The organism is Histidinibacterium aquaticum, from assembly GCF_008710275.1.
Lineage (GTDB): Bacteria > Pseudomonadota > Alphaproteobacteria > Rhodobacterales > Rhodobacteraceae > Oceanicola > Oceanicola aquaticus.
On sequence record NZ_VYQE01000004.1, the window covers coordinates 225596 to 282590 of the forward strand.

At 68.6% G+C, this 56995-nt stretch carries 53 protein-coding genes (1 of these 53 only partly in view); 33 read left to right on the forward strand and 20 right to left on the reverse strand.

Annotated features, from left to right (window positions below; translation table 11 throughout):
* Nucleotides 1-2067, forward strand: partial view of an NADP-dependent malic enzyme gene (locus tag F3S47_RS13750; protein ID WP_150445854.1) — the 3' portion only. 189 nt of this gene lie to the left of the window's left edge; only the last 2067 of its 2256 coding nucleotides appear in the window; its start codon lies beyond the left edge, outside the window; it ends in the stop codon at nt 2065-2067.
* Nucleotides 2068-2092: 25 nt separating this feature from the next.
* Nucleotides 2093-2959: a ribokinase gene (locus F3S47_RS13755; protein ID WP_150445855.1), complete on the forward strand. Its 867-nt coding sequence runs from the start codon at nt 2093-2095 to the stop codon at nt 2957-2959.
* Here the strand turns inward: F3S47_RS13755 and bchO are convergent.
* Genes bchO through crtA form a run of 4 tightly spaced genes read right to left on the reverse strand, consistent with a single transcriptional unit; the run spans nt 2941 to nt 7161 of the window.
* On the reverse strand, nt 2941-3798 hold the full coding sequence (gene bchO / locus F3S47_RS13760) for an alpha/beta fold hydrolase BchO (RefSeq protein ID WP_150445856.1): 858 nt from the start codon (nt 3796-3798) through the stop codon (nt 2941-2943). The two genes, F3S47_RS13755 and bchO, sit on opposite strands and share 19 nt — an antisense overlap.
* A gap of 3 nt (nt 3799-3801) precedes the next feature.
* Nucleotides 3802-5460: a magnesium chelatase subunit D gene (locus tag F3S47_RS13765; protein WP_150445857.1), complete on the reverse strand. Its 1659-nt coding sequence runs from the start codon at nt 5458-5460 to the stop codon at nt 3802-3804.
* Complete coding sequence (gene bchI / locus F3S47_RS13770) at nt 5453-6457, reverse strand: magnesium chelatase ATPase subunit I (protein WP_150445858.1); 1005 nt, start codon at nt 6455-6457, stop codon at nt 5453-5455. Before bchI ends, F3S47_RS13765 begins: the two co-directional genes overlap by 8 nt.
* Nucleotides 6454-7161: a spheroidene monooxygenase gene (gene crtA / locus F3S47_RS13775; RefSeq protein ID WP_150445859.1), complete on the reverse strand. Its 708-nt coding sequence runs from the start codon at nt 7159-7161 to the stop codon at nt 6454-6456. The genes bchI and crtA overlap by 4 nt, the downstream gene beginning before the upstream one ends.
* Before the next feature lie 96 nt (nt 7162-7257).
* Between crtA and F3S47_RS13780 the strand changes: the two genes are divergently transcribed.
* From F3S47_RS13780 to tspO, 3 genes are read left to right on the forward strand one after another with little or no spacing between them, the layout of a single operon-like run.
* Complete coding sequence (locus tag F3S47_RS13780) at nt 7258-8787, forward strand: phytoene desaturase (protein ID WP_150445860.1); 1530 nt, start codon at nt 7258-7260, stop codon at nt 8785-8787.
* On the forward strand, nt 8784-9803 hold the full coding sequence (gene crtB / locus F3S47_RS13785; protein ID WP_150445861.1) for a 15-cis-phytoene synthase: 1020 nt from the start codon (nt 8784-8786) through the stop codon (nt 9801-9803). Before F3S47_RS13780 ends, crtB begins: the two co-directional genes overlap by 4 nt.
* A gap of 10 nt (nt 9804-9813) precedes the next feature.
* The gene (gene tspO, locus F3S47_RS13790) at nt 9814-10293 is read left to right on the forward strand and encodes a tryptophan-rich sensory protein TspO (protein WP_150445862.1); all 480 of its coding nucleotides are present in this window, start codon (nt 9814-9816) and stop codon (nt 10291-10293) included.
* Here tspO and crtC read toward each other — a convergent pair.
* Both crtC and crtD read right to left on the reverse strand, forming a co-directional pair.
* Nucleotides 10274-11092, reverse strand: a complete 819-nt coding sequence (gene crtC / locus F3S47_RS13795; RefSeq protein ID WP_150446167.1) for a carotenoid 1,2-hydratase — start codon at nt 11090-11092, stop codon at nt 10274-10276. The genes tspO and crtC overlap by 20 nt on opposite strands.
* The gene (crtD, locus tag F3S47_RS13800; RefSeq protein WP_150445863.1) at nt 11014-12651 is read right to left on the reverse strand and encodes a 1-hydroxycarotenoid 3,4-desaturase CrtD; all 1638 of its coding nucleotides are present in this window, start codon (nt 12649-12651) and stop codon (nt 11014-11016) included. The genes crtC and crtD overlap by 79 nt, the downstream gene beginning before the upstream one ends.
* A gap of 106 nt (nt 12652-12757) precedes the next feature.
* On the opposite strand from crtD, the gene F3S47_RS13805 reads away from it, so the two are divergent.
* The 13 genes from F3S47_RS13805 (at nt 12758) to dxs (ending at nt 24855) form a co-directional block, all read left to right on the forward strand.
* The gene (locus F3S47_RS13805; protein ID WP_150445864.1) at nt 12758-13627 is read left to right on the forward strand and encodes a polyprenyl synthetase family protein; all 870 of its coding nucleotides are present in this window, start codon (nt 12758-12760) and stop codon (nt 13625-13627) included.
* A 94-nt stretch (nt 13628-13721) separates the two neighbouring features.
* Nucleotides 13722-14726: an acetylserotonin O-methyltransferase gene (locus F3S47_RS13810; protein WP_223877829.1), complete on the forward strand. Its 1005-nt coding sequence runs from the start codon at nt 13722-13724 to the stop codon at nt 14724-14726.
* 99 nt (nt 14727-14825) lie between these two features.
* On the forward strand, nt 14826-15767 hold the full coding sequence (bchC, locus tag F3S47_RS13815; protein WP_150445865.1) for a chlorophyll synthesis pathway protein BchC: 942 nt from the start codon (nt 14826-14828) through the stop codon (nt 15765-15767).
* Nucleotides 15764-16765 (forward strand): chlorophyllide a reductase iron protein subunit X, encoded by a 1002-nt coding sequence (locus tag F3S47_RS13820; protein WP_150445866.1) that lies wholly within the window; start codon nt 15764-15766, stop codon nt 16763-16765. The genes bchC and F3S47_RS13820 overlap by 4 nt, the downstream gene beginning before the upstream one ends.
* Nucleotides 16752-18329 (forward strand): chlorophyllide a reductase subunit Y, encoded by a 1578-nt coding sequence (gene bchY / locus F3S47_RS13825; protein WP_396280045.1) that lies wholly within the window; start codon nt 16752-16754, stop codon nt 18327-18329. The genes F3S47_RS13820 and bchY overlap by 14 nt, the downstream gene beginning before the upstream one ends.
* 121 nt (nt 18330-18450) lie before the next feature.
* Nucleotides 18451-19917, forward strand: coding sequence for a chlorophyllide a reductase subunit Z (gene bchZ / locus F3S47_RS13830; RefSeq protein WP_150445867.1), 1467 nt, complete (start codon nt 18451-18453; stop codon nt 19915-19917).
* Nucleotides 19914-20141, forward strand: coding sequence for a cytochrome PufQ (gene pufQ, locus F3S47_RS13835; RefSeq protein WP_150445868.1), 228 nt, complete (start codon nt 19914-19916; stop codon nt 20139-20141). The genes bchZ and pufQ overlap by 4 nt, the downstream gene beginning before the upstream one ends.
* Before the next feature lie 136 nt (nt 20142-20277).
* The gene (gene pufB, locus F3S47_RS13840) at nt 20278-20433 is read left to right on the forward strand and encodes a light-harvesting antenna LH1, beta subunit (RefSeq protein WP_150445869.1); all 156 of its coding nucleotides are present in this window, start codon (nt 20278-20280) and stop codon (nt 20431-20433) included.
* A gap of 12 nt (nt 20434-20445) precedes the next feature.
* Nucleotides 20446-20622: a light-harvesting antenna LH1, alpha subunit gene (pufA, locus tag F3S47_RS13845; RefSeq protein ID WP_150445870.1), complete on the forward strand. Its 177-nt coding sequence runs from the start codon at nt 20446-20448 to the stop codon at nt 20620-20622.
* A 104-nt stretch (nt 20623-20726) separates the two neighbouring features.
* Complete coding sequence (gene pufL / locus F3S47_RS13850; RefSeq protein ID WP_150445871.1) at nt 20727-21575, forward strand: photosynthetic reaction center subunit L; 849 nt, start codon at nt 20727-20729, stop codon at nt 21573-21575.
* The gene (gene pufM, locus F3S47_RS13855; protein ID WP_150445872.1) at nt 21568-22515 is read left to right on the forward strand and encodes a photosynthetic reaction center subunit M; all 948 of its coding nucleotides are present in this window, start codon (nt 21568-21570) and stop codon (nt 22513-22515) included. The genes pufL and pufM overlap by 8 nt, the downstream gene beginning before the upstream one ends.
* 13 nt (nt 22516-22528) lie before the next feature.
* Entirely contained in the window at nt 22529-22771 is a 243-nt protein-coding gene (pufX, locus tag F3S47_RS13860) for an RC-LH1 core complex protein PufX (protein ID WP_150445873.1), read from the forward strand.
* 173 nt (nt 22772-22944) lie between these two features.
* Entirely contained in the window at nt 22945-24855 is a 1911-nt protein-coding gene (gene dxs / locus F3S47_RS13865) for a 1-deoxy-D-xylulose-5-phosphate synthase (RefSeq protein WP_150445874.1), read from the forward strand.
* Nucleotides 24856-24900: 45 nt separating this feature from the next.
* On the opposite strand, the gene putP is transcribed toward dxs, so the two are convergent.
* From putP to F3S47_RS13935, 14 genes are all read right to left on the reverse strand, one after another.
* Nucleotides 24901-26370, reverse strand: coding sequence for a sodium/proline symporter PutP (gene putP, locus F3S47_RS13870; RefSeq protein ID WP_150445875.1), 1470 nt, complete (start codon nt 26368-26370; stop codon nt 24901-24903).
* Between the two features lie 142 nt (nt 26371-26512).
* Entirely contained in the window at nt 26513-27250 is a 738-nt protein-coding gene (locus F3S47_RS13875) for a maleate cis-trans isomerase family protein (protein WP_150445876.1), read from the reverse strand.
* Nucleotides 27247-28410 carry a M24 family metallopeptidase gene (locus tag F3S47_RS13880; RefSeq protein ID WP_223877830.1) on the reverse strand — a complete coding sequence of 388 codons (1164 nt, stop codon included), beginning with the start codon at nt 28408-28410 and terminating at the stop codon, nt 27247-27249. Before F3S47_RS13880 ends, F3S47_RS13875 begins: the two co-directional genes overlap by 4 nt.
* Nucleotides 28403-29449, reverse strand: coding sequence for a pyridoxal-phosphate dependent enzyme (locus F3S47_RS13885; RefSeq protein WP_150445877.1), 1047 nt, complete (start codon nt 29447-29449; stop codon nt 28403-28405). Before F3S47_RS13885 ends, F3S47_RS13880 begins: the two co-directional genes overlap by 8 nt.
* A 121-nt stretch (nt 29450-29570) precedes the next feature.
* On the reverse strand, nt 29571-30509 hold the full coding sequence (locus tag F3S47_RS13890) for an ABC transporter substrate-binding protein (protein ID WP_150445878.1): 939 nt from the start codon (nt 30507-30509) through the stop codon (nt 29571-29573).
* Nucleotides 30510-30546: 37 nt separating this feature from the next.
* Complete coding sequence (locus F3S47_RS13895; protein ID WP_150445879.1) at nt 30547-31551, reverse strand: ABC transporter permease; 1005 nt, start codon at nt 31549-31551, stop codon at nt 30547-30549.
* Nucleotides 31548-33062 carry a sugar ABC transporter ATP-binding protein gene (locus F3S47_RS13900; RefSeq protein WP_150445880.1) on the reverse strand — a complete coding sequence of 505 codons (1515 nt, stop codon included), beginning with the start codon at nt 33060-33062 and terminating at the stop codon, nt 31548-31550. Before F3S47_RS13900 ends, F3S47_RS13895 begins: the two co-directional genes overlap by 4 nt.
* Nucleotides 33063-33306: 244 nt before the next feature.
* Complete coding sequence (gene idi / locus F3S47_RS13905; RefSeq protein WP_150445881.1) at nt 33307-33837, reverse strand: isopentenyl-diphosphate Delta-isomerase; 531 nt, start codon at nt 33835-33837, stop codon at nt 33307-33309.
* Nucleotides 33834-35012, reverse strand: a complete 1179-nt coding sequence (locus F3S47_RS13910; RefSeq protein WP_150445882.1) for a geranylgeranyl diphosphate reductase — start codon at nt 35010-35012, stop codon at nt 33834-33836. The genes idi and F3S47_RS13910 overlap by 4 nt, the downstream gene beginning before the upstream one ends.
* A gap of 5 nt (nt 35013-35017) precedes the next feature.
* Nucleotides 35018-36295 carry a BCD family MFS transporter gene (locus tag F3S47_RS13915; protein WP_150445883.1) on the reverse strand — a complete coding sequence of 426 codons (1278 nt, stop codon included), beginning with the start codon at nt 36293-36295 and terminating at the stop codon, nt 35018-35020.
* Between the two features lies 1 nt (nt 36296).
* The gene (gene chlG / locus F3S47_RS13920) at nt 36297-37208 is read right to left on the reverse strand and encodes a chlorophyll synthase ChlG (protein WP_150445884.1); all 912 of its coding nucleotides are present in this window, start codon (nt 37206-37208) and stop codon (nt 36297-36299) included.
* 44 nt (nt 37209-37252) lie between these two features.
* Nucleotides 37253-38167: a cation diffusion facilitator family transporter gene (locus tag F3S47_RS13925; RefSeq protein ID WP_150445885.1), complete on the reverse strand. Its 915-nt coding sequence runs from the start codon at nt 38165-38167 to the stop codon at nt 37253-37255.
* A 40-nt stretch (nt 38168-38207) separates the two neighbouring features.
* The gene (ppsR, locus tag F3S47_RS13930) at nt 38208-39635 is read right to left on the reverse strand and encodes a transcriptional regulator PpsR (RefSeq protein ID WP_150445886.1); all 1428 of its coding nucleotides are present in this window, start codon (nt 39633-39635) and stop codon (nt 38208-38210) included.
* Between the two features lie 35 nt (nt 39636-39670).
* Nucleotides 39671-40480, reverse strand: a complete 810-nt coding sequence (locus F3S47_RS13935) for a cobalamin B12-binding domain-containing protein (RefSeq protein ID WP_191090195.1) — start codon at nt 40478-40480, stop codon at nt 39671-39673.
* 284 nt (nt 40481-40764) lie between these two features.
* Here F3S47_RS13935 and bchF point away from each other — a divergent pair, with 284 nt between their 5' ends.
* The 15 genes from bchF (at nt 40765) to F3S47_RS14010 (ending at nt 56842) form a co-directional block, all read left to right on the forward strand.
* Complete coding sequence (gene bchF / locus F3S47_RS13940; protein ID WP_150445888.1) at nt 40765-41268, forward strand: 2-vinyl bacteriochlorophyllide hydratase; 504 nt, start codon at nt 40765-40767, stop codon at nt 41266-41268.
* Nucleotides 41265-42548: a ferredoxin:protochlorophyllide reductase (ATP-dependent) subunit N gene (locus tag F3S47_RS13945; protein WP_150445889.1), complete on the forward strand. Its 1284-nt coding sequence runs from the start codon at nt 41265-41267 to the stop codon at nt 42546-42548. Before bchF ends, F3S47_RS13945 begins: the two co-directional genes overlap by 4 nt.
* Before the next feature lie 88 nt (nt 42549-42636).
* Nucleotides 42637-44160, forward strand: a complete 1524-nt coding sequence (gene bchB / locus F3S47_RS13950) for a ferredoxin:protochlorophyllide reductase (ATP-dependent) subunit B (protein WP_150445890.1) — start codon at nt 42637-42639, stop codon at nt 44158-44160.
* Nucleotides 44150-47668 (forward strand): cobaltochelatase subunit CobN, encoded by a 3519-nt coding sequence (locus F3S47_RS13955; RefSeq protein ID WP_150445891.1) that lies wholly within the window; start codon nt 44150-44152, stop codon nt 47666-47668. The genes bchB and F3S47_RS13955 overlap by 11 nt, the downstream gene beginning before the upstream one ends.
* Nucleotides 47669-47759: 91 nt before the next feature.
* Nucleotides 47760-48656 carry a ferredoxin:protochlorophyllide reductase (ATP-dependent) iron-sulfur ATP-binding protein gene (gene bchL, locus F3S47_RS13960; protein WP_150445892.1) on the forward strand — a complete coding sequence of 299 codons (897 nt, stop codon included), beginning with the start codon at nt 47760-47762 and terminating at the stop codon, nt 48654-48656.
* Nucleotides 48656-49351 (forward strand): magnesium protoporphyrin IX methyltransferase, encoded by a 696-nt coding sequence (bchM, locus tag F3S47_RS13965; RefSeq protein ID WP_150445893.1) that lies wholly within the window; start codon nt 48656-48658, stop codon nt 49349-49351. The genes bchL and bchM overlap by 1 nt, the downstream gene beginning before the upstream one ends.
* Nucleotides 49348-50775: a PucC family protein gene (locus tag F3S47_RS13970; RefSeq protein ID WP_150445894.1), complete on the forward strand. Its 1428-nt coding sequence runs from the start codon at nt 49348-49350 to the stop codon at nt 50773-50775. Before bchM ends, F3S47_RS13970 begins: the two co-directional genes overlap by 4 nt.
* A gap of 18 nt (nt 50776-50793) precedes the next feature.
* Complete coding sequence (puhA, locus tag F3S47_RS13975) at nt 50794-51573, forward strand: photosynthetic reaction center subunit H (protein WP_150445895.1); 780 nt, start codon at nt 50794-50796, stop codon at nt 51571-51573.
* A gap of 53 nt (nt 51574-51626) precedes the next feature.
* A complete protein-coding gene (gene puhB, locus F3S47_RS13980) occupies nt 51627-52250 on the forward strand; it encodes a photosynthetic complex putative assembly protein PuhB (protein WP_150445896.1) in 624 nt (207 codons plus the stop codon).
* Nucleotides 52251-52254: 4 nt separating this feature from the next.
* The gene (gene puhC / locus F3S47_RS13985) at nt 52255-52710 is read left to right on the forward strand and encodes a photosynthetic complex assembly protein PuhC (RefSeq protein ID WP_150445897.1); all 456 of its coding nucleotides are present in this window, start codon (nt 52255-52257) and stop codon (nt 52708-52710) included.
* A 50-nt stretch (nt 52711-52760) separates the two neighbouring features.
* Nucleotides 52761-53057, forward strand: a complete 297-nt coding sequence (locus tag F3S47_RS13990; protein WP_150445898.1) for a hypothetical protein — start codon at nt 52761-52763, stop codon at nt 53055-53057.
* Nucleotides 53054-54190, forward strand: a complete 1137-nt coding sequence (acsF, locus tag F3S47_RS13995) for a magnesium-protoporphyrin IX monomethyl ester (oxidative) cyclase (RefSeq protein WP_150445899.1) — start codon at nt 53054-53056, stop codon at nt 54188-54190. Before F3S47_RS13990 ends, acsF begins: the two co-directional genes overlap by 4 nt.
* A gap of 60 nt (nt 54191-54250) precedes the next feature.
* On the forward strand, nt 54251-55033 hold the full coding sequence (puhE, locus tag F3S47_RS14000; protein ID WP_150445900.1) for a putative photosynthetic complex assembly protein PuhE: 783 nt from the start codon (nt 54251-54253) through the stop codon (nt 55031-55033).
* Nucleotides 55034-55050: 17 nt separating this feature from the next.
* Nucleotides 55051-56265: a 5-aminolevulinate synthase gene (gene hemA / locus F3S47_RS14005; RefSeq protein WP_150445901.1), complete on the forward strand. Its 1215-nt coding sequence runs from the start codon at nt 55051-55053 to the stop codon at nt 56263-56265.
* An 88-nt stretch (nt 56266-56353) separates the two neighbouring features.
* Nucleotides 56354-56842 carry a c-type cytochrome gene (locus F3S47_RS14010; RefSeq protein WP_150445902.1) on the forward strand — a complete coding sequence of 163 codons (489 nt, stop codon included), beginning with the start codon at nt 56354-56356 and terminating at the stop codon, nt 56840-56842.
* Nucleotides 56843-56995 lie beyond the last annotated feature (153 nt).

The window sequence follows — 56995 nt, forward strand, 5'->3', positions numbered from 1 at the left end:
AACAAGGGCAACCTCGTCGCCGTGATCTCCAACGGCTCTGCGGTCCTTGGCCTCGGCAACATCGGCGCGCTCGCCTCCAAGCCGGTGATGGAAGGCAAGTCGGTCCTCTTCAAACGCTTCGCCGACGTGAACTCGGTCGATATCGAGCTGGACACCGGCGACCCGGATGCCTTCTGCGACGCGGTGAAGCTGATGGGTCCGAGCTTCGGCGGTGTGAACCTCGAAGACATCAAGGCGCCCGAGTGCTTCATCATCGAGCAGCGCCTCAAGGAAGAGATGGATATCCCGGTCTTCCACGACGACCAGCACGGCACCGCCGTGATCTGCGCCGCCGGGCTAATGAACGCGCTGCACCTCTCCGGAAAGAAGATCGAGGACGTGAAGATCGTCCTGAACGGGGCCGGCGCCGCCGGCATCGCCTGCATCGAGCTGCTCAAGTCCATGGGCGCGCGGCACGAGAACTGCATCTGTTGCGACACCAAGGGCGTGATCTACCAGGGCCGCACCGAAGGCATGAACCAGTGGAAGTCGGCCCACGCCGTGAAGACCGATCTGCGCACCCTCGAAGAGGCCATGGAGGGCGCCGACGTCTTCCTCGGCGTCTCCGTGAAGGGCGCCGTGACGCAGGCCATGGTCGAGAGCATGGCCGACAACCCGGTGATCTTCGCGATGGCGAACCCCGATCCTGAGATTACGCCGGAGGATGCCCACGCCGTGCGGGTCGACGCCATCGTGGCGACCGGCCGCTCGGACTACCCCAACCAGGTGAACAATGTCCTGGGCTTCCCCTACCTCTTCCGCGGCGCGCTCGATATCCATGCGCGCGCGATCAACGACGAGATGAAGATCGCCTGCGCCGAGGCACTGGCCGAGATCGCTCGGGAAGAGGTCCCCGACGAGGTCGCCATCGCTTATGGCCGGAAGCTGTCCTTCGGTCGCGACTACATCATCCCGACACCATTCGACCCGCGGCTGATCCACCGGATTCCGCCTGCCGTCGCCAAGGCGGGCATGGAGACCGGCGCTGCCCGGCGGCCTATCGTCGACATGGAGGCCTACGAGCTGGCCCTGAAGGGTCGGATGGACCCCACCGCCTCGATCCTGAGGGGACTCAACGCCCGGGCCCGCGCCGCACAGGCGACCGTCGTCTTCGCCGAGGGCGACGATCCCCGCGTCCTGCGCGCCGCCGTCAGCTACCAGCGGAACGGCTTCGGCCGGGCGCTGGTCGTCGGCCGCGACGACGACGTGAAGGAAAAGCTGGAGGCGGAGGGTCTCGGTGACGCCGTGCGGGAGCTTCGCGTGGTGAATGCCGCGAAGACCGAGCACCTCGAGACCTACAAGGCCTTTCTCTACCAGCGCCTGCAACGGAAAGGTGTCGATCAGCAGGACGTGCATCGGATGGCCGCGCGCGACCGGCATGTCTTCGCGGCCCTGATGCTGGCCCACGGGCACGCCGATGGCATGGTGACCGGGGCCACCCGAAAGTCGGCGCATGTCCTGGAGCTGATCAACAACGTCTTCGACGCCGCGCCGCATGACGGGGCCGTCGGCGTGACCGCCCTCCTCTCCCGCGGCCGGATCGTGCTGATCGCCGACACTCTCGTCCACGAGTGGCCGGACGAGAACGACCTCGCCGATATCGCGGAGCGCGGAGCCGAGGTCGCCCGGGCGCTGGGCCTCGTGCCCCGCGTGGCCTTCGTCAGCTTCTCCACCTTCGGTTACCCCGTCTCCGAGCGGGCCGAGAAGATGCACCGCGCGCCCCGCGTGCTCGACTCCCGGGGCGTGGACTTCGAGTACGAGGGCGAGATGGCCGTCGACGTGGCCCTCAATCCGAAGGCGGCTGAGAAGTATCCCTTCTCGCGTCTCACCGGACCCGCCAACGTCCTCGTTGTCCCTGCACGCCACTCTGCCTCGATCTCGGTGAAACTGATGCAGGAGATGGGCGGAGCCACCGTGATCGGGCCCATCCTCTCCGGAGTCCACAAGCCGATCCAGATCTGCTCCACGGTCTCGACAGTGAACGACATCCTGAACATGGCCGTCATCGCCGCCTGCAAGATCGACTGACCACCGGGTCCGAGGAGAGCGTTCCATGGCCGTCTGGAATCTCGGGAGCATCAACGAGGACATCGTCTACTCCGTCCCCCACATCCCGGCGGCCGGAGAGACCTTGGCCGCCACCCAAATGCGGCACTATCTCGGCGGAAAAGGCGCGAACATGTCCGTTGCGCTGGCGCGGGCCGGGGCCGAGGTGCGCCACATCGGCGCCATCGGCCAGTCCTCCGACTGGATCGTCGATCGGCTTTCGGGAGCCGGGGTGGACACACGACATATCGCCCGCCTGCCCTTCGCGACGGGTCACGCGATCATCGTCGTCGACGACGCGGGAGAGAACGCCATCACGCTCTTTCCCGGGGCGAACGCGGAAATCCCCGTTGAGACCGTGCAAGGAGCGCTTTCCGAGGCGAAGACAGGCGACTGGTTCCTGGCCCAGAACGAGACGGTGCTGCAGGAAGAAAGCGCGACGCTGGCCAAGGATCTCGGGTTGCGTGTCGCCTACGCAGCGGCCCCGTTCTCCGCCGGGGCGGCCCGGGCGATGGTGCCGATGACCGATCTTCTGGTGCTCAACGCGGTCGAGGCCGCGCAGCTGGAGGAGGCGAGCGGGCAGGGCATCGCAGATCTCCCCGTTGCGGACGTCATCGTGACGCGCGGTGCCGAGGGCTGCGACTGGGTCACCGCAGAGGGCACACGCCACTTCGAGGCGCTGAAGGTCGAGCCGGTGGACACCACCGGCGCGGGCGACACTTTCACCGGATATCTCCTCGCCGGGCTGGACCGCGGCGCATCCATGGAAGAGGCGATTGAACTCGCGCAGCGAGCCGCGGCACTCATGGTCACGCGGCATGGCACCTCCGACGTGATCCCCGATATTGCCGAGGTTCAGGCCTTCAGGCCCTGAAGCGTCTCCCCTATCCAGCGGGCCACCTCCCGAGGCGCCTCCTCATGGATCAGGTGGCCGTACCCGGGCCATTCCTCGACGCGCGCGTCGGCAAGCCGCGCCGCCGCGCCAGCGGCGACTCGCGGCGGGACCGCGCCGTCCTTTGCACCGGTGAGGAAGCGCACGGGCACCGAGATCTGCGGCAAGCGTTCCAGCAGACCATCGAGCGACCACTGCGCCATCATCGAGAGCGTCGCATCGACGTGCCCCCGGTCCGTGGCCAACCTGTAGTAGAGCTCCAGCCCCTCCGGATCGAGCCGGGAGCCCGTCCCGTCGATCAAGCGGCGAACCGTGGAGCGTGTCGCCGTCGCGGTGAAGATCGACGCGCTGAACGGATTGAGGGAGAGGATCTTGGCGAGCGAAGGGAAGAGCCAGCCCGCCACCCCTTCGAAGTTCTGCAGCGCGGGGTTTAACCCGAGTACGGGGCCGATGTCCCGGTGCAGGCTCATCTGCAAGGCGATAGCGGCCCCGGCGGAATGGCCGATCACGGCAGAGGGCCGCCATCCTTGCTTGTCGACCAGTGACAGCAGGTCCTCGGCCATCGGCGCGAGGCCACAACGCTGGCGCGCGCCCACCGCCGTGAAGCCCTGTCCGGGGAGGTCCATCGCGACGACGTGGTGCGCCTTCGCGAGCCTCGGGAAAAGGTCGCGCCAGCTCTGTGTCGCGCCGCCGGCGCCGTGGATCAGCAGAAGCGTTTCGCCCTCGCCCGCCTCCTGCACGTGCCAGCGATGGGGGCGGGAGAGAACATGCCTAGAATACTGCCTCAGGGGCCAGCCATCGGCATCTTCGGGCCAGCGCATCGATCAGTCACGAAGGGCGGCGCTGACCGCATTCGAGACACGTTCGGCATTCGCTCGGGGAAGCGGCAGGTAGGGCGCCCCCATCGCCTGGGCTAGCGATTTCAGGCTCTGTTCCGGCCGAACACCGCAATCGAGGACAAGGGCCTCGATACCGTTCAGCATTGCAAGCCGACCCATCTCGATGGCGTCGGTCGAGGCCTGACGTCGGTTCGCTGTTCCGTCGAGTGCCACGTTCGCGCGGCCGTCGGTGAGGATGCAGACCGTCGGAGCCAATCCCCGTCGCTTGGCCGCAAGAGCCTCCTCGATCGCCGCGCGCAGGCCGGCGGCAAGCGGGGTGCCGCCACCACCGGGCAGGTCCGCGAGGTGACGCTTGGTCCGGACGAGCGAGCGTGTGGGGGCGAGAAGCGTCTCCGCGTCGCTGCCCCGGAAGGCCACGAGACTGACGTGATCCCGCCGCGCGTAGGCTTGCGAGAGCAGGATCTCGATGGCGCCCTTCGCTTCACCGAGGCGGGCGAGCGCGGCGGAGCCTGACGCGTCGACGGCGAAGATGATGAGCCGGTCGGACCGGTCCTCGTACCGGCGAAGACGGATATCGGGGGGCCGGATTTGCAGGCCGGTGCGATCGGGCGCGGATAGCCGTCGCAACGGCTGCCAAGGGGCAGCCGCCCTGAGAGTCGCGACCAGATCGACGCGGGCGCCTGACCCGAGCTGTCCGGGGCGCGAGGGCAGGGGCCTCCCGCGCCGGTTGCCCTTGCGCACCGCGCCCGACCCGGACCCGGTGGCGCCGCGCATCGCCTTGATCCTTGCCCGGTCGAGCAGATCGGGCGTCACGAGCGCCCGTGTCGCCTCGATGAGCAGTTCCTGCGGAATCTCCTGCCCATTCCGCCCGTCGCTCGCGTCGGTCTCCTCGCGTGACTCCTGTTCTTCCGGTTCGGCCTCCTGCTGGTCCTGCGTCTCCGGAAGCCTCGTCGCGCGATGCGCGAACGTGAGTGCCACCGCGATCTCGACCTGCTCCGTCCCGAGCGGAACGTCCTGCAGGGCCGCCACCGCCCGCGCCGCCCTGATGGCGAAGAGGGGCCCGCGAAGGCTCTCGATCCCGAACATCTCGCCGAGCTCCGCCATCTGGCGATGAAGATCGACCGTCACGGGGGTGGCAGAGAGCCTTGCCCGTGCCGCAGTCAGGTCCGGGTCTTCGAGGTCAGGGAGGTCGGAGGGGGAGACGCCATCGAGGTCCACATGAAACGCTGCCCGATCGCACAGCGCGGCTGCGCAGCTCTCCTCATCGATGCCCTCGTCGAGCGCGACGAGGATGTGGCCGGCTCCGCCGTCGAGCGCCGTCGCGAGACGAGCCGCAAGTGCTGGCGGCGCGCGTTCGGCCATTCCGAGAACGAGTGTCGATGGCGACGAGAGCAGCCCGTCGCGCTGTGTGACGCGACCGGTGCCGAGGGTCGCCTCCACATCCAGTCCGCCGAACAGCGTCTCGTCGGTGGTTTGCGGATGCAGTCGGCGGTGGGGCAGGGGAAGCCGGTAGAGACGGTCGAGGACCGCTTGTCTTACGGGCCCCTGCCGCGCCCGCAGCACCAGCCCGCCAAGCCCGGGATCGATGGCGAGCAGGTCGATCGCCAGGGCAGCGCGCCGGACGGGGCAGGCGAGATCAGGCAAGGACCTCCTCCACGGTGCGGCTCACCCGGGCACCGCTCCCCGCCTCGTCCAGCGGGTCGCGGCGCAGACGGTGGCGGAGCGCCATGGCGGCCACGTCGCGCACATGCTTCCGCGTCAGCGCCGTATCGTCGCGCCAGGCGGCATAGGCGCGTGCGGCCCGCAGCAAGGTGAGTTCGCCGCGCAGACCGTCGGCGCCGAGCGCCAGGCAAAGTGTCGCCACATCGGACAGCGTCTCCGCCGGCGTCTCGAGTTCGGCCAACTGCACCCGACCCTTCAGGATGCGGTCGCGGATCGCGGCATCCTCGGCCTGCCAGCGCAGCATGAAGGCGGTATGATCGCGGTCGTAGGCATCGCGCCGTTTCAGCACCTCGACCCGGGTCTCGACGTCGCCGGGAGAGGCGACTTCGACTGAAAGACCGAACCGGTCCAGCAACTGCGGCCGCAGCTCTCCCTCCTCGGGATTGCCCGAGCCGACGAGCACGAAGCGGGCAGGGTGTCGGACCGAGAGACCCTCGCGTTCCACGACGTTCTCGCCGGATGCGGCCACGTCGAGCAGCAGGTCGACGATGTGATCCTCGAGCAGGTTCACCTCGTCGATGTAGAGGTATCCGCGATTGGCTCGCGCCAGCAGACCCGGCTGAAAGGCCTTCTCCCCGCGGGTCAGCGCGCGCTCGATATCCAGCGCGCCGGTCACCCGGTCCTCTGTCACGCCAAGCGGCAGGTCCACGACGGGTGTCTGGGCCTCGACGACCTCGGCGGTCTCGAGTCCGGCCCAGTCCGGCACCTCCTCGGCCCGCGCCGAATTGACCGGGCAGCCTTTCACCTGGCGGATCGGCGGCAGCAGCGCGGCGAGTGCCCGGACGGCCGTCGACTTGCCCGTCCCCCGGTCCCCGAAGACGAGAACGCCCCCCAGGGCGGGATCGATGGCAGTCAGGATCAGGGCCAGTTTCATCTCGTCCTGTCCGACGATGGCGGAGAAGGGGAACGGCGTCTTCATGCGGCTTCCTTGGTCCTGTCGAGGGGAGATTGTCCGCCCCAGGTCCCGGCATCGCCGAGAACCCGGAACCGGGCGTAGAGCTCTTCGCGAAACCAGCCTTCGGCACGAACCGCCCGGATGGCTTCGGCATGATGTCCACGGCGGGCAAATCGCGCCATGGAGTCGGCATCGGGCCAGATGGAGAAGGTCACCTGCTGGAGCCACGGCACTTCGCCCACGCCGATCTTGAAGAGAACGTCGGAGTTTGCCCCGATGGCCCGGCTGATCGCCGGAGCGCGGCTCCAGAACTTCGGGGCGATACCGGGCCTGATCTTGGCCCGGGTGAGCACGGCGAGCGGACCGGATCCCGGCCGTTCGCGGGCCTCGAAGGGCGACTCCCCCGACCACTGTCCGCGTGTCGATAGCGGGGCAAGGAACGTCGTCCAGCTCTCGGACGCGCGGCGGGCAAAGCGGCGGAAGACCGGAGCGCTCGCTGTCTGGCGCCGCGCGGTCCCTTCGTCGGGCCATGTCGCCAGGATGCCCCAGACCGCGGTGTTCGGCTTGGGCGTAAAACCCTCGCCGGTCCCCGAGCCCACCAGCTTCCAGAAGCCGAGTCCGGGTGTGCGGCGCAGCTCTCCCCGGGCCAGGCCCATCTGGGCGAAGGCCCAGGCACGGTCCCGACGGCGGTCGAACCGGAACAGGCTGAGAGTGGCGCAATCGCCCATGCAGAACTCCAGAGAGTGTCAATCTAGCCTGACATATGTCACCCAACCTGCAAAGGCCGTATTGTCAGGTTGGCAAACGAGTCCTAGTGTCAGGCTATGTTGACAGCTTCCGGCGACAATCGAGCGGTGGTGATCGGCGCCGGGCTGGGCGGGCTGGCCTCGGCGATGCGGCTCGGTGCCAAGGGCTACGCGGTGACGGTCGTCGACCGGCTGGATCGCGCGGGCGGTCGGGGCTCCTCCATCACGATGGAAGGACACCGCTTCGACCTCGGCCCGACCATCGTGACCATGCCGGAGCTCTTCTCCGATCTCTGGGCCGCCTGCGGCCGTGACTTCCGGTCGGACGTCGATCTCAGACCGCTCGATACGTTCTACGAGATCCGGTGGCCCGATGGCTCGTCCTTCAAGGCCTGCGCCGACACCGACCGGATGGTAGAGGAAGTCCGCCGCCTGTCTCCTGGCGACGTCAACGGGTACCTGCGGTTCCTCAAGGGATCGGAGGCCCGCTATCGCATCGGGTTCGAGCGGCTTGGCCGGATGCCGATGCACAAGCTGTCCCAGACGATCCGCGTCCTGCCGGATTTCGCGCGACTGAGAGCGGACCGCTCGATCCTGTCCCTCGCCAAGTCGCTGGTGAAGGACGATCGCCTGCGCATGGCGCTGAGCTTTCACCCGCTCTTCATCGGGGGCGACCCCTCGAACGTCACCTCGATGTACGCCCTTGTCGGCCACCTAGAGAAGACCTTCGGCGTCCACTATGCCATCGGCGGCGTCCAGGCGATCGCCGACGCCATGGCGACCGTCGTTCGCGACCAGGGCGGCACGATCCGCCTCGGCGCGGAAGCCGACGAGATCCTGCTGGATCAAGGTCGCGCACGGGGCGTCCGGATGAAGACCGGAGAGACCCTCTCGGCGCCGCTGATCGTCAGCAACGCCGACGCGGGGCACACCTACGCGCACCTCCTGCGCAAGTCGCCGCGCACACGCTGGACGGACCGCCGGCTGAACCGCGCCAGCTGGTCCATGGGGCTCTTCGTCTGGTACTTCGGAACACGCGGCACCCGGCAGATGTGGAGGGACGTCGGTCACCACACGATCATCAACGGACCGCGCTATGCCGAGCTGTTGAAGGACATCTTCGGGCGGGGACACCTCGCCCCTGATATGAGCCTCTACCTCCATCGGCCCTCCGTCACCGATCCGGGCGTCGCGCCGGAGGGAGACGACACCTTCTACGCTCTCTCGCCCGTCCCGCATCTCGGCTGGGAGGATCCGGTCGACTGGTCCGAGCGTCGGGAGTCCTATCGCCAGGCCGTGGCCCAGGTCCTCGAGGCCCACATTCCCGGGTTCCAGGCCCACCTCGGGCCGAGCCATATCCTGACGCCGGAGGATTTCCGGACGCGTTATCTCTCGCCAAACGGGAGCGGCTTTTCCATCGAGCCCCGGATCCTTCAATCCGCCTGGTTCCGCCCCCACAACGTCAGCGAGGAGGCGAAGGGGCTCTACCTCGCCGGGGCCGGAACGCATCCCGGGGCGGGGCTACCCGGGGTCATCGCCTCGGCGGAGGTGCTCGACAGCCTCGTTCCACCCGCCCCCGCCGCCGATGTCAGACTGGCCGCCGAATGATCGATCCCGATGACCTCGCCTACTGCCGCGACGCGATCCGCACCGGGTCCTATTCCTTTCACGCGGCCTCGCGCCTTCTGCCCGCCCGCGTCCGGGACCCGGCGCTTGCGCTTTATGCCTTCTGTCGGCTTGCGGACGATGCCGTCGACGAGGGAGACCACAAGGCGCGCGCCGTCCTGACTCTCCGCGACCGGCTCAAGCTTGCCTACGCGGGCTGTCCCCGGAACACGCCGACCGACCGCGCCTTCGCCGCCATCGTGGAGGAGTTCGAGATGCCCCGCGCTCTGCCGGAGGCGCTCCTCGAAGGGCTCGCCTGGGACGCGCGCGGCGACCGATACGCGACGCTGAGCGAGGTTACCTCATATTCCGCACGGGTGGCCTCGGCTGTCGGCGCGATGATGTGCGTGCTGATGCGCGTCAGGGATCGCGATGCGCTCGCGCGGGCCTGCGACCTCGGTGTCGCGATGCAACTGACCAACATCGCCCGCGATGTCGGCGAGGATGCCCGCGCCGGACGGCTCTACCTGCCGATGGACTGGTTCGCGGAAGCGGGCGTCGACCCTGACGCCTTCCTCCGGGATCCGCTCCCGACGGACCCAGTCCGCCGCATGGTGGCCCGGCTGCTGGCCGAGGCCCGGCGGCTCTACCTGCGGGCCGAGTCCGGGATCGCCGCCCTGCCGGTCGATGCGCGTACCGGGATCTGGGCCGCGCGTCTGATCTACGCGGCCATCGGGCGCGAGATCCGCCGGAACGGACACGACTCCGTCTCGATGCGGGCGAGGACCGGCTCGCTCCAGAAGATCGCGCTGATGGGGGAGGCGGTCGTCTTATCCGCGACGACTTCAATGATGCCCAGGCATGCCGTGCTGCACGCCCCGCCTCTGCCGGAAACGGCGTACCTCGTCGATGCCGCCGCCCGAACCGGACCTGCGCCGCAGCGCACGGTGGAATTGCTCGACCTGATGGCGGACCTCGCCCGCCGCGATCGGGCTGGCCGGGGGCGGATCGGGGCCTAGGTCGGACGCCATGGACGTACTTCTGTTTCTCATTTTTCTCGCGGCCTGTTTCGGCGCGGCGGCCACCGGCGCCCTGTTTCCGACGGGCCCCTGGTACGAGCGTCTGAACAAGCCGTCCTGGGTCCCGCCCAACTGGGCCTTCCCCGTCGTCTGGACGACGCTCTATTTCCTCATCGCCTTCGCCGGTGCGCGCGTCGCCATACTTGACGACAATGCCTTCGCGATGGCGTTCTGGGCCGCGCAGATTGCGTTCAACGCGCTCTGGACGCCCGTCTTTTTCGGGCTGCGAATGCTGAAGGGGTCGCTTCCGATCATGGCGGCGCTCTGGCTGTCGGTACTCGGTGCGATGATCACCCACTGGCAGCTCGACTGGATTGCCGGCCTTGTTCTCCTGCCCTACCTGATCTGGGTCAGTATCGCCGCTGCGCTCAACGTGCAGATGTGGCGGCTCAATCCTGACCAGGAGCCGCTCAGACCCGCGGAACTCTGACCGCGAGCATCGGCTTCAGCAGCGGCGACCGGAAGCGACGGAGGTCGAGCGCCTCGTGAACACCGGTCGTCTCCTCGCCCCAGAGCCGAGTCGTGACGGCGGACCGCGAATAGAACGGCGCATCGAGCATGTTCAGGCTCTGCTTGGGCACGAACCCCTCGTCGGCCCGTGTCTCTCGACGGACGGACCAGAGCGAGCGGCGGAACCTCGTCCGGGGCGGGGCCTCGACGGCTTCCGCCGATCCGTCCGCACCGAAGCGGAAGGCCGACGAGAGGTGAGTCCGGTCGAGCCGCTCGGCGTCGTAGACGCAGGTCGCGCCCGATCGCGTGGGAAACCGGCCCCAGGTCCAGAAGCCGAAATCCGCCTCCAGCGCCCGCGTTCCGAAGTTCGCATCGAAATAGCCGTGACCGGTCCAGCGACAGCCCGGTCCGAGATCCACGTCGATCTCCGACACCGGTGCGAAGGGCCGCCACACATGCGCGCCGTCCGGCGTCAGAGGCAGCTCGACCGAGGTCACGGCCGACGGCCGCAGCGTGATCCGTCCGCGCAGGCGGCCTACGTTCGGCAGACCGCCCCACTCGTTCACGTCGATGACCAGTGCATCGCCGGTCCAGGTCATCGCGGAAGGCCCGATCTCCAGCCGCTCGGGCGAGGTGGCCAAGTCCCTGCGCCTCCGCTCGGTCATGGCGAAGCGCCCGCCCCGCCCGTAGGTGGCGACGTTCAGGCAGACGTGGTTCGCCGGGTCGCGGCGCCCGGACCAGGCGTACCAGGGGGAGAAGACCGACCCGATGAACCCGATGACCGAGACGCCGCGCCGTCCGTCGTCGGAGAGACCGTCGACATACCACCACGCGTAGCCGTCCGGCGGGACGTCGAGGTGGAAGCGAGGTCCGTCAAGATCGCCTCTGCCGCGTGCCGCCCGGAGAGCGCTGCCATCGGAACGCCCGCCCCCGGGTGCGCTCCGCCCCCGCAGAGGTAGAGACCTGGAAGCGCGCTCCGGGCCCTCGGCCGCTTCAGCCCCGCCGTCAGACCCCGAGGGCTCCGCCCGTAGAGGGATCCGAGGCTCGCTGGAAAGAGTGCGCCGAACTCCCGCGGCACCGTCAGCGCGTCCGGCCTGGGGAAGGGGTCCGGAACCACGCCGAAAGCCGCCAACCTGTCGAAGACTCGTCTCTGACATAGCTCTTTTTCCTTCTCGATGGCTTCTTCGCCGCCGCTCATCGGAGGGGCGTTCCGTATGATCTCGATCCGTTCGACGCCGCGTGCCGGCCCGGCGGCGCGGTCCTGGGCGCAGAGGTAGAGCGTGGCATCCTCCGGCACCGTGCCGCGGTCGAGCGCGGCGAACTCCGCGGAGGGATCATGCCCGAAAAAGACGTTGTGATAGGCGAGCTCCGGTCCGTTCATCTCGGCGGCGAAGGCATAGACCTGGGCCGACAGGGAGCGGGGTTCGAGACTGGCGTCGGAAACACTCTCGACCGGGGCGGGCCCGAGATCGCCGCATCGCAAAGCCCGTGGATCGCCGTTGAAGAGAACGGCGTCGGCGGTGAGCTGGCCGGCGGCAGTCTCCACGGCGACCGCCCGACCGGATTGCTGGACGACACGGATGACCGGTTCACCGTACCGGAACGTGGCGCCCTTGCTTTCCGCAAGTGTCGCGATGGCCTGCGCCAGCCTCTGCATTCCTCCGTCAACGGCCCAGACACCCCGCGCCTCCGCCTCCCAGATGAGCGAAAGAAGCGCGGGCGTTCGGGCCGGTGTCCCACCGACGTATGTCGCATAGCGAGCAAAAAGCTGAGCGAGCCTGGGCTCCCGCACTCCGGCCTCAAGAGCGCTCGCGAGGCTCCGGTGCGGCGCCATGTCGGCGAGCAGGCGCGGTTGCCGGAGAACGCGAAGCGCGAGCGCCTGTTGGGACGGCGCCCCGGACTGGAGCATCGGGCCATCGAAAGCCGCGAACAGACGGCGCGCACGGGCCGAATAGCCCGCGAAGTCGTGCCTTGCCTGGGATCCGAACGCCTCTCCAATCGCATCGAGGCTCCGGGCCTCGTCGGCGTAAAGATCGAGGACCATGCCATCGTCCCAGAAATGCCGCGCCAAGATATCGAGCCGCGTGAGGGTGACGTGATCCTCCAGCGCCTCGCCAATCTCTTGGAAAAGCGCGTCGAACACGGGCTTGAGCGTCAGCACCGTCGGACCGGCATCGACCGGCCCGGCAACGGAGGGCAGGGTCCGTATCTTACCCCCGGGCGCGTCGCTGGCCTCGAAGACCGTGACCGACAGGCCCCGCGCGGCCAGCCGCAACGCGGCGGACAGGCCTCCGATCCCGGCGCCTATCACGATGACCGACTCTGTGCTTGGCGGCATTGGCCCTCCTGATCTCAATGTTGACACCTGGAAGCGATATGTCCAGTCTAGTTGACACATCAGGTGTTTGCCAAAATTGACAAACACGCGCCGCAAGGAGGCCGACATGGGGTTGTCCGACCGGATCGAAACGGCGATCTCCCGCGCGCTTGCCGAGGCCGGCGGCGGCCCGCGCCGATTGACCTCCGCCCTCGACTACGCCGTCACGCCCGGTGGCGCGCGCATTCGGCCCACGATCCTGCTGTCGGTCGCCCGCGCCTGCGGCGATGACCGCCCCGAGGTCTCCAACGCCGCCGCTGCCGCGCTCGAGTTCATTCATTGCGCTAGCCTCGTCCACGACGACCTTCCGGCCTTCGACGATGCCGACTACCGGCGCGGGAAGCCCTCGGTCCATGTCGCCTTTTCCGAGCCATTGGCGGTCCTGACCGGCGACAGCCTCATCGTGCTCGCCTTCGAGACGCTGGCCCGCGCGGCCTCCGATACCCCCGATCGCGCCTGTGCCCTGACGCTGACCTTGGCACGCCAGACCGGAACGCCCGGCGGGATCTGCGCCGGACAGGCCTGGGAGAGCGAACCGCGGATCGATCTCTCGGCCTATCACCGTGCCAAGACCGGCGCGCTCTTCGTCGCCGCGACCCGGATGGGCGCGATCGCAGCCGGTCAGGAGCCCGACCCCTGGGACGAACTCGGCGCGCGGATCGGCGAGGCCTTTCAGGTCGCGGACGATCTGCGGGACGCGGTCTGCTCGTCGGACGAGTTGGGCAAGCCCGCCGGTCAGGACGATCTCCATGCGCGCCCGAGCGCCGTGGCCGAGTTCGGCGTGACCGGCGCCGTCCGGCACCTGGATGACATTCTCGCAGGGGCCATCGCCTCGATCCCGTCCTGTCCGGGTGAGGCCGAGCTCGCCGGGATGGTCCGAGCCTACGCCGACCGGATCGTGCCGCAGGCCGCCCGGCGGACCGTCCCCGGTGAGTGACCCGGCGCAGGCGAGCCCCTTCTCCTCCGCCCGCCCGAAGGGAATGGGCTGGGTCCAACGCCTCGCCGGATCACGACGCTTTCAGTCTCTATCCATGCGGATTCCCGGACTCCGCCGGATCGCCCGCCGTGAAGGAGAGGCGATCTTCGACCTCGTCGCGGGGTTCTGTCATTCGCAGGTCCTCATGGCGCTGGTCGACCTCGGACTTCTGCAACGGCTCGGCGAGGGACCGGCCGAGGCTGCTCAGCTTTCGCGAGTCTCCGGCGTGCCGGCCGAGCGCTTGGAGGTCCTCCTCCGGTCCGCCATCTCGCTGGGCTTGTTCCACCGGCGGGGCGGCACCCTGCACCTGACGGCGCGCGGTGCCGCTTTGGCCGCCGTCCCGGGGCTGACGGAAATGATCTCGCATCATCGACTGCTCTACCGCGACCTCGAGGACCCTGCCGCCTTCTTTCGCGGCGAGACCGAGCCAGAGCTGGCCGGCTTCTGGCCCTACGTCTTCGGCGCCGGCGCGGCGGAGGATCCGGCGCAGGCCGCCGCCTATTCCCGCCTGATGACGGAGAGCCAGGCGCTCGTGGCGGAGGATACCCTCGCGCTCTGTGATTTCGGTTCAGCCAGGAGGCTGATGGATGTCGGCGGGGGGGCCGGGGCGTTCCTCTCCGAAGTGGCGACGAGATACCCAGATCTTCCGCTGACTCTCTTCGACCTCCCTGCGGTCGCACCCGCTGCCGAGTCGCGCCTGGGGACGCGCGTCCGGATTTGCTCTGGATCGTTCAGGAACGATTCGCTTCCCTCGGGGGCGGACGTCGTGACCCTGATCCGCGTGCTCTACGACCATTCGGACGAGACCGTCCGGGCGCTCCTCGGTCGGGTTCATGCCGCGCTGCCCGATGGAGGCCGGCTCGTGGTCAGCGAGCCGATGGCCGGTTCCCGGGCAGGCGATGCCTATTTTTCCCTCTATTGCATGGCGATGCGGACCGGCCGGGTCCGGTCGCCCTCCGAAATCCGCTCGCTAATGGCCGAGGCCGGGTTTGCCCCGGTTCGGCCCCGAAGCCGTCGGCCCTTCGTCACCACCGTCGTGGAGGGTGTCAGGAATAGTTGACACTCATGTGTCGCCATCAATTGACATATGAGACTGTCAGCATAGACTGACATCAAGAATCCGGCACAGGTTTACACCCGCCGGAAGGAGGGACAGGCGATGCGCAGTCGCGCCGTCATACTGGATGCCCCGGAAGAGCTCTCGGTCGGAGAGCTCGACCTCTCGGACCCCGGCGTCGAAGATATCGTCGTCGAGATCGCGCATTCCGGCATTTCCACCGGGACCGAGAAGCTCTTCTGGTCGGGCCGGATGCCTCCGTTTCCCGGCATGGGTTACCCCCTCGTCCCTGGCTACGAAGCCGCCGGAGAGGTCGTCGAGGCCGGACCGGAGAGCCGCCACCGCGTCGGCGATCATGTCTTCGTTCCCGGGTCGAACTGTTACCGCGGCGCGCATGGTCTGTTTGGCGGCGCTGCCTCTACGCTGGTCACCAAGGGCGCCCGAGCCATCCGTATCGACCGCGCGCTGGGCGCGGAGGGGGCGCTGCTCGCCCTCGCGGCCACCGCGCGCCACGCCATGGCCGGTCCGGGACGTGAGGTGCCGGAGCTCATCGTCGGGCACGGCGTACTCGGCCGTCTGCTTGCCCGCCTGACCATCGCCGCCGGCGCGCCCGCGCCCACGGTATGGGAGATCGATCCCGGCCGGATGGGCGGTGCCGAAGGCTACACAGTGATGCGCCCCGAAAAGGACGACCGCCGCGACTACCGCACCATCTACGATGCCTCGGGCCGGGGCGACCTGCTGAACGACTGGATCGCCCGCCTCGCAAAGGGCGGCGAAGTGGTCCTCGCCGGGTTCTACTCCGAGCCGCTCGGCTTCGCCTTCCCGCCCGCCTTCATGAAGGAAGCCCGCCTGCGTATCGCCGCGGAGTGGACGGCCGACGACCTCGTCGCGACCCGGGCCCTGGTGGAAAGCGGCGCTCTCTCGCTCTCGGGCCTCATCACCCATCGCCGACAGGCAGATCATGCCGCGGAGGCCTATCCGACGGCCTTCACCGACCCGGCCTGCCTGAAAATGATCCTCGACTGGAAGGACGCCGAATGAAGGACGAAGTCCCGAACCTGAAGGACTACGACCGGAGGCTGAAGGACGAGGCGGCCGAGCCGTCTCTCGAAGTTCCGCAGGATGCGCCGACCTCCAAGACCCAGATCATCGCGATCTACGGCAAGGGCGGCATCGGCAAGAGCTTCACGCTCGCCAACCTCAGCCACATGATGGCCGAACAGGGCAAACGAGTGCTCCTGATCGGCTGCGATCCGAAATCCGACACCACCTCGCTGCTCTTCGGCGGCAAGGCCTGCCCGACGATCATCGAAACCTCGACCAAGAAGAAGCTCGCGGGCGAGGAGGTGAAGATCTCCGACGTGTGCTTCAAGCGCGGCGGCGTCTTCGCCATGGAGCTCGGCGGCCCGGAAGTGGGACGCGGCTGCGGCGGACGCGGCATCATCCACGGCTTCGAACTGCTCGAGAAGCTCGGCTTCCACGACTGGGACTTCGACTACGTCCTGCTCGACTTCCTGGGCGACGTGGTCTGCGGCGGCTTCGGCCTCCCGATCGCGCGCGACATGGCGCAAAAGGTCATCCTCGTCGCATCGAACGACCTGCAGAGCCTCTACGTCGCAAACAACGTCTGCTCGGCGGTGGAATACTTCCGCAAGCTGGGCGGCAACGTCGGCGTCGCGGGTCTCGTCGTGAACAAGGACGATCACTCTGGCGAGGCCCAGGCCTTCGCCGAGGCGGTCGATATCCCGATCCTCGCCTCCATTCCCGCCGACGACGACCTGCGCAAGAAGAGCGCGAACTACCAGATCGTCGGCACAGCCGCCTCTCCTTGGGGCGCGCTCTTCGCCGAACTCGGCGAGAACGTCGCCGAGGCCCCGCCGTTGCGGCCCTCCGCGCTCAGCCAGGACGACCTGCTCGGTCTCTTCGACGGAGAGGATACCGGCGCAGGCGTCACGCTGGAGCCCGCGACCGATGCCGACATGCGCGGCAAGAACGCCGCCCCGCGCGAGTCCCTCGAGGTGATCTATGACGATGCGTGAGGGCTACGAGGTCGGCTATGACGACAGCGGCACCGTCGAGGTGATCCGGGCGGAGGGCGAGGTCGCGCGCCGCGCGGACGAGCCGCAGCCGCAGGATGGCCTCGGATGCCATTCCGGATCGGAGATGAAGACCGCCGCCGAGATGGCCGCGCCCGACCTGATGGAGCGCTTCCGCGCCGACTACCCCCAGGGCCCCCACGACAAGCCGCAGTCCATGTGTCCCGCCTTCGGGTCGCTTCGCGTCGGCCTCCGGATGAAGCGGGTCGCCACGATTCTTTCGGGGTCGGCCTGCTGCGTCTACGGCCTGACCTTCGTCAGTCACTTCTACGGTGCGCGCCGCTCCGTCGGCTACGTGCCCTTCAGCTCCGAAACGCTCGTCACCGGCAAGCTCTTCGAGGACATCCGCGACGCGGTCCACGAACTGGCCGACCCCGAGCGGCTCGACGCCATCGTCGTCACCAACCTCTGCGTTCCGACTGCCTCCGGCGTGCCCCTGCGGCTCCTGCCGGACGAGATCGACGGCGTCCGGGTCATCGGAATCGACGTTCCGGGCTTCGGTATCCCGACCCATGCCGAGGCCAAGGACGTCCTGGCCGGCGCCATGCTCAAATACGCCCGCGAAGAGGCCGAGGCCGGACCGGTTCCGCGTCCCGTCGCCGGCACCTCCGACCGCCCGACCGTCACGCTGCTGGGCGAGATGTTCCCTGCCGACCCAGTCATCATCGGTCAGCTTCTCGACCCGCTCGGTCTCGCCGCCGGGCCCACGGTGCCCTGCCGCGAATGGCGCGAGCTCTACGGAGCGCTCGATTGCGGTGCCGTCGCGGCGATCCACCCGTTCTACACCGCGGCGATCCGCGAATTCCGCACCGCCGGCCGTCCCGTCATCGGCTCCGCGCCCGTCGGCCACGATGGCACTGCCGCCTGGCTCGCCTCGGTCGGCGAGGCCTTCGGTCTCCCGGCCGACCGTGTCGCCGCAGCCCAGAACGGGATCCTCCCCGCCATCCGCGGCGCTCTCGCGAGCGCCCCAGTGCAGGGCCGGATCACGCTCTCGGGCTACGAGGGCAGCGAGCTCCTCGTCGCCCGCCTGCTCGTCGAGAGCGGGGCCGAAATCCCCTACGTCGGAACCGCCTGCCCGAAGACGGAGTGGTCGAGGGCCGATGCCGAGTGGCTCGCCGCGCACGGCTGTACCGTCCACTACCGCGCCTCGCTCGAGGATGATCTCGCCGCGATGGAGGAATTCGGACCCGACCTCGCCATCGGCACGACGCCCGTGGTGCAGGAGGCCAAGCAGCGCGGTATCCCCGCGCTCTACTTCACCAACCTCATCTCCGCGCGGCCCCTCATGGGCCCCGCCGGGGCGGGCAGCCTCGCCCAGGTCGTGAACGCCGCCATGGCGGGAAAATCCCGCATGGACGGGATGCGCGCCTTCTTCGAGGGCGTCGGTGCCGGTGACACCTCGGGCGTTTGGGAGGGCAGTCCCAACCTGCGCCCCGATTTCCGGGCCCAGCACCAGAAGAAGCTCGACAAGCAGGCCCGCGCCGCCAGGGCGGAGCAGATGATATGATCGGCGATCATCGAGATCATCGCCGGGGCATTCCCGGTCTCCTGGCCGCCACGCGGCGTCGACGCCGCTTCGAAGCGGCGTCCCCAAGGGCCTTCGAAGGCCCTTCCCCGCGAGGTGGCCCATGCTGATCCAGGATCACGACCGGGCCGGCGGGTACTGGGGCGCCGTCTATGCCTTCACCGCCGTGAAGGGTCTGCAGGTTGTCATCGACGGCCCCGTCGGCTGCGAGAACCTGCCCGTCACATCGGTGTTGCACTACACCGACGGCCTGCCGCCGCATGAGCTGCCGATCGTCGTGACCGGCCTCGGCGAAGAGGAGCTCGGCCGCGACGGCACCGAGGGCGCCATGAAGCGCGCCTGGGAAACGCTCGACCCGGCGCTTCCGGCGGTCGTCGTCACAGGCTCCATCGCGGAGATGATCGGCGGCGGCGTCACGCCGCAGGGCACCAACATCCAGCGCTTCTTGCCGCGCACCATCGACGAAGACCAATGGGAGAGCGCCGACCGCGCCATGACCTGGCTCTTCACCGAGTTCGGCATGACCAAGGGCCGGATGCCGCCCGAGAAGAAGCGCGAGGATGGGGCTGCCCCACGGGTGAATATCCTCGGACCGATGTACGGCACCTTCAACTGTCCCAGCGATCTCGCCGAGATCCGGCGGCTGGTCGAGGGGATCGGCGCCGAGGTGAACATGGTGATGCCGCTCGGCGCCCATCTCGCCGAGATGCGCGGGCTGGTGAACGCCGACGTCAACATCTGCATGTACCGGGAGTTCGGCCGCGGCCTGGCCGAGGTGCTGGGGAAACCCTACCTGCAGGCGCCATTCGGTCTCGACAGCACCACGAAGTTCCTTCGCAAGCTCGGAGAGCTCACCGGTCTCGACCCCGAGCCAGTCATCGAGCGTGAGAAGCACTCGACCCTGAAGCCGATCTGGGATCTCTGGCGCTCGGTCACCCAGGATTTCTACGCCACCGCCAGCTTTGCCGTCGTGGCGAACGAGACCTACGCCCGCGGCATCCGACACTACCTCGAGAGCGACCTGGGCTTTCCCTGCGCTTTCGCCGTCGCGCGGACGGCAGGGGCCAAGACCGACAACCAGGCGGTGCGCGCCATGCTGGCCGAGCACCGGCCGCTGCTGGTCATGGGCTCGATCAACGAGAAGATGTACCTCGCCGAGCAGAAGGCCGGGCACGGACCGCAGCCCGCCTTCATCCCGGCGAGCTTCCCCGGCGCGGCGATCCGCCGGCACACCGGCACGCCGTTCATGGGCTACGCGGGCGCGACCTACCTGCTGCAGGAGCTCTGCAACGGGCTCTTCGATGCGCTCTTCCACATCCTGCCTCTCGGCACAGAGATGGACGCGGGCGGCGCCACGCCAACGCCGCTCCGCCGAGAAGTGCCCTGGGATGCCGACGCCCAGGCGCGGCTCGACGAGATCGTCGCGCGCCACCCGATCCTCACCCGCATCTCCGCCGCCAAGAGCCTGCGCGACGCTGCCGAGAAGGCCGCGCTCGAGGCCGGGGCGGAGCGGGTCGTTCTCGAAACCGTCGAAGCTCTTCAACCGGCTCAGGGAGGCCAGGAGACATGACCGACTTCACCACCGACGCGCCCATCGTCGCCCGGCCCCGGGCGAGCGCCGAGAAGCGCGAGTATTACGCCTATTTCGCGGTGATCTTCCTCGCCACCCTGCCGCTCGCGCTCCTGACCTGGGCGCTGACCGCGGCCCGGCAGATGCGCCTGCCGGAGAAGGGCCCCGTCGCACGCGCCTGGAGCCAGGCGCGGATTATCACCCCTCACATCTTCACGGCGTGAGGGACGTCACAGCGGGGCCTCCGGGCCCCCGTCACTGCCCCCCGGTCACCGGGACGGCGGAACCAGGGTAGGGGATGAGCCCCTGCCGAACCCCGGCCGCGGGGGATGCGCGGCGTCAGTTTGCGGAGAAGTCCCAATGGCTGACAATACGGACCTGTCCTTTACGGGTCTTACTGACGAGCAGGCGCAGGAGCTGCACTCGGTGTATATGAGCGGGTTCACGATCTTCACGATCGTGGCCGTCATCGCTCATATCCTGACGTACATCAAACTGCCCTGGTTCGCCTGGTAAGGAGGGCCAGAGATGTCGCAGTTCTACAAGATCTGGATGATCTGGGATCCCCGCCGCGTTTTCGTGGCTCAGGGTGTCTTCCTGTTCCTGCTGGCGGTGATGATTCACCTCGTCCTGCTCAGCAATCCCGAGACGAACTGGTTCAACCTCGCCTTCGGCGAAGAAGGATCCGTGGCCGCTGCCGAATAGGCGCGGACGTCTGGCGATCGGTCCGCGGGCGGCACAGCCCGGCCGCGGACAACCCAAGAAGCGCCGGCGCGGGCTGACCCCCGTGCCTTGATAGGAGTTTGAAGATGGCTCAGCTCACCTTCGAAAGAAAGTACCGCGTCCGGGGCGGGACGCTGGTCGGCGGCGATCTGTTCGACTTCTGGGTGGGCCCCTTCTACGTGGGCTTCTTCGGAGTCACGACGCTCTTCTTCGCCGCCCTCGGCACGGCCCTGATCTTCTACGGGACGGCCCTGGACGGCATCTGGAATCCCTGGCTGATCTCGATCGATCCGCCGCCGCTGGAGTACGGCCTCGGGGCGGCTCCGCTGGCCGAGGGAGGCATCTGGCAGATCGTCACGATCTGCGCGACCGCGGCCTTCACCTCGTGGATGCTGCGGGAGGTGGAAATCTGCCGCAAGCTGGGGATCGGCTACCACGTCCCCGTGGCATTCGGCGTCGCGATCCTGGCCTACGTCACGCTGGTGATCATCCGACCGGTCCTGCTCGGGGCCTGGGGGCACGGCTTTCCCTACGGGATATTCAGTCACCTCGATTGGGTGAACAACGTCGGCTACACCTACGGGAACTTCCACTACAATCCCGCGCACATGGTCGCGATCACGTTCTTCTTCACGACCTGCTTCGCCCTCGCGCTGCACGGCTCGCTGGTGCTCTCTGCGGTCAATCCGCAGAAGGGCGAACCCGTGAAGACGCCTGATCACGAGGACACCTACTTTCGCGACCTGATCGGCTATTCCATCGGCCCGCTCGGCATCCATCGCCTGGGCCTGTTCCTGGCGCTGAACGCCGGCCTGTGGAGCGCGATCTGCATCGTCATCTCCGGCACCGTCTGGTTCGGGCTCTGGGTCGACTGGTGGTACTGGTATGTGGACCTGCCCTGGTGGGTGAATATCGAGGGAGGCGTCAATGGCTAATCGTCGCATCAGCTTCACGCCCGAGTATCAGAACATCTTCACTCAGGTTCAGGTCGCCGGCCCCCCGGAAATGGGCGTCGACAACGAGCTGGACCTGCGCGAAGGGCGCTACGGGCGCCCGGGGATCAGCCGGCTCTTCGGCCTCTTCGGCAACGCCCAGCTCGGGCCGATCTACCTGGGGCCGTGGGGGGTGATATCGCTCGCCACGGGGTCCATGTGGTTCTTCCTCGTGGGCCTCGCCTACTGGGATCAGGCCGGCTACAACCCGGCGGTCTTCCTGCGCGACCTCTTCTGGTTCTCGCTCGATCCGCCGCCGCCGGAGTACGGCCTCGGAATCCCTCCGCTCGGCGAGGGTCTGGGGTGGTTCGTCGCCTCGTTCTTCCTGCTGATCGCGGTCATCACCTGGTGGGTCAGGACCTACCAGCGGGCGGCCGACCTGAAGATGGGCAAGCATGTGGCATGGGCCTTCGCCTCGGCCATCTGGCTGTTCCTCGTGCTCGGCCTGTTCCGGCCGATCCTGATGGGCAGCTGGTCCGAGGCGGTGCCCTACGGCATCTTCAGCCACCTCGACTGGACGAACCTCTTCTCCATCACCTACGGCAACCTCTTCTACAATCCGTTCCACGCCCTCTCGATCGCGTTCCTCTACGGCTCGGCGCTGCTCTTCGCCATGCACGGGGCGACGATCCTGGCGGTCAGCCGCTTCGGCGGCGAGCGCGAGATCGAGCAGATCGTGGACCGGGGAACCGCCGCCGAGCGCGCCGCGCTCTTCTGGAGGTGGACCATGGGGTTCAACGCCACGATGGAGGGCATCCACCGCTGGGCCTGGTGGTTCGCCGTGCTGACCACGCTCACCGGCGGGATCGGCATCCTGCTGACCGGCACGGTGGTCGAGAACTGGTACGTCTGGGCCCAGGTCCACGGCTACGCGCCGCAGTAAGAGGAGAGAAGACATGCGTCTCGACGACAACAACTACCTCGGTCTCGATCGCCGCTCCCAGCTCGCGGCCAGCGTGGCGATGCTCCAGCTCAAGGGTGCGGGCTATGCCGCGATCGTGGTCTTCGGCATCTGGATCGGCATCGCCGTTCTCGCCTGGATCGGCACGCTGCTGCCGCCGGACAGCCGGCAGACACCCGATCCGGTCATCCGTGACCGGGTCGAACTGACCCTGCCGGCCGAGACCCTGCGGGTCTGACACGAGATCGGGCGGGGCCGCCGGCCCCGTCCGTTTGCCACCCGGGCCGGGGCTCCCCGCGCCGGTCCGGTCAGGGGTCGCAACCCGGCCCCGGTTCCCATCCTGTTGGCGACAGGAGCTGGCGCCGCAAGGGGATCCCTCCTTGCGGCGCTTTCCATCCGAGGGAGGCGACGATGGAAACCAGACCCCAGACCCCCACGCTCGACCGTGTGCGCGGCCCCGGCGACCTGAGGCAGATGTCCGACGGCACGCTCGCCCGGCTCGCCGCCGAGCTGCGCGACGAGGTGATCTCCGCCGTCTCGCACACGGGCGGGCATCTCGGGTCGTCGCTCGGCGTGGTCGAGCTGACCGTCGCCCTGCACGCCGTCTTCGACACGCCGCATGACAAGCTGATCTGGGACGTGAGCCACCAGTGCTACCCGCACAAGATCCTCACCGGCCGACGCGACCGCATCCGCACCCTCCGGCAAGAGGGCGGGCTGTCGGGCTTCACCAAGCGCGCCGAGAGCGCGTACGACCCCTTCGGCGCTGCGCATTCCTCCACCTCGATCTCCGCCGCGCTGGGCTTCACCGTGGGGCGGGACATGGGGCAGGACACCGGCGACGCCATCGCGGTGATCGGCGACGGCGCGATGAGCGCCGGCATGGCCTACGAGGCGATGAACAACGCCGGCCACGAGGGCCGCCGCCTCTTCGTCATCCTCAACGACAACGAGATGTCCATCGCGCCGCCGACCGGCGCCATGTCGAGCTACCTCTCCGGTCTCTATTCCGGCCCGATGGGCCTCGCCCGGCACATGGCCGAGGGCTTCGAGGCGGCCCTTCCCGGCCCGATCCGCGATCACGCCCGCCGAGCACGCCAGCTCGTCACCGGATTGCCGGACGGGCAGGGCACGCTCTTCGAGGAGCTGGGCTTCACCTACATCGGTCCGATCGACGGCCACGACATGTCGCAGCTCCTGCCGGTCTTGCGCGCGGCCAGGGCGCGCGCGACCGGGCCGGTGCTGATCCACTGCTGCACGGTCAAGGGCAAGGGCTACGCCCCCGCCGAACACTCTGCCGACCGCGGACACGGCGTCTCGAAGTTCGAAGTGTCGACCGGAACGCAGGCCGCGAAGGCGGCCTCGGCCCCGAGCTACACCAAGGTCTTCGGCCAGACCCTGACCCGCCTCGCCGAGCGCGATCCCCGGATCGTCGCGGTCACCGCCGCCATGCCCTCCGGCACCGGCGTCTCCCAGATGGCCGAGCGCTTGCCCTCCCGCGTCTTCGACGTGGGCATCGCCGAGCAGCACGCTGTCACCTTCTGTGGCGGCCTTGCCGCCAGCGGGCTCCGACCCTTCGCGGCGATCTACTCCACCTTCCTCCAGCGCGGCTACGACCAGGTCGTCCATGACATCGCGCTGCAGAACCTGCCCGTCCGCTTCGCCATCGACCGGGCCGGACTCGTAGGGGCCGATGGTCCGACCCATGCCGGCGCCTTCGACGTGGGCTTTCTCTCCGCGCTTCCCAACATGACCGTGATGGCCGCCGCCGACGAGGCCGAACTCGCGCGCATGACCGCCACCGCGGCGGCCTGGGACGAAGGCCCCATCGCCTTCCGTTACCCGCGCGGAGCCGGAGAGGGCGTGCCGGTGCCCGAGCAGCCCGAGTCTCTCGAGATCGGCCGCGGTCGGATCCTGCAGGAGGGAGAGCACGTCGCGCTTCTCTCCTTCGGCGCTCACCTTGGGGAGTGCTGCCGCGCCGCGGCGCTCCTCGAAGAGCGCGGCCTCACCGTCACCATCGCCGACGCCCGCTTCGCCAAGCCGCTCGACACCGCCCTGATCCGACGCCTCGCCCGGGACCACCGCGCGCTGGTGACGGTGGAGCAGGGGGCCCAAGGCGGCTTCGGCGCGATGGTCCTGCATCACATGGCCAACACCGGCCTGCTCGACGGTGCCTGCCGGGTCCGCACCATGACCCTGCCCGACCGCTACATCGACCAGGCGAGCCCCGCCGCCATGTACGCCGATGCGGGGCTCACCGCGACCGACATCGCCGCGACGGCGCTGGAGGCCGCCGGGATGCAGCTCACCACTGCGCCCTGAAGCGGCATGGCAGAGGCCGGCAACCCGGCCCCTGCCTGCGTCGTCTTACTCCGCCGGTGAGGCTTCGGTGGGCCGGAACTCCCCCTGGTCCGCTGTCGCGAGGCTGACCGCGTAGATGGCGAGCCAGGACAGCGCGAAGCCGGGGATCATCTCGTAGAGACCGGTGGCGGCCCCGAGGCCGGTGAAGATCCAGAGCCCGACGGTCGCGGCGCCCACCACGAGCCCCGCCACGGCGCCCGCACCGTTCATGCGCGGCCAGGTCAGGGAAAGGATCATCAACGGCCCGAACGCCGCTCCGAACCCGGCCCAGGCATTGGCCACGAGGCCCAGGACCTGGCTCTCGGGATCGCCCGCGATCAGCGCCGCGACGATCCCCACCGCGACCACGGCGATACGCCCGACGGTCACGAGCGTGGTCTCGGAGGCGTTCTTGTTGAGCACGAGCTTGTAGAAATCCTCGGCCAGCGAGGACGACGAGACCAGAAGCTGGCTCGACACCGTCGACATGATCGCGGCCAGAAGCGCCGCCAGGAGGAAGCCGGTGATCAGCCCGGGAAAGAGGTTCTCGGCGAGGTAGATGAAGATCGTCTCGCTGTCCTCGATCGAGACGCCGTTCCGCTCGACGTAGGCGCGGCCGAAGATGCCGACGCCGATGGCGCCGATGAGCGCGATGCCCATCCAGGCCATGCCGATGTTGCGCGCGGTCGAGACCGCCGCGACGCTCTTCACGGCCATGAAGCGGACGATGATGTGTGGCTGGCCGAAATAGCCGAGGCCCCAGGCCAGCAGCGAGATGAACCCGATGAAGGTCATGTCCGCGGTCCAGAGCCCGAGGGTGAACCCCTCGACACCGGATAGCGTCTCCCTCGCCTGCGCGAACCCGCCGCCTTCACCGGCGTAGAGCACGATCGCGGGCATGATGATCAGCGCCAGCATCATGATGAGGCCCTGGCAGAAATCGGTGAGCGAGACGGCCAGAAAGCCGCCGACCACCGTGTAGGCCAGGACGACGCCGAGGGTCAGCCAGACCCCGAGCTGGTAGCTGCCGTCGAAGGCGGTCTCGAACAGCTTGCCCCCGGCGACGAGGCCAGAGGCGGTGTAGACGGCGAAGAAGACCACGATGATCACCGCGGAGATCATGCGCAGCGTTCCGCCCTGCGACGGAAAGCGGTTGGCGAGAAAGGCCGGGATCGTCAGCGAGTTGTCGTAGCGCTCGGTCTGTTCTCTCAGCCGGGGGGCGACGACGATCCAGTTGACCAGCGCCCCGATGAACAGACCGATGCCGATCCAGGCCTCGACGAGGCCCGCGGCGTAGAGGGCCCCGGGCAGGCCGAGCAGCAGCCAGCCCGACATGTCGGAGGCCCCGGCGGACAGTGCGGCGACGGCCGGGGGGAGATTGCGTCCGCCGAGGATGTATTCCTCGGAACTCGATGTGGAATTCCTGTAGGCGTAGACGCCGATCCCGAGCATCAGGATGAAGTAGGCCGCCAGGCTGATGAAGACTCCTAAAGACACGATGCCCTCCGATCTTTTTCCGGTTTAGACGACAGGGCTGACTTGGCCTGACAGGTCGAGCATGACGGATCATGACAGCCGATCAAGGTTTCTCTGCACCACGGCCTATCGACCGAGCTCCGGCCATGGACCGAGCGTCCTTCTAAGCCTCACGCAGCAGGCGCGGACCTTCGAAACAGAGCCGGAGACCCGCCGCGCGCGCCATGTCCCAGGCCAGCGCGAGATTGCTCCCGATGACGGGGCACCCAAGCTCGCGCTCGAGCGGCTCTATCACGTCGAGGGTGCGCAGGTTCGTGCAGGACAGGAAGATGCCGTCCACAGTCCCGCGACGCGCGATCTCGCGGGCAGCCGCCGCGATGGACACCGGATCGATCCGGGCGACGTTCGCCTCGACTTCCTCGCCGAAGCTCATCGCCTCGGGCACGGCCACGCCCTGCTCCTCGAAGGTCGCTCTCAAGGCAGCCGCGATATCGGTCCCGTAGGGAGAGACGAGCCCAACACGGCGCACGTCCAGGTGGCCAAAGGCGGCGAGCGCGGAGTCGAGAGGATTGCAGACCGCCCGCGCCCCGCAGCCCTGCCGCACGAGCTCCGCCGCCCGCGCCGCGCCGATCAGCGTGGTACCGGAGGTGCAGCCGTAACCCACGACGTCGTACTCGGCGCCGCGAGGAAAGAGCGCGGCCGCCGCCGGCAGGTCCAGCGCCATCTGGGCGATGCTCTCGGGCGTGAGATCGGCACCCGACGGGATCCGGCTCACCTGCAGAGCGGTCTCCGGCGGCAGCAGTCGTCGGAAGTCGCCCTCGATCGTCTCGTCGGCCTGCAACACGATCAGCCCGAGCCGCGGGCGGTCGGCCGGGGTCAGGCGATAGGGCAGGCGGCTCATGGAGCGATCACCGGCAGCTCGCGCGCCGCGCGGGTCGAGAGGAGCTCCGGCCCGTCGTCCCGCAGCACGACGTTCTCTTCCTGGACGAGGATCGTCCCGTCGCCGACCTCGACGCCCGGTTCGATGGCGAGAACCATGCCCGCCCGCAGCTCTGTCTCGTCGCGCGGCGTGAAGGAGGGCCATTCCGTCAGAGCGACCCCCAGCCCGTGCCCGAGCCGACCGCCCGCCGGAACACCGCCCGCGTCGGTCATCGCCTCCGACAGGACCCGGTGGGCGTCCTTCGCCGTCATCCCCGGTCGCAGCTGGCCCAGCGCGGCCTCAGTCGCCGCGTCGAGCACGGCATAGGCTCTTTTCATCGCGTCCGACGGCCGGCCGATCGCGAAGTTCCGGTCGAAGTCGCAGAAGTAGCCGTTCCTCACGGCGCCGGTATCGAGCATCACGATATCTCCCCGCCGGAGCGGCTGCCCCGACGCGGGCGCTATGACCGTCCCGTAGCCCTCGGGCCCGGCCCCGCCCGCAACGTAGCTCACCCAGTCCGCACCCTCCTCGAGCAGCGCGATCTGGAAACGCCGGAAAAGCGTCTCGAGCGTTGCGGCTCCGGCGACCAGCTCCGGCATACGGTCGAAGGCGGCGTCGGCGATGCCGCAGGTGGCACGGATCGCCTCGATCTCCGGCTCCGACTTGATCTCGCGGACTCGGTGCAGGGTCTCCGTCGCGTCCACGACGTGGCGCTGTCCGAGGCTTTGCCGGACACTCTGCCAGTCCGCGAGCGGCATCCGGAGGTTCGTCTCGGCGCCCATCGGCACCCCCAGCCGGCCGCCCTCCGGCACAAGGCTTGTCAGGCACTCCGTCAGAAGAGAGACACCGTCGTCGCCCGGGACGGGAGCGGGCCAGGCCCTGATCTCGCCCACGGCGCAGTGCGACATCAGCTCGACCCCGATCTCTGGAATGATCGCCAGGGGCTCGCCGGACTTCGGCAGGACGAGGAACCACGGCCGTGCAGGACTTTCCCAGAACCGGGTCAGGAACCCGGTGACGTAGAAAATGTCCTGTGGAGAGGTGAGAAACAGGGCGTCCTGGCCCCGGGTCGCCATCCCGTGCTGCAAGGCCTTCCACCGCCGCTCGAACTCGGCGCGAGGGAAGACGGCCGGGTCAGTCACCCTCGGGCCCTTCGCTCACGATCGCGAGCACCCGCGCCTCCGGCCCGCATCCCCGCAACCCGGCCAGGAGAGCGGCCACGCCCGCCGCACCGGAAGGCGTTGTCGGCAGCCCCGCCTCGGCGAGGGCCGAAACGGCCTTCTGCGCCTCCTTCTCGGTGATCGTCACGAAGAGATCCGCGTCCTGCGCCAGCCCACCGAGCGCGATGAGCGAGGGCGTCTTGCAGTCGAGCCGGCCCATGGCGGAGGCCTGGCCCTCCGTCGTCACCAGCTCGCCAGCCCGGATGCTCTCGATCAGGGCGGGCGCCCTGTCGGGCTCGACGACCACGATCACCGGGTCGTCGCCCCAGGCCATACGGAAATGCCGGGCCACTGCGGCAGCCAATCCACCGACCCCCGCCTGGAGAAGGATATGCGTCGGAGGGTCGTCCAGTTGTTCGACGGCCTCCTGCGCCAGTTGCAGGTAGCCCTCCATCACGCCGGTCGGAGGAAGCAGGTAACCCTCCCAGGAGCTGTCCGAGAGCAGCGACCAGCCCTCGGCCTGCGCCCGGTCCTGCGCCGCCGCCATGCTCTCCGCGTAGCTCGCCCCTTCCCGGACCACCTCGGCCCCCTTGGCCCGCAGGCGCTGGGCGAAAGCCTCGGGCACCGTCTCGCTCAGGTAGATCACAGCCCTCGCGCCGAAGACGCCCGCTCCGGCCGCGACGGAAAGCCCGTGGTTCCCCGCGCTCGCCGCGACATAGGTGCGTCCGGTGAGCGTGTCGGGGCCGATCTCTGCGCCGTTGGCCACCTCGGCCGCCTCGCGGGCGATGACGAAGGCCGCGCCGAGCGCCTTGAAGCTGCCGAGCCCCATGCGCCCGCTCTCGTCCTTCAGGTGCAGCCGGGACACGCCGCAGGCCGTGGCGAGGTCCGGGACCTCCCGCATCGGTGTCTCTTCATGCTTCGGACAGAGGTCCAGCAGCCGCGCCACCGCGTCGGACCGCGCAATGGGCCGCTCGGCGATCGGCAGGCCCGTGCCGCGATGCGGATTGTCGAGATATTCCATGACCGTCCGTCCCCATCGCCTCATGTCAGTCTGACGCTAGGGCAGCCCGGCGATCAACCCCGTGAAACGCGAAAGGCCGCGCGCTCTCGCCCGCGGCCCTCCAATCCCTGGTCCCGTCAGATCAGAACGGGCTGTCGGGGTAGTAGTAGTCCTCGGCGTTCTCCTCGGTCACCAGGACGGAGCCGATGGTGAACTGGCCGGAGACCGGCGCGGAGGAGACCATGCCCACGGCCGTCAGCTCGATCGCCGTGGCGATCATCGCCGGCGGGTAGGTGACGTTGGCCGGGATCATCTCGTCGCCTTCCATGGTGCGCTGGATCATCTCCTTCATGCCGGCGCCGCCGAGCACGAACTGAATGTCCTCGCGGCCCGCGGCCTCAATGGCGGCGAGCACGCCGACGGCCATGTCGTCGTCGGAGGCCCAGACGGCGTCGATCTGCGGGTACTTCGACAGGAAGTCCTGCATCACGGTGAAGCTGTCGTCACGGTTCCAGTTGCCGTGCTCCATCTCGAGAACCTCGATGCCCGAGCCCTCGATGGCCTGCTCGAAGCCGGCCACGCGCTCGTTGTCGATGGTCGTCGGGATCCCGCGCAGGGCGACGATCTGTGCGCCCTCGTCCAGGTTCTCGGCCATGTATTCGCCCGACACCTGGCCGAAGCCGGTGTTGTCGCCGGCGACGTAGAGATCCTCGATCCCCTCCTGGCTCAGGCCACGGTCCACGACCGTCACCCAGACGCCCTGGTTGGCGACGTTGGCGACCGGCCCGGTGAGCGGCTCGGATTCGAAGGGCAGCACCACCAGCGCGGAGATCCCGCGGGTCGCCACCATGTCCTCGATGTCGCTGACCTGCTCGGACGGATCGCCGGCGGTCGCGAGCACGAAGTCGAGCTCGGGATAGACCTCTTCCAGACGGTCGACGGCCTCCTGGGCGTGGAAGTTCATGCCGCCGGCCCAGCCGTGGGTGGCCGCCGGGATCGACACGCCGATGACGGTCGTGTCCTGCGCGAGCGCGGGCGCCGCGCAGAGCGCCACGATGCTTGCCGCTGCAAAGTGCTTCATTGGTCTACTCCTCCTGTTGACCAAAACCGCGGAGGGTTCAGCCCTCCGCCTTTCTCCCCCGCTGCAGGATGACAGCGAGAATGATGATGACCCCCTGGATCGCGCCGTTCAGGTAGGGCGACACGAAGTCCGTGAGGTTCAGAATGTTGCCGATCAGGCTCAGGATCAGCACGCCGACCACGGTGCCCCAGACCCGGCCGAAGCCGCCCTTGAGCATCGTGCCGCCGATGATCACCGCCGCGATCGCTTCGAGCTCCCAGAGGACCCCGGTCGAGGACGAGGCCGAGCCGAGCCGCGGGACGTACATGATCGTCGCGACGCCCACGAGCACGCCGAGCAGGATGTAGGTCAGGATCCGCACCCGCCCGACGTCCACGCTGGAATAGCGCGCCACCTGGTCGTTCGACCCGATCGCGGCGCAATAACGCCCGAAGGCCGTCTTGCGCATGACGATCTCGCCCGCGATGGCCACCAGCGCGAAGATGATGATCGGCCAGGAGATCCCGAGGATCCCCTCGTAGTACACGGGCCGGTATGTCTGACGCAGGCCGAAATCGAGGCTGAGCGTGCCCCCGTCGGCGAGCCAGGTCACGAGGCTGCGGTAGATGCCCATGGTGCCCAGCGTCACGATGAAGGCCTCGATCCGCATGTTCGTGATGAGAAAGCCGTTCAGGAACCCGGCCGCGAGCCCCGCGACGAGGGCGGCCAGCATGCCCACCAGGATGATCGGCACCCCGTTCCCCATCGACGGCAGAAGATAGTTCATCACCAGGATCATCAGGCCCGCGATGAAGGCCGCCATCGAGCCCACCGAGAGGTCGAGGCCCCCCGCCGTGATGACGAAGGTCATGCCCACGGCGATGATGCCGATGAAGGCCGAGCGCGCCAGCACGTTGGTCACGTTGGCGTAGCTCAGGAAGTTGGAGTTCATCAGCGCGCCGACGATCACGAGGACGACGAGCGCGATGATCGGGCCCAGCACCTGGATGTTGATCTTGCGCGGCGCCTGCGTCGGGGCCGAAGTTGTCTCTGCGGTGCTCATGCCGTCGTCTCCGTCTCGCGCGCGCCGAGACCCATCGCCAGCCGGACGATGGCATCCTCGGTCTTTTCCGCGCCGCTGACCTCGCCCGCGACGCGGCCCTGCCGCATCACGATAATGCGGTCGGCCAGGCCGATCACTTCCGTCATCTCGGACGAGATGACGATGACCGAGACGCCTTCCGCGGCGAGGTGGTGAATGAATTCGTAGATCTGCTGCTTCGTGCCGATGTCGATGCCGCGTGTCGGTTCGTCGATGATGACGATGCGCGGCTCGGCCAGCATGATCTTGGCCACGAGCAGCTTCTGCTGGTTGCCGCCGGACAGGTTGCCGGCCTTCATCGAGCGGTCGGGCGCCCGGATGTCGAAATCCTTGATCGCCTTGTCAAGGGCCTCTTCCTCGGCCTTCTGGTCGAGGAACGGCTTCGCGAAGCGGGGGAGGGACTGCAGCGTCAGGTTCTCCCGCAGCCCCATGTTCAGGACAAGGCCCCGGCTCTTGCGGTCCTCGGTGAGGTAGACCAGCCCGCGCGACTGCGCGTCCCGCGGCGAAGTGATCTTCACCGCCTCGCCGTCGATTTCCACGGTGCCCTCGTGGCTGCGCAGGCCGACGAGACCCTCCATCGTTTCCGTTCGGCCCGAGCCGATCAGCCCGGACAGGCCCAGAACCTCGCCACGCCGCAATTCAAAGCTCACGTCGGTCGCATGGCCCGGGACAGTCAGGTTCGACACCTTCAGCGCAATGTCGGAGCTGATCTCGGCGCTCCGCTTGGGGAACAGGTTCGACAGCTCGCGGCCCACCATGGCCTCGGCCATGCTGTCCGCCGTCAGCTCGGAGGTCGGCCGGCTCTCCACGACGTGCCCGTCGCGCATGACCGTCACCCGGTCGGAGATCCGCTTCACCTCGTCCAGCTTGTGCGAGGTGAAGAGCAGCGCCACACCCTGGCTCCGCAGACGGTCGACCTGCTCGAAGAGCACCTCGGCCTCGCGGTTGGTCAGAACGGCGGTCGGCTCGTCCATGATCAGGACGCGGGCGTCGCGGCGTAGCGCCTTGGCGATCTCCACCATCTGCTTGTCGGGGGTCGAGATGTCGCGCACCCGCGCCTTGGGGTCGACGCGGCAGTCGAGCCGGTCGAGCAGGGCCACGGTTTCTTCGCGCATCGCCTTCTTGTCGAGGAACAGACCCTTCCTGAGCTCATGCCCGAGAAAGACGTTCTCCTCGACGGTCAGATCCTCGGCGAGGTTGAATTCCTGGTGGATCATCACGATCCCCTGCGCCTCGGCCTCGTCGCTCGAACGGAAACGCACTGGCTCGCCGCCCACCGAAACGGTACCGTGAGACGGGGAGAGGTAGCCGCCCATGATCTTCATGGTCGTGGACTTGCCGGCCCCGTTTTCGCCGATGAGGGCGTGAACTTCTCCGGGGAAGAGGTCGATCGCTACTCCGAACAGAACCTGAACCGGGCCGAAGCTCCGGTCTATTCCCTCCAGCGACAGGGCCGCCGTGGCACTAGTCATACTATTTCCTCCCCGCGCACAGCGTTAGCGGCAACAGGGAGCGTGTCAACACGTCGCGGCGGGGCTTTCGGGGGAAGAGAAGCGGAAAATTCCGGGGAGGGGGCCTCGGAGGATGCCCGAGCCCGCTGCACGGGGGTCTCACGCGCAGCGCCGGGGTCCGGTCAAAGGTTAACAGACGGCGGCGTTAACTTTTTTACGGTTTAATATCAGCGACATGACCCCCTGTCCAAGTTTGGACAGGGCGTCAGGCCCGGACGAGATCCCCGAAGATGCTCTCGCCGTGCCGCTCCAGGTAGATGCGGAGCCAGGGGGTGTAACACTCGGGTCGGCGCCGGACATCCGCGGCGAGATCGTGGAGATCGATCCACCGGGTCTCCGACACTTCGGATGGGTCGGGCCGAACCTCCAGCCCCGCCGGCGCTTCGGCGACGAAGATCTCGACCACCTCGTGCTCGATCAGCCCGCCGCCCACATCGGCCCGGTACTCGACCCGCCCGCGATGAACCGGGGCGAGACCGGAAATGCCCAGCTCCTCCCGGAGCCGCCGAATTGCGCAGTCCGCCGCGCTCTCGTCCCAGCCGGGGTGCGTGCAGCAGGTGTTCGCCCAGAGCCCGGGGGTATGGTACTTCCCCTCGGCCCGGCGCTGGACCAGCACCTCGCTCCCGCGCAGCACGAAGACGCTCACCGCCTTGTGCCGCAGCCCCAGCCGGTGCGCCTCGAGTTTGTCGACCGGCGTCAGCGCACCATCGACCCAGGCGGGAATGGTGTCCGTCACACGCGCTCCGCGGAGACCAGTCCGGTAAGATGGGCCATGTTCTTCAATCCGATCTTGATGTGCGCAAGCGGCCGCGCCTTCACGAGCTTCTTGTTCATATAGGCCTCGAAGGTCAGCCTTTGAACGTCAATGTCGTGGCAGAGCGACACGAACCGCTCCCGCCGCTCGTCGCTCCGGTAATAGGCCCGCTGCATCGCGCCGAGAACCCGGAAAACCTGCCCGTGTTCCTTGAGGAACAGCCGCCGTGCGAGCTGCAGATCCTTCACCCGACCCGTCTTGAGGTAGGCCGCCGCCGCCGTGGCGGCGACCCGGCCGCCGATCATCGCGTAGTAGATGCCCTCTCCCGAAGAGGGCGCGACCACGCCGGCCGCGTCGCCGGCGAGCAACACGTCCTTCCCGTTGTCCCAGCGCTTCAGCGGCTCCAGCGGGATCGGGGCGCCCTCGCGCCGGATCGTCTCGCAATCCGCCAGCCCGCTCGCCTCGCGCAGCGCGGCGGTGGCGGCCTTGAGGTTCACGTCCTTGACGAGGCTCCCCATCCCCACGCTCGCCTGCCCGCCATGCGGGAAGACCCAACCGTAGAAGTCGGGCGAGATCCGCCCGTCGTAGACCACGTCGCAGCGGTCGGGATGATACTCCCCGCGCGGTCCGGGGGCCGCGATGATCTCGTGGTAGGCGATGACGTAGGGGATGCGGTCGCCGCCCTCGACCTCGTCGCGCGCCACGTTGGACCGCGCCCCGTCCGCGCCGATCACCAGCTTCGCCCGGGTCCTCCGTTCCTCGCCCGTCGCTTTGTCGCGCCAGACGACGGTGGAACCCATCTCGTCCCGCTCGATCCGAAGATAGGTTCCGGTGAGCCGCTCGGCCCCGGCCGAGGCGGCGCGGGCGCGCAGGAACTCGTCGAAATGCTCGCGGTCGACCATGCCGACGAAGCCGTTCTCGATCGGGATGTCGACGCGCCGCCCCGTCGGGGAGATCATCCGCGTCGTCCGGATCCGGGCCACGAGCTGATCCTCGGGGATGTCGAAGTCCGCGATGAGCCGGGGCGGGATCGCGCCACCGCAGGGCTTGATCCGGCCCGCCCGGTCCAGAAGCGCAACGGAATGGCCGGAGCGGACGAGGTCCTCCGCGGCGGTCGCGCCCGAGGGCCCGCCTCCCACGACGATGGCGTCATACATCGGCTCTACTCCCCCGGAACGAGCTCCGGGGTGCGGCCCCGGTCCATGATGCGCGCCGCCATTAGTGCGGCGGCGACGAAGAGGGTCGCCTCGAAGAGAAAGACCCCGGCAAAAGCTTCGGCGTCGGGCAGCAGCCCGCGCAGCAGGTCGACGGCGGCGGCCCCGGTGAGCCCGCCGAACCCGGCGGCGATGGCCTGCGCCGCGCCCCAGAGGCCCATGCGGGTCCCCTCGCGCCGCTCGCGGCCCTCTCCCGCCATGGCCATCATCGACCCGATTGCGGCGACGGCGAACATACCGTTGAAGACGCCGAGCGTGACCACGGCGGGCACGAAGGCCCCCGCGAGTCCCGCCGGACCGAGCGCCGCGATGACCGCGAGCGCCGTGGCGGAGCCGATGCACCCGGCGATGACCCAGTGCCGAAGCGCTCCGATCCGCAGGCCAGTCGCCGCGATCCCCACGGCCAGCATCCCAAGGAAGACACCGCCGTTCTGCGCGCCGGACAACGAGGTCGACTGGCCCGGCGTGAAGTCGAAGACGAGACCGGCGTAGGGCTCGAGGATGAGCTCCTGCATGAAGTAGGCGGTCATCGACAGGAACACGAAGAGCGTGAAATTCTGGGCCCGCGGCTCGGCCCAGACCTGGGCGAGGCCCTCGCGGAAGGGCGTCCCTTCCGGCTGGCGCTCTTGCCGCACACGGGCCTCGATGCCCCAGACGGCGACAGTGGTCAGCAGGACGGCCCCGCCGGTCACCACGCCCACGATCTTCATCAGCCGCAGGGGCGTGTAGGGGTCGAGGATCTGGCCGACGATCCCGGCGGTGAGGGCGATGCCGAAGATCATCATCAGCCAGGTGATCGTCGCCGCCGCCGCACGCCGCCGCTCGGCCGTGGCGGTCGCCAGCAGGGCGAGGAGCGAGGTGCCCGAGGCGCCGACGCCCGCGCCGATCATGACGTAGGCGAGAACCGAGAGGGCCAGCGCCCCCGCGTAACTCACGGGGAAGAGCGGAATGCAGAGCGCAGCCAGCGCAGCCCCGGCAGCGAGCATCGCCATGCCGCCGATGATGTAGCGCGTCCGCTTGCCGCCCGTGTCCGAGGCATGTCCCCAATGCGGGCGCGACAGCTGCACGGCGTAGTGCAAGCCCACCAGTAGCCCCGGCAGGATCGCGGCAAGCGACAGCTCGACCACCATGAGCCGGTTCAGGGTCGATGTCGTCAGAACCACGATGGAGCCGAGGCACATCTGTACGAGCCCGAGCCGCACGATCTGTATCCAGGAGAGCGTCATGTCAGACCCCCAGTCCGCGCAGCGCCGTGGCCGCGATCATCATGCCGGTGATGTAGAGAAGGACCCCGGTGCCGTTGTACCAGGGCGCCTTGCCCTTCGGGTCGCGCAGCAGGGTCCGCATGGCGAGGGCCTGCAGCAGCAAAAGCCCGGCGACCGCGAGCGCATGCCAGGGCCGGTCCCAGAAAGCGAGAAGGCCGACGACGACAGCTTGCGGAAGCGCCATGACGGCGCAGGCGAGCCTGGCCGCCCGCTCGGGGCCGAGCGTGACGGGCAATGAGTTCACGCCGGTCTGGCGATCGCCTTCCAGCGCCTTGAAATCGTTGAGCGTCATGATCCCGTGCGCGCCGATCCCGTAGAGCAGGGCGACGAGCAGGACCTCGGGGGCAGGGGCGCCGGCCGAGAGAACCGCGGCGCCGGTAATCCAGGGCAGGGTCTCGTAGGACAGGCCCACCAGTCCCGGACCCCACCAGCCGGAACGCTTCAACCGCACGGGCTCTGCCGAATAGGCCCAGGCGGCGAGCACGGCGGCCACGGTCGCGCCGAACCCCCAGGGCCCGAGTTGCCAGCCCACGAGCAGAGACAAAGCGGACATCGCGAGCGCGATCCAGAGCCCCCATCGCCCGGGAATGCGGCCCGAGGGGATCGGGCGGTCGGGCTCGTTGATCGCGTCGACGTGCCGATCGCACCAGTCGTTGGCCGCCTGGCTCATCCCGCAGACGATGGGACCGGCGAGCAGAATGCCGAGAAGCACCAGCCCCCAGCCCTGCGACAGCGACCCGCCCGAGGAGACAGCCCCGCAGGCGAAGGCCCACATCGGCGGGAACCAGGTGATCGGCTTGATGAGTTGCAGCGCCGCCCGCGGCTCGGGCCAGCGGCGTGCCTCGAGGGCGGCGATGTCGGGGGTCGCACTCATGGTGTCAGTCTAGGCTGACGGCGCGATTCTCGGCAAGTGTAAACTCAGCCTGACACCCGGTGCCCGATGACCTTCGGATCGGTGCAGGCGTGGTTCGAACATTCCAATTCGAGCGTCGAATGGTCGATGCCGACGCGCTGCAGCGCGTCCTTGACCCGGCCCTTGATCGCGTCTGCCTCGCCCCAGCGGCCTGCCGCGATCACGACGTGCGCCTCGAGGGCCGGGCGATGCTCCTCCATCTGCCAGAGGTGCGCGTGGTGGACGGAGTCCACGCCTTCGACTGCCGCGATGTCCCGAACCACGTTGCCCGTGTCGATCGTGTCGGGCGCGCCGAGCATCAGGATCCGGATGACGCCGCCGATTTCCGCGATGGACATCCACAGGATGTAACCGGCGATGGCGAAGGTCACGATCGGGTCGACGATGGTCCAGCCGAAGAGCAGGATCAGCGAGCCCGCGACGATGACGGCAACCGAACCCAGCGCGTCCGCGAGATTGTGCAGGAAGGCGGCGCGGATGTTCTGGCTCGTCTTCGACATGGCGTAGGTCAGCGCCGCCGTCGCCAGGTCGACCGCGAGGGCGATGCCGGCAACGATCACCATGATCCAGCCGGCAACGGGCTCGGGCGAGATCACGCCCATCAGGGCCTCGTAGACGAGGTAGAGTGCCAGGACGATCAGCGTGGTGTAATTCACCAGCGCCGCCACCGTTTCGGCCCGCGCGTAGCCGAAGGTCATCTCGGCGTCGGCCGGGCGGCGCGCGATCTTGCGGGCGACGAGCGCGATCACCAGCGCGAGCGCGTCGGAGAGGTTGTGAAGCGCGTCGGCGATCAACGCCAGGGAGCCCGAGATCACGCCACCCACCACCTGCGCGACGGTGAGGAACAGGTTCACGCCCACCGCGGCGACGAGCTTGCCGTCGCCCTGCGGGACATGGTGATGATGGTGATCGTGCGGCATCGATCAGACAGTGGGCCCTGACGGGCCCGACCTCAAGTCCTCAGGCCTCGTCGTCCCGGCTCAGCAGTCCGTATTTGCGGAGCTTCACGTAAAGCGACTGGCGCGAGAGGCCGAGCATCTCGGCCGCGGCGACCCGGTTGTTCATGGTCAGCTCGACCGCGGTCTCGATGCACATCTTCTCGACCACGTTGGTCGTCTCGCTGACGATCTCCTTGAGCGTCGCGGAGCCCACGAGTTCCATGACCGACCGCATCCCCTCGTCGCTCACCGGCGAGGCGGCGCTGCGAACCGTCTCGGCGCGCGAGACGTCGCGGATCACGTAGGCAAAGATCTGGGCCTCGCCGGCGTCTAGCGCGGTCGCCGCGATCTCGACGGAGCGGGGCCTGGTGTAGTCGCCCATCACCTTCGTCGCGTACATTCGCATGCGACCTGCCCTGGCGGCGTTTTCCGACAGAACCCGCAGATCGACCGAGCCGCGGTGCAGGAACTCGGTCAGGGAACGTCCCTTCACGCTGAGGTCGTGCGCTGTGTCGATGAGGTCGAGGAAGCCCTCGTTCGCGGAGAGGATCGTGCCGCCCGCATCCGTGAAGACGATCGCGTCCGGCCCGCTCTGGTAGAGGTCGATCAGCCGGTTCGACAGCGCATCCTGGCTCACCTTGCCCTCGGACAGCGGTTCGATCCGGACAAGGAGCATCCGCTCGCCTGCGGAGCGGAAGATGGTCGGCACCAGCGAGACGGGCTCCTTGCCGTGGCGCACCAGGGCGTCTACCGGCACGGGCCGGTCCGACAGGGCCTGGGTGCGCAGCGTCTCGATCAGGTCGCCCTTGCGCTTCGGCTCGCAGAGTTCGGAGAGCCCGGCCTCCGGCAGGTCGTCGCGGCGCCGCCCGAGCAATGCGCCCGCCGCGGTATTGCCCTCGACGATGCGGCCGTCGTGGACCGAGACGAAAACATAGGCCTCGCGGCTCGCTTCCATCAGCACCCGGTAGCGGGTGTCGCTCTCTCTCTGGGCCTCGTAGTCCCGTTCGAGCGCGATCTGAGCCTTGACCAGCTGCTGCTGCATCTCGGCGACGGGCTTGAGGTCGCGGCCGAGCAGGAGGATCGCGCCGTCAGGGCCGATCCGGTGGAAGGAGTAGCGAACGGGGAAGTCGGGGCTGACCTGGCCGTAGGAATGGTTCAACTCGATGGGCCGGACGTTGCCTGTCTCGCCGCCCTCCAGGAAGCTCTGCAGGCGCTCGTCGAACTTCTCCACGCTCTCCGAGGTCAGTCCGGTCCGGAAGTCCTGCCCCTCGAGGCCGTGCAAGGCCTGGAAGCTATCGTTCATCGGGTTCACGAGGACCGACAGGACGGACCCTGTCTCGGACACCACGACACCCACGTCCGATATCTGGGTGATGATATCGCCGAGTATCTCGGGCGCGATGAGCGGAATGGCTCCGCTGTTCCAGTATTTGGCCCCCCGGGAGGTCAAAGTACGCTCTTGTGGTAGCGCCGTGGCCTCATGGGTCAGGTCCTCATCATGCGGGGTGCGAGAGGTCCGCAGTCTTGGTTCAGGTCGCACCGGTCGAGAGCCTCGTTCAGATCGTTGGTGCCGAAATCGGCGCCCGTCGAACGGCAGAGGTCCCGCGCCGTCTCGACGACGCTTCCGCCGATTACGACGGGCGGCGATCCGATCACCGCCCGGCGCAGCGTTTCCACTACCTTGCCGAGGGAATCAAGCGATTGCCCGCGCGCCGCCGAAATCATCACGGCGTCGTACCGGCCGGGCATTGGTTCGCGGCGCATCTCCCGGTGGCAGAAGCCGAGCTTCACGCGGACCGAAATCCCCCGCCGGCGCATCTGCCCTGCCAGGACGAGGGCACCCAACGTGTGCTGCTCCTCGGCCGGAACGACTAACAGGACCGTCTGGGCGTCCGGCGCCGCGGACCTGTCGGCCCGCCAGTCGGGCGAAACCGCCCGCAGCAGGCCCTGCAACCGGGCGAGGCTGATCGTGACGAGGGTGAAGCTCAGGCGGTCGGCACACCACTCCTCGCCGATCCGGCGGGCGAGGGCGGGAATGTAGAGATCGGCGACCGCCTCGGGCCGGATCCCCGACGCGATCATCCGCCGGAGCACCAGGAGGCTGCCGTCACGCTCGGGGTCGCACACGGCGCTGTCGAGCTGGTCCATGAAGCCCGCGTTCAGCTCTCCGGAGCGTCCCTCCGGCCGAGGCGCACGCGCCGCGACGACCGAGAGCGCCCGGTTCGCGAGAGAGCCGACCCCGCGCCCGGAGGCATCGCGCGGCGCGGTGTCCCTTTGGCTGGGCTTTTCCGGCATTTCCGTGCCTCCGAAGGCTGATCGGTCGGGCTGAGGCGAGCAAACGGCCAGCAAGCTCGCCGCCGCGGCTAGTCTCCGGGAAGACCCAAATAATGTCAAAGCAAATTGACAGTCGTTCCGGTGCCGACTGGCCAGGGGCATTTCACCCCGTAGACGTGGGCTTCAAGCGGTGTCTTGCGAAGATCATTAGTGATGGATGACGGTGTGCAATGTGTAAGGAAAAGTTGACACACGACGATTCTCGACCCTAGAGTTTACGGTATCGAATGTCTCACGAGGTTGACATGGCCTTCGCCAGCACCACCTCCGGAGCGAGGCCTGCAGCCGCAGCCCCCCTCTACACTCCAGAGGAACGCGCCCGGCGCGACGCCACGCGCTGGACCCTCGTTCAGGGTCTGCTGGCGCCGCTGCAGTTCGTCGTCTTCCTCGTCTCCCTCGCGCTCGTTCTGACCTACCTGCGCACCGGCGCGGCCTACGAGGCGGCGACCGTCTCGATCGTCGCGAAGACGGCGGTACTCTACGTCATCATGGTGACCGGCGCGATCTGGGAGAAGGTCGTCTTCGGCCAGTACCTCCTCGCCCCGGCCTTCTTTTGGGAAGACGTCGTCTCGTTCGTCGTCATCGCCCTGCACACGGTCTACCTCTGGGGGCTCCTGGCCGCGGGCTGGGATCCCGCTGCCCTGATGGCTGTGGCCCTTGCCGCCTATGCCGCCTACGCGATCAACGCCGCGCAGTTTCTCCTCAAGATGCGCCGCGGACGGGCCGACCTCGCGGGGGTCCCCGCATGAGCCGGCCCGAGCTCCCGGCGGCGGGCGGCTGCCGCTCCGCGCCCGTCCTCAAGGAACGGGGACAGCGCGAGGTCTTCTGCGGGCTCACCGGCATCGTCTGGCTGCACCGCAAGATGCAGGACGCCTTCTTTCTCGTCGTCGGTTCGCGCACCTGCGCGCATCTCCTTCAGTCCGCCGCCGGCGTGATGATCTTCGCCGAGCCCCGCTTCGGCACAGCGATCCTCGAAGAGGCCGACCTCGCCGGCATGGCCGATGCCCAGGACGAACTCGACCGGGAGGTCGAGCGGCTCCTGTCCCGCCGCCCAGACATCCGTCAGCTCTTCCTCGTGGGGTCCTGTCCGTCCGAGGTCATCAAGCTCGACCTCTCCAAGGCCGCCGAGCGCCTCTCCGCCCGGCATGCGCCGCGGGTCCGGGTGCTCAACTACTCCGGCTCGGGCATCGAGACGACCTTCACCGAGGGTGAGGACGCCTGTCTCGCCGCCATGGTTCCCGTCCTGCCGGAAACGCAGGAGCGCGAGCTCCTGGTCGTCGGCGCCCTGCCCGACGTGGTCGAGGACCAGATGCTCTCTCTGCTCTCCGGCCTCGGTATCGGTCCGGTCCGGCTTCTCCCCGCCCGCAACATCGACGCGGAGACGGCGGTCGGCCCGAATACCGCCTACGCCCTAGCCCAGCCTTTCCTGGGCGAGACCCACGAGGCGCTCGCACGCCGCGGCGCGCGCCACATCCCCGCGCCCTTTCCCTACGGCGAGGAAGGCACCACCGCGTGGCTCGCCGCCATCGCCACCGAGTTCGGCGTGAGCCCCGAGCGCTTCGCCGAGGTGACCGAGGCTCCGCGCGCCCGTGCTCGCAAGGCCGTGGCGGCTGCAGCGGAAACCCTCGCGGGCAAGTCGCTCTTCTTCTTCCCCGACAGCCAGATGGAGATCCCCCTGGCCCGCTTCCTGTCCCGGGAATGCGGGATGGAGCCGCTCGAAGTGGCCCAGCCCTATATCCGCGACGCGCTCCACGGGCCGGACCTCGACCTGTTGCCCCAGGGCCCGCGCATCGCCGAGGGGCAGGACGTCGACCGCCAGCTCGACCGGGCCCGCGCCGACCGGCCCGACCTCACCGTCTGCGGCCTCGGTCTCGCCAATCCGCTGGAGGCCGAGGGGTTGGCAACCAAGTGGGCGATCGAACTCGTCTTCACCCCGGTGCATTTCTACGAACAGGCCGGCGACCTCGCCGCGCTCTTCGCCCGTCCCATCCGCCGCAAGCAGGCGCTCCGGCTGGAGGCGGCCGAATGATCCTCTTCTGGGCGGAAATATCCTCTGGGGGTCCGGGGGGCGAAGCGCCCCCGGTCCGCGCCCGGAACTTGCACCATGGGGGAACCCCGTGAAGCTGTCCGTCTGGACATACGAGGGCCCGCCCCACGTCGGCGCGATGCGGATCGCCACCGGAATGAAGGGCCTGCATTACGTCCTGCACGCGCCGCAGGGCGACACCTACGCGGACCTGCTCTTCACCATGATCGAGCGGCGCAACCACCGGCCGCCGGTCACCTACACCACGTTCCAGGCGCGCGACCTCGGGGCCGACACCGCCGGCCTCTTCCGCACCGCCTGCGAGGAGGCCGTCGCCCGCTTCCGGCCCGAGGCCATCATCGTCGGCGCCTCCTGCACCGCCGAGCTGATCCAGGACGATCCCGGCGGCATGGCCGAGACCATGGACCTCGGCATCCCCGTCGTGCCGCTCGAGCTGCCCTCCTACCAGCGCAAGGAGAACTACGGCTGCGACGAGACCTTCTACCGTCTCTGCCGCGCCCTCGCGCAGCCGCAGGACCGCACCGCGCGGATCACCTGCAACATCCTCGGTGGCACCGCGCTGGGCTTCCGCCACCGGGACGACATCGCCGAGATCACCAGCCTGCTGGCCGACATGGGCATCGAGGTGAACGTCGCCGCTCCGCTCGACGCGACGCCCGCGGACATCGCCCGCCTGCCGGCGGCGCACTTCAACGTCCTGCTCTACCCCGAGACGGCCGAGGCCGCGGCCCGCTGGCTGCAGAAGGAGCACGGCCAGCCCTACACCCGGACGATCCCCATCGGCGTCGGCGCCACGCGTGACTTCGTCCGCGAAGTTCAGCAGATCGCCGGGACCGACATCCTGCCTGACGAGAGCCACCTGCGCCTGCCCTGGTGGACCGCCTCCGTCGACAGCACTTACCTGACCGGCAAGCGCGTCTTCCTCTTCGGGGACGCGACCCACGTCATGGCCATGGCCCGCGTCGCGCGCGACGAGATGGGCTTCGAAGTCGCGGGCATGGGCTGCTACAACCGCGAATTCGCCCGGCCCCTGCGCAAGCTCGCGAAAGAGTACGGTGTCGAGGCACTGATCACCGACGACTACCTCGACGTCGAGGCCGAGATCGAGCGGCTCGCGCCCGAGATGATCCTCGGCACCCAGATGGAACGCCACATAGGCAAGCGGCTGGGCATCCCCTGCGCCGTCATCTCCGCGCCGGTGCACGTCCAGGATTTCCCCGCGCGCTACTCGCCCGTCATGGGCTTCGAGGGCGCCAACGTGCTCTTCGACACGCTGGTGCATCCGCTGGTCATGGGGCTCGAGGAACACCTGCTGGCGATGTTCCGCGAGGATTTCGAGTTCCACGACGACGCCGGCCCCAGCCATCACGGCGGCGGCCATGCGGCGACGTCGCCCGTCCGGGCGGAGGAGCGCGTGCCCGAGAGCACCGTCGGTGTCGTCTGGCTCCCCGCCGCCGAGAAGGAGCTCAAGAAGATCCCCTTCTTCGTCCGCGGCAAGGCCCGTCGGAACACCGAGACCTTCGCGGCCGAGCGCGGCCAGACGGAAATCGGCGTCGATACGCTCTACGAGGCCAAGGCCCACTATGCGCGATGACCTGATCCGCCCCTACCGCGTGGCCATCGTCACGCTCGACGCCCACGCCGCCGGGCCGGCGCGGCGGGCGGCGCTGCGGCTCGCGCCCGACTTTCCGGGGCTCGAGATCGGCGTCCATGCCGCTGCCGAGTGGGCGGAGCAGCCCGAGCGCCTCACCGAGGCGAAAGAGGCCGTGGCCGAGGCCGACCTCATCGTCGCCAACATGCTCTTTCTCGAAGAGCACGTCGCCGCGATCCTGCCCGACCTCGAGGCACGCCGCGGCGATGCCGATGCCCTCGTCGGTCTCATCGCCGACCCGCGCATCGTCAAGCTCACCGCCATGGGCGAGCTCGACATGGCCGCGCCGCCCTCCGCCCTCTCGCGCCTGATGAAGAAGCTGCGCGGCTCCTCGAAGCCCGGCGGCGCCTCGGGCGAAAAGCAGATGCGGATGCTGAAGCGCCTGCCGAAGATCCTGCGGCTGATCCCGGGCAAGGCGCAGGACCTGCGCGCCTGGTTCCTGTCGATGCAGTACTGGCTCGGCGGCTCGGACGACAACATCGCCGAGATGCTGCGTTTCCTCGTCGGGCGTTACGCCGACCGGCCCGAGTTCTCGGGCCGCGAGGCGCACGATCCGGTCGACTACCCCGAGCTCGGCCTCTACCACCCCGATCTTCCCGGCACGCGGATCACCACCGATCCCGATGCGGTGCCCGCCCCGGAGGGGGCGGTCGCGACCGTGGGCCTGCTGTTGATGCGGTCCTACATCCTCGCCTCCGACCGCGCGCATTACGACGCCGTCATCCGCGCCTTCGAGGCGAAGGGCCTGCGTGTCCTTCCCGCCTTCGCCGGCGGTCTCGACGGGCGTCCGGCGATCGAAACCTACTTCGAGGGCCGGATAGACGCGCTGGTCTCGCTGACCGGCTTCAGTCTCGTCGGCGGACCGGCCTACAACGACAGCGCCGCCGCGGTGGAGACCCTCACACGGCTCGACGTACCCTATCTCTCGGCCCATCCGCTCGAATTCCAGACCATCGAACAGTGGTCCGAAAGCGGGCAGGGGCTCGGACCCATCGAGACGACCATGCTGGTCGCCCTGCCCGAGATCGACGGCGCCAGCAGCCCCACCGTCTTCGCCGGCCGGCACGGTCCCGGCGGCTGGACCCGTGCGGATCGCGAAGGGACCACTGCCGAGCCCCGCGCCATGGAGCCCGTCCCGGAGCGGATCGAGGCGCTGGCCGACAAGACCCGGCGCCTCACCGCGCTCCGCCGCAAGACGAACGCGGACAAGACCGTCGCCATCGTCCTCTTCAACTTCCCGCCGAACTCCGGCGCGGCAGGCACCGCGGCCTACCTCTCGGTTTTCGAGAGCCTGCATGCGACCCTGCGCCGGATGAAGTCGGAGGGCTACGACGTCGACCTGCCCGAGACGGTGGAGGCCCTGCGGGAGATGGTCCTTGGCGGCAATGCCGAGCGCTTCGGGCAGGACGGCAACGTCGCGGCCCATGTCTCTGCCGACGAAATCGTGCGCGGCACGCCCTGGCTCTCCGAGATCGAGGAGGTCTGGGGACCGGCTCCGGGCCGTCACCTCTCCGACGGGCGCGGCGTTCACATCCTCGGCTGCCATTTCGGCAAGGTTTTCGTGGGTCTCCAGCCCGGTTTCGGCTGGGAAGGCGACCCGATGCGGCTGATGTTCGAGAAAGGGTTTGCGCCCACGCATGCCTTCTCGGCCTTCTACCTCTGGCTGCGCGAGAGCCTGAGGGCCGATGCGGTCCTGCACTTCGGGATGCACGGGGCGCTCGAGTTCATGCCCGGCAAGCAGACCGGTCTGGACGGTCGCGACTGGCCGGACCGGCTGATGGGCCGGATGCCGCACGTCTACCTTTACGCCGCCAACAATCCCTCCGAGGCGAGCCTCGCCAAGCGCCGCGCCGGGGCAGTCACGATCAGCCACCTGACGCCGCCGCTGGCCTCGGCCGGTCTCTACAAGGGACTGGCCGCGCTGAAGGACAGCCTGAACCGCTGGCGCGCCGGGGACGACGATCCCGAGCTGGTCCGCCTGATCCGCGACGAGGCGGCGGCGGTCGACCTCGTGGGCGAGCCGGAAGAGCTCTGGCATGCCGTGCTGGAGACCGAGGGCTCCTTGATCCCAGACGGGCTGCACATCCTGGGCCGTCCCATGAGCGACGACCAGAAGACCGATCTGTTGGCGCTCATGCCCGAGGAGCATCGCGAGGCCGCCGCCCCGCACCTTGGCCGGGATACGGAGCTTCCTGCCCTGATGCGGGCGCTCTCCGCCCGCTACATCGCCCCGGTGCCCGGCGGCGACCTGATCCGCTCGCCCGAGATCCTGCCTACGGGCCGCAACCTGCACGCCTTCGATCCCTTCCGGATGCCTACCGCCTATGCCCTCGCCGAGGGCGCGGCGCAGGCCAAGCTGCTGCTCGAAGCCCACGACAGCCTGCCGCGTTCGATCGCGCTGGTGCTCTGGGGGTCCGACAACATCAAGTCGGACGGCGCGCCCATCGGACAGGCCCTCGCCCTCATCGGGGCGCGGCCGCGCTTCGACAGCTTCGGACGGCTCGCGGGCGCGGACTTGATCCCGCTGGAGGAGCTGGGCCGCCCCCGGATCGACGTGGTGATGACGCTCTCTGGCATCTTCCGCGACCTGCTGCCGCTGCAGACCCGCCTGCTGGCCGAGGCCGCCTGGAAAGCCGCCATGGCCGACGAGCCGGAAGAGCGGAACTTCGTCCGCGCCAATACCCTTGCCCATGCCGCCCGCACCGGCTGCGACCTCGAGACGGCGGCGCTCAGGGTCTTCTCCAACGCGGAGGGCACCTACGGCTCCAACGTGGGCGCGCTGGTCGATGGCTCGGCCTTCGGGGACGAGGACGAGCTCGCGGATGCCTACCAGACCCGCAAGTGCTTCGCCTACGGACGCAACGGCCGGCCCGCTCCACAGCCCGAACTGCTGCAGTCCGCCCTGTCTTGCGTCGACCTCGCCTACCAGAACCTCGAATCCGTCGAGCTCGGCGTCACCACGGTCGATCACTACTTCGACACGCTGGGCGGAATTTCCCGGGCCGTTCGCCGGGCCCGCGGCACCGCCCCGCCCGTCTACATCGGCGACCAGACCCGCGGTTCGGCCAAGGTCCGCACCCTGCAGGCACAGGTCGCGCTGGAGACCCGCTCCCGCTCGCTCAACCCGAAGTTCTACGAGAGCCTGCTGAAGCACGGCCCCGAGGGCGTCCGCCAGATCGAGGCGCATGTCACCAACACGCTCGGCTGGTCCGCGACGACCGGCGAGGTGGAGCCCTGGGTCTACCAGCGGCTGTCGGAGACCTTCCTGCTCGACCCCGCCATGCGGGAGCGGCTCTCGCAACTCAATCCCAAGGCCTCCGCCCGGATGGCCGGGCGGCTGCTCGAAGCCTCGGACCGTGCCTACTGGCAGCCCGACGACGCCACGCTCGAGGCTCTGCAGGACGCGGCCGACGCCATCGAGGACCGGATGGAGGGGATCGCCGCAGAATGACCGGCCCGTGCACATACGACGACCCGCGGGGTGGGGGCCAGCCCCCACACCCCCGGGATATTTCCGCCCAGAAGAATGGAAGGAGGCTCGCATGAGCCCACGCGACGAGATCCCCCACCTGCGGGGCGAGGACGGCGAGGGGTCGGTGCAGGTCCACCAGGATCCCTCTGCGCAGATCGAGGGGGCGAAGGTCTTCTCGGTCTACGGCAAGGGCGGGATCGGCAAATCGACGACCTCGTCGAACCTGTCGGCGGCCTTCTCGAAGCTCGGCAAGCGCGTGCTTCAGATCGGCTGCGACCCCAAGCACGACTCGACCTTCACCCTGACGGGGCACCTTCAGCCCACGGTGATCGATATCCTCAAGGAGGTGGACTTCCACCCCGAGGAGCTGCGGCCGGAGGACTTCGTGTCGGAAGGCTACAACGGCGTGCTTTGTGTCGAGGCGGGCGGCCCCCCGGCGGGCACGGGCTGCGGCGGCTACGTCGTGGGCCAGACTGTGAAGCTGCTGAAGCAGCATCACCTGCTGGACGAGACCGACGTCGTCATCTTCGACGTCCTCGGAGACGTGGTCTGCGGCGGCTTCGCGGCCCCTCTCCAGCACGCCGACCGGGCGGTCATCGTCACCGCGAACGACTTCGACTCGATCTACGCGATGAACCGGATCATCGCGGCGGTGCAGGCCAAGTCGAAGAACTACAAAGTCCGCCTGGCTGGCTGCGTCGCGAACCGGAGCCGGGAGACCGACGAGGTCGACCGCTTCTGCGACACCGTGGGGTTCAAGCGCATCGGGCACATGCCCGACGTGGACGCCATCCGCCGCTCGCGGCTCAAGAAAAAGACGCTCTTCGAGATGGACGACGACGAGGACATCGTCCGCTGCCGCGCCGAGTACGTCCGGCTGGCCGAGAAGCTCTGGGCCGGGACCGATCCGCTAGCTCCCGAGCCGCTGCCCGACCGGGACATCTTCGAGCTGCTGGGATTCGATTGATGCGCCACGCCGCCACCCTCAGCCGCGTCGAGCATTACTTCGACCGCACCGCGACCCGGACATGGGAGCGGCTGACCTCCGACGCGCCGGTCTCGGGCATCCGCGCCACGGTGCGCGCGGGGCGCGACCGGATGCGGGCGGCGCTGCTGGCCGAACTTCCGGCGGACCTGACCGGGCAGCGCGTGCTCGACGCGGGCTGCGGGACAGGGGCGCTGGCGGTGGAACTGGCCCGGCGCGGGGCCGAGGTGACGGCGGTGGATATCGCGCCGAAGCTGGTCCAGATCGCCCGCGAGCGTGCTCCGGCGGGCCTTGGCATCGACTTCCGCGCGGGAGACCTGGCTGACGCGGGCCTCGGGCGGTTCGACCACGTCGTCGCGATGGACAGCCTGATCTACTACGATGGGCCGGAACTGGCCGAGCTCCTGGGCCGCTTGCGCCCGCGCGTCTCGGGCCGGATCGTCTTCACCCTCGCGCCGCGCACGCCCCTGCTGATGGCGATGTGGCGGGTGGGGCGGCTCTTTCCGCGCTCGGACCGGTCTCCGGTCATGGTTCCGCAGAGCGGCTCCCGCCTCGCCGCCGCGCTGCGCGAGGCCCGCGTCCCCGGGAACCTGCGCGAGCGCGAACGCGTGACCTCGGGCTTCTACATCTCCACCGCTTTCGTCCACGAGAGCGCCAGGCCGCGGGGGTCCGCATGATCCCGCGCGCCCTCCTCAAGAGGGTGACGATCCGCTACCTGCCCTTCTCCGACGCGGCCTCGGACGACCTGCCGCTCGGGCAGCTTCTGCGGCTGTCCCTCTTCCAGATCAGCGTGGGCATGGCCACGGTCATGCTGCTCGGCACACTGAACCGGGTGATGATCGTGGAACTCGACGTCCCCGCCACCATCGTCGCCGCGATGATCGCGATCCCGGTTCTTGTGGCTCCATTCCGGGCGCTCCTGGGCTGGAAGAGTGACACATATCGGTCCGCGATCGGGTGGAAGCGGATCCCCTATCTCTGGTTCGGGACGCTCTACCAGTTCGGCGGGCTTGCGATCATGCCAATGGCGCTGCTCGTCCTGTCCGGCGACCGGACGCTGGACTGGCCCGTGGCCGGATACCTCGGCGCCGCGACCGCCTTCCTGCTGACGGGGCTGGGCATGCACATGACCCAGACCGCCGGTCTCGCGCTTGCCGCCGACCGCGCCGACGAGGAGACGCGCCCCCGGGTCGTCGCGCTGCTCTATGTGAGCTTCCTGGCCGGGATGGCACTGGCGGCGGTGGTCGTCGGCTGGCTGCTGCGGGACTTCTCGCCGCTGCGGCTGGTGCAGGTGATCCAGGGGACCGCGGTGGTCACCCTGCTGCTGAACGTCATCGCCCTGTGGAAGCAGGAGCGCGTGCGCCCCATGAGCCGCGAGGAACGCAGCAAGCCGCGGCCCCTGTTCCGCGACGCCTGGGCCGATTTCACCTCGGGCGGCGATGCCGGGCGGCTGCTGGTGGTCGTCTTCCTCGGCACCATGGCCTTCAACATGCAGGATGTCCTGCTGGAGCCCTACGGGGGCGAGATCCTCGGGCTCTCGGTCAGCGCGACGACGCTGCTCACCGCCCTCTGGGCCGGCGGGGCGCTCGTGGGTTTCGCGCTCGCCGCGCGCTGGCTCGCCCGGGGCATCGACCCGCACCGGATGGCGGCGGGCGGGCTTCTGATCGGCCTCGTCGCCTTCTCGGCGGTGATCTTCTCTGCCCCCACCCAGGCGCCCGCGCTCTTCTTCACCGGCGCGGCGCTGATCGGGCTCGGCGGGGGGCTCTTCGCGGTCGCCACGCTGACCGCCGCCATGACCATGCCCACCGGCAGCGCCGCGGGCCGGGGCCTCGCCCTCGGCGCCTGGGGCGCGGCACAGGCCACCGCCGCGGGGCTCAGCATCTTCATCGGGGGCACCGCGCGTGACCTCGTGAATCACGCCGCGGGAACCGGCGTGTTCGGAGAGGCGCTCGCCACGCCCGCCACCGGCTACTCGGTCGTCTACCACGCCGAGATCGGCCTCATCTTCCTCACCCTCATCGCCCTCGGCCCGCTCGTGCGCGCGCGGCCCATCGGCATCCGGGAACCGGTCAAGCTCGGGCTTGCCGATTTCCCGACCTGACAACGAAAGGACCAAGACATGGTTGGAGTTACTTTCTGGGGGAACGTCGATCTGGCGAGCCTGTCGATCTGGGCCTTCTGGTTCTTCTTCGCCGGCCTGATCATCTACATCCAGCGTGAGAACATGCGCGAGGGCTACCCGCTCGTCGACGACGACGGCAAGGACACCGGGATCTCCGGCTGGCCGCTGCCGGAGCCCAAGATCCTGAACCTGCCGCACGATCGCGGTCAGACCATCGTGCCCTCGGCCGAGAACGAGCGCGCCCATGACCGCACCGATCTGAAGCTCGCCCGGACGGCCGTTCACGGAGGCGCGCCCTATGAGCCCACCGGCGACCCGATGGTCGACGGGGTGGGGCCCGCGTCCTGGGTCCCGCGTCGCGACGCGCCCGAGCTCGACGCTCACGGCCATCCGAAGATCAAGCCGATGTCGGCGCTTCCGGCCTTCGCCGTGACTGCTGGCAACGATCCGCGCGGCAAGCCGGTGGTCTCCTACGACGGCGAGGTCGTGGGCCGCATCACCGACATGATGGTCGACATTCCCGAGGCGCTCGTCCGGTACCTCGTCATGGACCTGAATCCGGAGGGGACGGGCCAGACCAGGCTGATCCCCATCAACCTCTGCCGCATCAAGTCCGACAGGGTCTACGTGCAGTCGCTCTATGCCGCGAACTTCGCCGGCATTCCGACCGCCAAGAGCCCGGACGAGGTGACGCTGCTCGAGGAAGAGAAGGTCATGGCCTACTTCGCCGGCGGCAAGCTCTATGCCGATCCGTCGCGCCTCGGGCCGAAGCTCTGACACAGACCCCGGGCGGCCCGCCACCGCCCGGGACACACGAGGGGGACCCCGCCATGCACCACGACGACTTCAACTTCGAACCGGTTCGCGGCCTGCCTGCCGCCCTGCCGCCGGACGAGCACATCCTCTGGCAGGGCGCGCCCTCGGCATGGCGGCTCGCGCGGGAGGCCTTCGTGATGGACTGGGTCGCGCTCTACTTCGTCCTCGTCGCGGTCTGGCGGGTCGGCGTCAGCTCGACGCTGGTGTCCGTTTCGGTGGCGCTCGCGCACGGTATCCCCTTCCTCGTCATGGGGCTTGTGGCCTGTGCGATCCTCTACGGGCTCGCCTGGATGCAGGCGCGGTCGACCGTCTACACGCTGACCAACAAGCGCGTGGCGCTGCGGATCGGGGCGGCGCTCACCATGACGCTGAACGTTCCCTACGTGCAGATCGGCAACGCGCACCTGCAGACCCGGCGCGACGGCACCGGCACACTGGCGTTCGAGACCATCGGCGACGCGCGGATCAGCTACCTGATGTCCTGGCCGCATGTCCGGCCCTGGCACATCCGCACCCAGCCCGCCCTGCGCTGCATTCCCGACGCCGCGCGCGTCTCGGAGATCTTCGCCGAGGCCGCCGAGGCACGGGTGAACCGGCCGCAGGTCGCCCCCGTCCAGCAACCGATCGCGGCGGAGTAGAGCCATGTCCCACCTCGAACAGCAGATGCGCAACCGCGATCGCGAGATGGTCCCCCGGGCCCTCGTGGTCGGCATGTTCACCATGATGGCGGCGGCCCTGGCGCTCGTGACCTACGAGCAGCTCTCGGGCCGCGCGAACGTCGGAGTCCTCGTCGAGGCGCCCGTCGAAGCCTCGCGGACGGTGGAGCTGCGGCACGAAGGTCGCGGGATCTACACCGTCTCCGAGAACGGAACCGTCCTGGCCTCCTCCGCCGACGAACTGGGCGGTTTCTACGGTGTCATGGGACGGGTCATCGACCGCCGTCGCATCGCGCACGGAGTCATCGGCACGCCGCCCATCGAGATCGTCCGCCGCCAGAACGGGCACGTCGCGATCCTCGATCCCGCCACCGACTTCTCTGTCGAACTGATCGGCTACGGCGCCGACAACATCCACGCCTTCGCCAGGCTCGTGGACTGAACCGGCCGGGGCCTCGCCAGCCCCGGTCCCCAACCTGAAGGGAACCGAACATGGGACTGATTACACGGGAAAAGGAGACCGCGCCCTGCACGGTCACCATCTCCCACCGCTTCGAGGAGCTCTCCGCCCACGTGCGGCTGAACAACGGGGCCGTCGTGAACCCCGGCGACACCGTGGAGGTGCAGGGGCCCGAGATCATGGCCGCCTACGGAGAGGTCGTCTCCGAGGACCGCACCGCCGTCATTACCCGCGCCAGCCGGCTGGAACAGCTCTGGACCCGCGCGACGGGCGACCTGGAGTTCATGGAGCTCTGTGAATTCTCCTTCTCCGAGGAGGCCCTGCAATGAACGCGCCAACCAGAGATCTCGCCCATTCCGCCGACGCGAAGACGGCCGAAGAGGGCCTCGCCGCAGAGAACATGAGCGGGCCGGTCGACAGCAAGATGGCGACCGACGTGGCGATGCAGAACACGCTGCTGACGCCGCGGTTCTACACCACCGACTTCGACGAGCTCGACGCCATCGATGTGAGCCCGGTCCGCGCCGAATGGGACCAACTCATCGCGCGGATGAAAGCGGACCCGAACAAGGGCCATTTCAAGAAGAACGCCGATTGGGACACCGTCGACTGGGAGGGCATGGACCCCAAGCTGCGCGCGGAGTTCATCGACTTTCTCATTTCCTCCTGCACCGCCGAGTTCTCGGGCTGCGTGCTCTACAAGGAGATGAAGCGCCGCGGGAAGAACGAGGATGTCACCGGCCTCTTCCAGCTCATGGCCCGCGACGAGGCCCGGCACGCCGGTTTCATCAACGACGCCCTGCGCGAGGCGGGGATCGCGGTGAACCTCGGCTTCCTGACGCAGGCCAAGAAGTACACCTACTTCCGGCCCAAGTTCATCTACTACGCCACCTACCTCAGCGAGAAGATCGGCTACGCGCGGTACATCACCATCTACCGCCACCTTGAGGCGCATCCCGAGAAGCGCTTCCACCCGATCTTCAAGTGGTTCCGGGAGTGGTGCAACGACGAGTTCAGCCACGGCGAGGCTTTCGCCCTGCTGATGCGGACCGACCCGAAGATCACCCAGAGCTGGCAGAACAAGCTCTGGATCAAGTTCTTCCTGACGGCGGTCTTCTCGACCATGTGGGTCCGCGATCACCAGCGCCCCGCCTTCCACGAGGCGCTCGACGTCGATCCCGCGTGGTACGGGCAGGAGGTCTTCCGAAAGACCTCCGAGATCAGCAAGCAGGTCTTTCCGCTGACGCTCGACATCGACAATCCCCGCTGGCGGCGCGGCCTCGACCGGCTGGACCGCGCGAACCGCGAGATCGCCGCCGCCAAGCGGCAGGGCGGCGTGCGTGGCAAGCTGCGCCAGTGGGCCGGTTCGGCGAAGGCCGGTGCGGCCTTCCTCGGGCTCCTGTCGATCCCGAGCCAGCGCAACGAGGTGCCCGACACCTCCCGGCTGGAGCCTGCCTACTGAGCGAGGCGGGGGGCCAGCCCCCCGCACCCCCCGCGGTATTTGGAGCTAGATGAAGGACAGATGAGCTCACCCTGGATCGCAGCGCTGACGGCCCTTTTCGCCTGGTGGTTCTCCACCGGCGCGATCCTGCTGGTCGTGCGCCGGTCCGACCGGACCGGCCGCGAGGCGCACGCCATGTCGCTGGTCCTGGCCGTGCCGCTCCTCGCGCTGGGCGCGGCGGCGCTGATCGTCACGCGGGAGAGCCAGTCCGTCGCCGCGACCTACGCGGGCTTCGCCGGTGCGCTGGCGATCTGGGGCTGGATCGAGCTCTCCTTCCTCTCCGGCGTCGTCACCGGGCCCGACCGCCGGCCGGCGGCACCGGGACTATCGGGGAGCGACCGCTTCGCCGCCGCCTGGGGCACCGTCGCGCATCACGAGGTCCTGCTGCTCGGCGGTCTCGCGGGGGTCGTGCTGCTGACCACCGGCGCCGCCGACGACACGGCGCTCTGGACCTACGCCATCCTCTTCGTCGCCCGGATCGCGGCCAAGCTGAACCTCTTCCTCGGCGTTCCCCGGATCAACCTGGAGTTCGTGCCCTCGACCCTCTCCCACCTGAAGAGCCACATGCGCCAGGGTCCTGTCACCTTGGCCTTTCCGGTCGCCGTGACCCTGCTGACCTTCGCGACCGGCTGCTTCGCCGAGCGGCTGATCTCGGCCCCCGATCCGGCGAGCACCGTGAAGTTCGCGCTGCTCACCGCGATCTCGGCACTCGCTCTTCTGGAGCACTGGTTCATGGTGCTTCCCCTGCCCGACGCCCGCCTCTGGCGCTGGATGCTGCCCGCTCCGCGCTCAAGACAAGACTGACCGACAAGGACGACGCAATGGATTTCGACGCGCTCTTCACCACCCAGCTCGACGCTCTCAAGGCCGAGGGCAACTACCGCTACTTCGCCGAGCTCGAGCGCAAGTGCGGCAAGTTCCCGAAGGCGGCGAACCACGGCGAGGACGGTGTGCGCGACGTGACCGTCTGGTGCTCGAACGACTACCTCGGCATGGGCCAGCACCCGAAGGTGATCGCCGCGATGACCGAGGCGGTGCAGCGCTGCGGCACCGGGGCCGGGGGCACGCGCAACATCTCGGGCACGAACCACGACCACCTCCTGCTGGAGGCCGAACTCGCGGACCTGCACGGCAAGGAGGCGGCGCTGCTCTTCACCTCGGGCTACGTCTCGAACTGGGCCGCGCTCTCGACCCTCGGCTCGCGCCTGCCGGACTGCGTGATCCTCTCGGACGCGGGCAACCATGCCAGCATGATCGAGGGCATCCGCCACTCCCGCGCGCAGAAGGTGATCTGGAAGCACAACGACGTGGCCGATCTCGAGGCCAAGCTCGCGGCGCTCCCCGCGAACGCGCCCAAGATCGTCGCCTTCGAGAGCGTCTATTCCATGGACGGCGACGTCGCCCCGATCCGGGAGATCGTCGAGGTGGCCGAGCGCTACGGCGCGATGACATACCTCGACGAGGTGCACGCCGTGGGCCTCTACGGCCCCCGCGGCGGTGGCATCTCCGAACGTGAGGGGATCGCCGACCGCATCACCCTGATCGAGGGGACGCTGGGCAAGGCCTTCGGCGTCGTCGGCGGCTACATCACCGGCTCGGCCGCGCTCTGCGACTTCATCCGCTCTTTCGCCAGCGGCTTCATCTTCACCACGGCCCTGCCGCCCGCCGTCGCCGCGGCGGCCCGGGCCTCGATCCGGCACCTCAAGGAGAGCGGCGACGAGCGCCGGCGCCACCAGGCGCAGGTCGCCCGGCTGCGCGCCGAGCTCGACCGGGCCGGGATCCCGCATATGCGGAACGAGAGCCACATCGTGCCGGTGATGATCAAGGACCCGGTCAAGACGCGGATGCTCGCCGACTACCTCATGGAGGAATGGGGCATCTACGTGCAGCCGATCAACTACCCCACGGTCCCGAAGGGCACCGAGAGGCTGCGTTTCACGCCTTCGCCGCTCCACACCGACGCCGAAATCGACCGGCTCGTCGTCGCGCTGAGCCATCTGTGGAAGCAGTGTGCGCTGGCCCATGCCGTCGCGTGACGCCCGCTCTTTACGCAACCCGTGAATGCCCTACCATCGCACCCCGACTGGGGAGTCGCGTTCAAGATCCAACGGAGGAAGGACGACTATGAAGACCATGACATTTGCCGCCGCCCTCGGCCTGCTGGCCGCACCGGCCCTCGCCCAGGACGGCCCCGCCGGCGACGCTTCGGCGGGCCAGGAAATCTTCGACCGCAACTGTGTCGCCTGCCACGTCGTCGTCGACGACTCCGGCGAAACGCTCGCGGGCCGCAACGCCCAGACCGGGCCGAACCTCTACGGTGTGGCCGGACGGCAGGTCGCCTCGATTGAGGACTTCCGCTATTCCGACAGCCTGGCCCAGGTCGGCGCCGAGGACGGCCTCGACATGGAGTGGAACGAGGAGCACTTCGTCGCCTACGTTCAGGACCCCACCGGTTGGCTGCGCGAGGTGCTGGACGACCGCCGCGCCCGCGGCAAGATGGCGTTCCAGCTGCGCTCCGAGGAAGACGCGCAGAACGTCTACGCCTACCTGCACTCGCTGGCCCCGCCGGAAGAGGGCGAGATGGCCGAAGAAGGTGAGGGCGAAGGCAGCTGATCCAGCGCCCGACCTGACTATCCGAGGGGGCCGTCCGCCAGGGCGGCCCTTCTCGTTTCGGCGCATGCCCGATCGCCGCGCGCGCCGCTTGACCTCCACGGTGACCCCGGCGTACCCGGCCCTCGATGGTCCGTGATGGCGTCACGGTCCGGA

Bases quoted from the DNA above. Each gene is read 5' to 3' on its own strand.
- bchI (WP_150445858.1), bottom strand. From the start codon at position 6,457: ATGAAGACGCCGTTCCCCTTCTCCGCCATCGTCGGACAGGACGAGATG.
- bchO (WP_150445856.1), bottom strand. From the start codon at position 3,798: ATGCGCTGGCCCGAAGATGCCGATGGCTGGCCCCTGAGGCAGTATTCT.
- F3S47_RS13885 (WP_150445877.1), bottom strand. From the start codon at position 29,449: ATGGAATATCTCGACAATCCGCATCGCGGCACGGGCCTGCCGATCGCC.
- F3S47_RS13925 (WP_150445885.1), bottom strand. From the start codon at position 38,167: ATGCCGCACGATCACCATCATCACCATGTCCCGCAGGGCGACGGCAAG.
- F3S47_RS13915 (WP_150445883.1), bottom strand. From the start codon at position 36,295: ATGACGCTCTCCTGGATACAGATCGTGCGGCTCGGGCTCGTACAGATG.
- pufQ (WP_150445868.1), top strand. From the start codon at position 19,914: ATGACCGACTTCACCACCGACGCGCCCATCGTCGCCCGGCCCCGGGCG.
- crtD (WP_150445863.1), bottom strand. From the start codon at position 12,651: ATGCCGCCAAGCACAGAGTCGGTCATCGTGATAGGCGCCGGGATCGGA.
- F3S47_RS13900 (WP_150445880.1), bottom strand. From the start codon at position 33,062: ATGACTAGTGCCACGGCGGCCCTGTCGCTGGAGGGAATAGACCGGAGC.
- puhB (WP_150445896.1), top strand. From the start codon at position 51,627: ATGCACCACGACGACTTCAACTTCGAACCGGTTCGCGGCCTGCCTGCC.
- bchZ (WP_150445867.1), top strand. From the start codon at position 18,451: ATGCTGATCCAGGATCACGACCGGGCCGGCGGGTACTGGGGCGCCGTC.
- pufA (WP_150445870.1), top strand. From the start codon at position 20,446: ATGTCGCAGTTCTACAAGATCTGGATGATCTGGGATCCCCGCCGCGTT.
- crtB (WP_150445861.1), top strand. From the start codon at position 8,784: ATGATCGATCCCGATGACCTCGCCTACTGCCGCGACGCGATCCGCACC.
- acsF (WP_150445899.1), top strand. From the start codon at position 53,054: ATGAACGCGCCAACCAGAGATCTCGCCCATTCCGCCGACGCGAAGACG.
- F3S47_RS13955 (WP_150445891.1), top strand. From the start codon at position 44,150: ATGCGCGATGACCTGATCCGCCCCTACCGCGTGGCCATCGTCACGCTC.
- F3S47_RS13970 (WP_150445894.1), top strand. From the start codon at position 49,348: ATGATCCCGCGCGCCCTCCTCAAGAGGGTGACGATCCGCTACCTGCCC.
- pufM (WP_150445872.1), top strand. From the start codon at position 21,568: ATGGCTAATCGTCGCATCAGCTTCACGCCCGAGTATCAGAACATCTTC.
- pufB (WP_150445869.1), top strand. From the start codon at position 20,278: ATGGCTGACAATACGGACCTGTCCTTTACGGGTCTTACTGACGAGCAG.
- F3S47_RS13810 (WP_223877829.1), top strand. From the start codon at position 13,722: ATGCGGATTCCCGGACTCCGCCGGATCGCCCGCCGTGAAGGAGAGGCG.
- pufX (WP_150445873.1), top strand. From the start codon at position 22,529: ATGCGTCTCGACGACAACAACTACCTCGGTCTCGATCGCCGCTCCCAG.
- F3S47_RS13935 (WP_191090195.1), bottom strand. From the start codon at position 40,480: ATGCCGGAAAAGCCCAGCCAAAGGGACACCGCGCCGCGCGATGCCTCC.
- hemA (WP_150445901.1), top strand. From the start codon at position 55,051: ATGGATTTCGACGCGCTCTTCACCACCCAGCTCGACGCTCTCAAGGCC.
- puhA (WP_150445895.1), top strand. From the start codon at position 50,794: ATGGTTGGAGTTACTTTCTGGGGGAACGTCGATCTGGCGAGCCTGTCG.
- bchF (WP_150445888.1), top strand. From the start codon at position 40,765: ATGGCCTTCGCCAGCACCACCTCCGGAGCGAGGCCTGCAGCCGCAGCC.
- F3S47_RS13895 (WP_150445879.1), bottom strand. From the start codon at position 31,551: ATGAGCACCGCAGAGACAACTTCGGCCCCGACGCAGGCGCCGCGCAAG.
- puhE (WP_150445900.1), top strand. From the start codon at position 54,251: ATGAGCTCACCCTGGATCGCAGCGCTGACGGCCCTTTTCGCCTGGTGG.
- pufL (WP_150445871.1), top strand. From the start codon at position 20,727: ATGGCTCAGCTCACCTTCGAAAGAAAGTACCGCGTCCGGGGCGGGACG.
- crtA (WP_150445859.1), bottom strand. From the start codon at position 7,161: ATGGGCGATTGCGCCACTCTCAGCCTGTTCCGGTTCGACCGCCGTCGG.
- F3S47_RS13945 (WP_150445889.1), top strand. From the start codon at position 41,265: ATGAGCCGGCCCGAGCTCCCGGCGGCGGGCGGCTGCCGCTCCGCGCCC.
- F3S47_RS13820 (WP_150445866.1), top strand. From the start codon at position 15,764: ATGAAGGACGAAGTCCCGAACCTGAAGGACTACGACCGGAGGCTGAAG.
- bchM (WP_150445893.1), top strand. From the start codon at position 48,656: ATGCGCCACGCCGCCACCCTCAGCCGCGTCGAGCATTACTTCGACCGC.
- puhC (WP_150445897.1), top strand. From the start codon at position 52,255: ATGTCCCACCTCGAACAGCAGATGCGCAACCGCGATCGCGAGATGGTC.
- F3S47_RS13875 (WP_150445876.1), bottom strand. From the start codon at position 27,250: ATGAGCCGCCTGCCCTATCGCCTGACCCCGGCCGACCGCCCGCGGCTC.
- F3S47_RS13990 (WP_150445898.1), top strand. From the start codon at position 52,761: ATGGGACTGATTACACGGGAAAAGGAGACCGCGCCCTGCACGGTCACC.
- F3S47_RS13780 (WP_150445860.1), top strand. From the start codon at position 7,258: ATGTTGACAGCTTCCGGCGACAATCGAGCGGTGGTGATCGGCGCCGGG.
- F3S47_RS13755 (WP_150445855.1), top strand. From the start codon at position 2,093: ATGGCCGTCTGGAATCTCGGGAGCATCAACGAGGACATCGTCTACTCC.
- F3S47_RS13910 (WP_150445882.1), bottom strand. From the start codon at position 35,012: ATGTATGACGCCATCGTCGTGGGAGGCGGGCCCTCGGGCGCGACCGCC.
- F3S47_RS13805 (WP_150445864.1), top strand. From the start codon at position 12,758: ATGGGGTTGTCCGACCGGATCGAAACGGCGATCTCCCGCGCGCTTGCC.
- dxs (WP_150445874.1), top strand. From the start codon at position 22,945: ATGGAAACCAGACCCCAGACCCCCACGCTCGACCGTGTGCGCGGCCCC.
- chlG (WP_150445884.1), bottom strand. From the start codon at position 37,208: ATGAGTGCGACCCCCGACATCGCCGCCCTCGAGGCACGCCGCTGGCCC.
- F3S47_RS13890 (WP_150445878.1), bottom strand. From the start codon at position 30,509: ATGAAGCACTTTGCAGCGGCAAGCATCGTGGCGCTCTGCGCGGCGCCC.
- tspO (WP_150445862.1), top strand. From the start codon at position 9,814: ATGGACGTACTTCTGTTTCTCATTTTTCTCGCGGCCTGTTTCGGCGCG.
- bchL (WP_150445892.1), top strand. From the start codon at position 47,760: ATGAGCCCACGCGACGAGATCCCCCACCTGCGGGGCGAGGACGGCGAG.
- bchC (WP_150445865.1), top strand. From the start codon at position 14,826: ATGCGCAGTCGCGCCGTCATACTGGATGCCCCGGAAGAGCTCTCGGTC.
- F3S47_RS14010 (WP_150445902.1), top strand. From the start codon at position 56,354: ATGAAGACCATGACATTTGCCGCCGCCCTCGGCCTGCTGGCCGCACCG.
- bchY (WP_396280045.1), top strand. From the start codon at position 16,752: ATGACGATGCGTGAGGGCTACGAGGTCGGCTATGACGACAGCGGCACC.